This window comes from Tenacibaculum tangerinum, assembly GCF_029853675.1.
Taxonomy (GTDB): Bacteria; Bacteroidota; Bacteroidia; order Flavobacteriales; family Flavobacteriaceae; genus Polaribacter; species Polaribacter tangerinum_A.
This window is the reverse complement of record NZ_CP122539.1, coordinates 1,215,687-1,273,357: the sequence shown is the minus strand read 5'-3', so window position 1 is coordinate 1,273,357 and position 57,671 is coordinate 1,215,687. Positions and strand designations below refer to the sequence as shown.

Below are 57,671 nucleotides of genomic sequence, written 5' to 3'. Positions count from 1 at the left end.
CGAGGCAGTTACCGTGGCACCCGCAGTAGCGGTAAAGGTAAGATCGTAAGTAGCACTTCCATCGGTAGCACACGAGGTACCTCCGATACTAATGGCTGTATTTTCACAAGGATCGTCACAGGCTACGGGACTGGTTACTGCGAGTGAGAGTTCACAGTTTCCATTGGTAGCTGTTACGGTCATATTGGTACCGATGTTACCAGTAATGGTTCCGTTGTTGTTATCGGTACCGCCTACCACCAGTAGGGTAGCCCCTGTATTTTCGGTATAGCTTACGGTATAGGTTGTTGCACCCACTCCGTCACATACGGCTTGTCCTAGGCTTAGGTCAGGTTGCACACAATCTGTCGGACAGGTATCAGGACCTGTCACACTGATGGTGGTATCACATCCAGCGCCATTGCTTGCGGTAATGGTAATATCATCGCCTAAGGGAATACCTGTAATGGTATTGGTAGTGGCATCAACCGTACCCCCGGAAGCGGTAATGGTAGCTCCATCTGAGAAGTAATTCACAGTATAGGTAGTGGCATCACAGGTGATCTCGCCCACAGTCAGTACAGGTAAATCGCATAGCGGACAATCTGCACTCGGTACAGTCACCACGGTATTTTCTGCACACCCTGGGAAGCTTACTGTTAAGACTACGTCTGTTCCACTAGGAATGTCGGTTACCACGCCTGCACTTACGGTTCCTACCGAGGCAGTTACCGTGGCACCCGCAGTAGCGGTAAAGGTAAGATCGTAAGTAGCACTTCCATCGGTAGCACACGAGGTACCTCCGATACTAATGGCTGTATTTTCACAAGGATCGTCACAGGCTACGGGACTGGTTACTGCGAGTGAGAGTTCACAGTTTCCATTGGTAGCTGTTACGGTCATATTGGTACCGATGTTACCGGTAATGGTTCCGTTGTTGTTATCGGTACCGCCTACCACCAGTAGGGTAGCCCCTGTATTTTCGGTATAGCTTACGGTATAGGTTGTTGCACCCACTCCGTCACATACGGCTTGTCCTAGGCTTAGGTCTGGTTGCACACAATCTGTCGGACAGGTATCAGGACCTGTCACACTGATGGTGGTATCACATCCAGCGCCATTGCTTGCTGTAATGGTAATATCATCGCCTAAGGCAATACCTGTAATGGTATTGGTAGTGGCATCAACCGTACCCCCCGAAGCGGTAATGGTAGCTCCATCTGAGAAGTAATTCACAGTATAGGTAGTGGCATCACAGGTGATCTCGCCCACAGTCAGTACAGGTAAATCACATAGCGGACAATCTGCACTCGGTACAGTCACCACGGTATTCTCTGCACACCCTGGGAAGCTTACTGTTAAGACTACCTCGGTTCCACTAGGAATGTCGGTTACCACGCCTGCACCTACGGTTCCTACCGAGGCAGTTACTGTGGCACCCGCAGTAGCGGTAAAGGTAACATCGTAAGTAGCACTTCCATCGGTAGCACACGAGGTACCTCCGATACTAATGGCTGTATTTTCACAAGGATCGTCACAGGCTACGGGACTGGTTACTGCGAGTGAGAGTTCACAGTTTCCATTGGTAGCTGTTACGGTCATATTGGTACCGATGTTACCAGTAATGGTTCCGTTGTTGTTATCGGTACCGCCTACCACCAGTAGGGTAGCCCCTGTATTTTCGGTATAGCTTACGGTATAGGTTGTTGCACCCACTCCGTCACATACGGCTTGTCCTAGGCTTAGGTCTGGTTGCACACAATCTGTCGGACAGGTATCAGGACCTGTCACACTGATGGTGGTATCACATCCAGCGCCATTGCTTGCGGTAATGGTAATATCATCGCCTAAGGCAATACCTGTAATGGTATTGGTAGTGGCATCAACCGTACCCCCGGAAGCGGTAATGGTAGCTCCGTCTGAAATGTAGTTCACACTATAGGTAGTGGCATCACAGGTGATCTCGCCCACAGTCAGTACAGGTAAATCACATAGCGGACAATCTGCACTCGGTACAGTCACCACGGTATTTTCTGCACACCCTGGGAAGCTTACTGTTAAGACTACCTCGGTTCCACTAGGAATGTCGGTTACCACGCCTGCACCTACGGTTCCTACCGAGGCAGTTACTGTGGCACCCGCAGTAGCGGTAAAGGTAACATCGTAAGTAGCACTTCCATCGGTAGCACACGAGGTACCTCCGATACTAATGGCTGTATTTTCACAAGGATCGTCACAGGCTACGGGACTGGTTACTGCGAGTGAGAGTTCACAGTTTCCATTGGTAGCTGTTACGGTCATATTGGTACCGATGTTACCAGTAATGGTTCCGTTGTTGTTATCGGTACCGCCTACCACCAGTAGGGTAGCCCCTGTATTTTCGGTATAGCTTACGGTATAGGTTGTTGCACCCACTCCGTCACATACGGCTTGTCCTAGGCTTAGGTCTGGTTGCACACAATCTGTCGGACAGGTATCAGGACCTGTCACACTGATGGTGGTATCACATCCAGCGCCATTGCTTGCGGTAATGGTAATATCATCGCCTAAGGCAATACCTGTAATGGTATTGGTAGTGGCATCAACCGTACCCCCCGAAGCGGTAATGGTAGCTCCATCTGAGAAGTAATTCACAGTATAGGTAGTGGCATCACAGGTGATCTCGCCCACAGTCAGTACAGGTAAATCACATAGCGGACAATCTGCACTCGGTACAGTCACCACGGTATTTTCTGCACACCCTGGGAAGCTTACTGTTAAGACTACCTCGGTTCCACTAGGAATGTCGGTTACCACGCCTGCACCTACGGTTCCTACCGAGGCAGTTACTGTGGCACCCGCAGTAGCGGTAAAGGTAACATCGTAAGTAGCACTTCCATCGGTAGCACACGAGGTACCTCCGATACTAATGGCTGTATTTTCACAAGGATCGTCACAGGCTACGGGACTGGTTACTGCGAGTGAGAGTTCACAGTTTCCATTGGTAGCGGTTACGGTCATATTGGTACCGATGGTACCAGTAATGGTTCCGTTGTTGTTATCGGTACCGCCTACCACCAGTAGGGTAGCCCCTGTATTTTCGGTATAGCTTACGGTATAGGTTGTTGCACCCACTCCGTCACATACGGCTTGTCCTAGGCTTAGGTCTGGTTGCACACAATCTGTCGGACAGGTATCAGGACCTGTCACACTGATGGTGGTATCACATCCAGCGACATTGCTTGCGGTAATGGTAATATCATCGCCTAAGGCAATACCTGTAATGGTATTGGTAGTGGCATCAACCGTACCCCCCGAAGCGGTAATGGTAGCTCCATCTGAGAAGTAATTCACAGTATAGGTAGTGGCATCACAGGTGATCTCGCCCACAGTCAGTACAGGTAAATCACATAGCGGACAATCTGCACTCGGTACAGTCACCACGGTATTCTCTGCACACCCTGGGAAGCTTACGGTAAGTACGACTTCGGTTCCACTAGGAATGTCGGTTACCACGCCTGCACCTACGGTTCCTACCGAGGCAGTTACTGTGGCACCCGCAGTAGCGGTAAAGGTAACATCGTAAGTAGCACTTCCATCGGTAGCACACGAGGTACCTCCGATACTAATGGCTGTATTTTCACAAGGATCGTCACAGGCTACGGGACTGGTTACTGCGAGTGAGATTTCACAGTTTCCATTGGTAGCTGTTACGGTCATATTGGTACCGATGTTACCAGTAATGGTTCCGTTGTTGTTATCGGTACCGCCTACCACCAGTAGGGTAGCCCCTGTATTTTCGGTATAGCTTACGGTATAGGTTGTTGCACCCACTCCGTCACATACGGCTTGTCCTAGGCTTAGGTCTGGTTGTACACAATCTGTCGGACAGGTATCAGGACCTGTCACACTGATGGTGGTATCACATCCAGCGCCATTGCTTGCGGTAATGGTAATATCATCGCCTAAGGCAATACCTGTAATGGTATTGGTAGTGGCATCAACCGTACCCCCCGAAGCGGTAATGGTAGCTCCATCTGAGAAGTAATTCACAGTATAGGTAGTGGCATCACAGGTGATCTCGCCCACAGTCAGTACAGGTAAATCACATAGCGGACAATCTGCACTCGGTACAGTCACCACGGTATTTTCTGCACACCCTGGGAAGCTTACTGTTAAGACTACCTCGGTTCCACTAGGAATGTCGGTTACCACGCCTGCACCTACGGTTCCTACCGAGGCAGTTACTGTGGCACCCGCAGTAGCGGTAAAGGTAACATCGTAAGTAGCACTTCCATCGGTAGCACACGAGGTACCTCCGATACTAATGGCTGTATTTTCACAAGGATCGTCACAGGCTACGGGACTGGTTACTGCGAGTGAGAGTTCACAGTTTCCATTGGTAGCGGTTACGGTCATATTGGTACCGATGTTACCAGTAATGGTTCCGTTGTTGTTATCGGTACCGCCTACCACCAGTAGGGTAGCCCCTGTATTTTCGGTATAGCTTACGGTATAGGTTGTTGCACCCACTCCGTCACATACGGCTTGTCCTAGGCTTAGGTCTGGTTGCACACAATCTGTCGGACAGGTATCAGGACCTGTCACACTGATGGTGGTATCACATCCAGCGACATTGCTTGCGGTAATGGTAATATCATCGCCTAAGGCAATACCTGTAATGGTATTGGTAGTGGCATCAACCGTACCCCCCGAAGCGGTAATGGTAGCTCCATCTGAGAAGTAATTCACAGTATAGGTAGTGGCATCACAGGTGATCTCGCCCACAGTCAGTACAGGTAAATCACATAGCGGACAATCTGCACTCGGTACAGTCACCACGGTATTCTCTGCACACCCTGGGAAGCTTACGGTAAGTACGACTTCGGTTCCACTAGGAATGTCGGTTACCACGCCTGCACCTACGGTTCCTACCGAGGCAGTTACCGTGGCACCCGCAGTAGCGGTAAAGGTAACATCGTAAGTAGCACTTCCATCGGTAGCACACGAGGTACCTCCGATACTAATGGCTGTATTTTCACAAGGATCGTCACAGGCTACGGGACTGGTTACTGCGAGTGAGAGTTCACAGTTTCCATTGGTAGCTGTTACGGTCATATTGGTACCGATGTTACCAGTAATGGTTCCGTTGTTGTTATCGGTACCGCCTACCACCAGTAGGGTAGCCCCTGTATTTTCGGTATAGCTTACGGTATAGGTTGTTGCACCCACTCCGTCACATACGGCTTGTCCTAGGCTTAGGTCTGGTTGTACACAATCTGTCGGACAGGTATCAGGACCTGTCACACTGATGGTGGTATCACATCCAGCGCCATTGCTTGCGGTAATGGTAATATCATCGCCTAAGGCAATACCTGTAATGGTATTGGTAGTGGCATCAACCGTACCCCCCGAAGCGGTAATGGTAGCTCCATCTGAGAAGTAATTCACAGTATAGGTAGTGGCATCACAGGTGATCTCGCCCACAGTCAGTACAGGTAAATCACATAGCGGACAATCTGCACTCGGTACAGTCACCACGGTATTTTCTGCACACCCTGGGAAGCTTACTGTTAAGACTACCTCGGTTCCACTAGGAATGTCGGTTACCACGCCTGCACCTACGGTTCCTACCGAGGCAGTTACTGTGGCACCCGCAGTAGCGGTAAAGGTAACATCGTAAGTAGCACTTCCATCGGTAGCACACGAGGTACCTCCGATACTAATGGCTGTATTTTCACAAGGATCGTCACAGGCTACGGGACTGGTTACTGCGAGTGAGAGTTCACAGTTTCCATTGGTAGCGGTTACGGTCATATTGGTACCGATGTTACCAGTAATGGTTCCGTTGTTGTTATCGGTACCGCCTACCACCAGTAGGGTAGCCCCTGTATTTTCGGTATAGCTTACGGTATAGGTTGTTGCACCCACTCCGTCACATACGGCTTGTCCTAGGCTTAGGTCTGGTTGCACACAATCTGTCGGACAGGTATCAGGACCTGTCACACTGATGGTGGTATCACATCCAGCGACATTGCTTGCGGTAATGGTAATATCATCGCCTAAGGCAATACCTGTAATGGTATTGGTAGTGGCATCAACCGTACCCCCCGAAGCGGTAATGGTAGCTCCATCTGAGAAGTAATTCACAGTATAGGTAGTGGCATCACAGGTGATCTCGCCCACAGTCAGTACAGGTAAATCACATAGCGGACAATCTGCACTCGGTACAGTCACCACGGTATTCTCTGCACACCCTGGGAAGCTTACGGTAAGTACGACTTCGGTTCCACTAGGAATGTCGGTTACCACGCCTGCACCTACGGTTCCTACCGAGGCAGTTACCGTGGCACCCGCAGTAGCGGTAAAGGTAAGATCGTAAGTAGCACTTCCATCGGTAGCACACGAGGTACCTCCGATACTAATGGCTGTATTTTCACAAGGATCGTCACAGGCTACGGGACTGGTTACTGCGAGTGAGAGTTCACAGTTTCCATTGGTAGCTGTTACGGTCATATTGGTACCGATGTTACCAGTAATGGTTCCGTTGTTGTTATCGGTACCGCCTACCACCAGTAGGGTAGCCCCTGTATTTTCGGTATAGCTTACGGTATAGGTTGTTGCACCCACTCCGTCACATACGGCTTGTCCTAGGCTTAGGTCTGGTTGCACACAATCTGTCGGACAGGTATCAGGTCCTGTCACACTGATGGTGGTATCACATCCAACGCCATTGCTTGCGGTAATGGTAATATCATCGCCTAAGGCAATACCTGTAATGGTATTGGTAGTGGCATCAACCGTACCCCCCGAAGCGGTAATGGTAGCTCCATCTGAGAAGTAATTCACAGTATAGGTAGTGGCATCACAGGTGATCTCGCCCACAGTCAGTACAGGTAAATCACATAGCGGACAATCTGCACTGGGTACGGTCACCACGGTATTTTCTGCACACCCTGGGAAGCTTACTGTTAAGACTACCTCGGTTCCACTAGGAATGTCGGTTACCACGCCTGCACCTACGGTTCCTACCGAGGCAGTTACTGTGGCACCCGCAGTAGCGGTAAAGGTAACATCGTAAGTAGCGCTTCCATCGGTAGCACACGAGGTACCTCCGATACTAATGGCTGTATTTTCACAAGGATCGTCACAGGCTACGGGACTGGTTACTGCGAGTGAGAGTTCACAGTTTCCATTGGTAGCTGTTACGGTCATATTGGTACCGATGTTACCAGTAATGGTTCCGTTGTTGTTATCGGTACCGCCTACCACCAGTAGGGTAGCCCCTGTATTTTCGGTATAGCTTACGGTATAGGTTGTTGCACCCACTCCGTCACATACGGCTTGTCCTAGGCTTAGGTCTGGTTGCACACAATCTGTCGGACAGGTATCAGGACCTGTCACACTGATGGTGGTATCACATCCAGCGCCATTGCTTGCGGTAATGGTAATATCATCGCCTAAGGCAATACCTGTAATGGTATTGGTAGTGGGATCAACCGTACCCCCGGAAGCGGTAATGGTAGCTCCATCTGAGAAGTAATTCACAGTATAGGTAGTGGCATCACAGGTGATCTCGCCCGCAGTCAGTACAGGTAAATCACATAGCGGACAATCTGCACTCGGTACAGTCACCACGGTATTCTCTGCACACCCTGGGAAGCTTACTGTTAAGACTACCTCGGTTCCACTAGGAATGTCGGTTACCACGCCTGCACCTACGGTTCCTACCGAGGCAGTTACCGTGGCACCCGCAGTAGCGGTAAAGGTAACATCGTAAGTAGCGCTTCCATCGGTAGCACACGAGGTACCTCCGATACTAATGGCTGTATTTTCACAAGGATCGTCACAGGCTACGGGACTGGTTACTGCGAGTGAGAGTTCACAGTTTCCATTGGTAGCTGTTACGGTCATATTGGTACCGATGTTACCAGTAATGGTTCCGTTGTTGTTATCGGTACCGCCTACCACCAGTAGGGTAGCCCCTGTATTTTCGGTATAGCTTACGGTATAGGTTGTTGCACCCACTCCGTCACATACGGCTTGTCCTAGGCTTAGGTCTGGTTGCACACAATCTGTCGGACAGGTATCAGGACCTGTCACACTGATGGTGGTATCACATCCAGCGCCATTGCTTGCGGTAATGGTAATATCATCGCCTAATGCAATACCTGTAATGGTATTGGTAGTGGGATCAACCGTACCCCCCGAAGCGGTAATGGTAGCTCCGTCTGAGAAGTAGGTGATGCTATAGGTAGTGGCATCACAGGTGATCTCGCCCACAGTCAGTACAGGTAAATCACATAGCGGACAATCTGCACTCGGTACAGTCACCACGGTATTTTCTGCACACCCTGGGAAGCTTACGGTAAGTACGACTTCGGTTCCACTAGGAATGTCGGTTACCACGCCTGCACCTACGGTTCCTACCGAGGCAGTTACTGTGGCACCCGCAGTAGCGGTAAAGGTAACATCGTAAGTAGCACTTCCATCGGTAGCACACGAGGTACCTCCGATACTAATGGCTGTATTTTCACAAGGATCGTCACAGGCTACGGGACTGGTTACTGCGAGTGAGAGTTCACAGTTTCCATTGGTAGCTGTTACGGTCATATTGGTACCGATGTTACCGGTAATGGTTCCGTTGTTGTTATCGGTACCGCCTACCACCAGTAGGGTAGCCCCTGTATTTTCGGTATAGCTTACGGTATAGGTTGTTGCACCCACTCCGTCACATACGGCTTGTCCTAGGCTTAGGTCTGGTTGCACACAATCTGTCGGACAGGTATCAGGACCTGTCACACTGATGGTGGTATCACATCCAGCGCCATTGCTTGCGGTAATGGTAATATCATCGCCTAAGGCAATACCTGTAATGGTATTGGTAGTGGCATCAACCGTACCCCCCGAAGCGGTAATGGTAGCTCCGTCTGAAATGTAGTTCACAGTATAGGTAGTGGCATCACAGGTGATCTCGCCCACAGTCAGTACAGGTAAATCACATAGCGGACAATCTGCACTCGGTACAGTCACCACGGTATTCTCTGCACACCCTGGGAAGCTTACGGTAAGTACGACTTCGGTTCCACTAGGAATGTCGGTTACCACGCCTGCACCTACGGTTCCTACCGAGGCAGTTACCGTGGCACCCGCAGTAGCGGTAAAGGTAACATCGTAAGTAGCACTTCCATCGGTAGCACACGAGGTACCTCCGATACTGATGGCTGTATTTTCACAAGGATCGTCACAGGCTACGGGACTGGTTACTGCGAGTGAGAGTTCACAGTTTCCATTGGTAGCTGTTACGGTCATATTGGTACCGATGTTACCAGTAATGGTTCCGTTGTTGTTATCGGTACCGCCTACCACCAGTAGGGTAGCCCCTGTATTTTCGGTATAGCTTACGGTATAGGTTGTTGCGCCCACTCCGTCACATACGGCTTGTCCTAGGCTTAGGTCTGGTTGCACACAATCTGTCGGACAGGTATCAGGACCTGTCACACTGATGGTGGTATCACATCCAGCGCCATTGCTTGCGGTAATGGTAATATCATCGCCTAAGGCAATACCTGTAATGGTATTGGTAATGGGATCAACCGTACCCCCCGAAGCGGTAATGGTAGCTCCGTCTGAAATGTAGTTCACAGTATAGGTAGTGGCATCACAGGTCATATCTCCTACGGTGAGTATGGGCTTGTAAACTACCGAGACCGTTGCGCTAACACCTGTTAAAGGTATAATACAACCCGTAGTTGGATTGGTACTATCCGTTACGTTAATGGTAGTTTCCGAAGATACACTAGGAACTGTAATTGTTGCTGTTCCGCCTGCACCTAGAGTTACTGTACCTGTAGCGGCACCGTCGTAACTTACAACAGCTCCAGAGTCTCCTGACACTGTAAATACGGCGTCATCTCCTGCACATATAGTCGCATTAACAGGATTTATAGTTGGTGCTGTGGGTAATGGGTTTACTGTTACGGTAATGGTTTGTTCAAGCCCACAACCAGTATTGTCTGCACTAAAAGTATTATTATTAGTACTTACTTCTACGGCGTATGTGCCATTTGTTGTGACATTGGTTAGATCTAATGTGCTTGCTGTACTTAATGTAGTGGCAGGTGCTGTAGTATCGTACCAACGGTACACATAATCTCCAGCAGGAATAGGAATGGTCGTATCGTCTGTGGTGGCTCCGGTAGGTCCAAAATCGGTTACGCGAAGGCCTGTAGGTGTGGCTGTGAGTGTAATATCACTGCCTAGACAAACCGCTGCAGGGCTGGGGGCTATGGCAACATTCGAAATGACATCACTTACCGTTTCTGTACCATTAGCACCATTGTAACCGCCAGTACCACCTTCTACTGTACCACTAGAAGCGAAGCCTGTACCGTCTAATACACCATCGTTATTAGTATCCAATCCACCAGATTCTACCACATCGGGGCAGCCATCGTTATCGGAGTCTTCATCTAAATGATCTGGTATACCATCTTGGTCTGTGTCACATACCTTATTGCTAAATGAAATGTCATCTATTACAAGATCATTACCACTTGAATTATTTTGATTATTTATGAGGACAAATTGTAATTGATTATTGGCCCCAGAATTTGCTGTTAAAACGAATTCTTCCCATTGAGAACTTGTAAAATCTCCTGTATTGGCTGTTGCCAATATATTGTCGCTCATATCCCGTATTGAATACGTTATATTCGGTCTAGTAGGGCAGGATGGACAGATGTCTCTCGCCCAAAATCTTAATTCCATTGTTGAATTCGGCAAAAAACCAGTTAGGTTTCTTCTGTAAAATTCTCCTGGAGCTACCGCTGCATTAACAAGAAGCATCTTACCATTTGTATCTCCTGGAGTATGGTCTTCAATAATATTAGGAAGCTGCCATGTACCCCAAGCACCGATAAATCCGGTATTGTTAATCACTATATATTCACCGTCATTTACTTGTCCTGATGGTTCGAATGTATATGTGCTTGATATATATTGTGTTTCAGTCCTGGTGGTTCCAGTTCCAAAGTCATCTACTAAGCCTACTAAATCAATAGTAGGGTTTGCGCAAGTACTTTGCTCATTCACATCCAAAATCCCATCATTGTCGTCATCGAGATCACAGATATCTGCAACGCCATCGTTGTCGGTATCGGTATTGCCTGAGGCAATAGGATCACAACTATCTGCCAATAAAACGGCTGAATAGGTTTCTGTACATACATAATTGGTATGACCAATCACCACATAATAGGCATTACCGTAGAGCACTGAAGTGTCGCTTATAGTTAAGGTAGCCGTGCTGGTTCCTGAATACACACCCGTATCACTTAAGGGTGTGCCACTTGTATTGGGGTCGCCTAGGTACCATTGGTAGGTAATCCCTGCATCGGCATTTCCAGGGGTGCCATATACTGGCGTACCCGCAGTATAACTTGTTGCTGTAGACGCACTTGTAGTTACCGAAAAACTTGCAGGGGCGGCGTTGGTAACTGTTTGGTCCTGTGGTGTAGCAGTAGTGTTTAGCGCTATGGCACTGTACTCATTGCCTGTAGCGCCATCATAACCTCCCGTACCGTTGGTTACCTGTCCATTTCCATCTACTACTACGGCTGGGGGTGTGTTACTTCCATCATCTAAAATACCATCGTTATTGCCATCTAATCCACCAGATTCTACCACATCAAAACAACCATCGTTGTCGGAGTCGAGGTCGAGGTGGTTTGGTAATCCATCATCATCGGTATCTAGGGGTGGAACTATATAAATTTTAAAGTTTGAAATCTGTGGATTAGCTTTTAGGTTATAAAAGGAAAAATTGGAAACAGGTGCATTAGACTTAAAACCAACATTATCTAAAACAAACGGTTCATAAGTTACGCCACTGGTGTTCTCGACACCATAATCAAAGTATAACACATTTGCCGGGGGTGTAACTTCCCCTGCAAAACGTGTGTAAGACACACCATCGTTACTAATGAGTTCTTCAACGTCAAAAGGATCTAAAGCACCATCAATAATAAATTGCGTGTATACGCCATAACCCGGTAATGTAGTTATTTGGATGTTTGTTACTGGTCTACCTGACCCGCTCCAAAAATTAGTTGGTGCAGCAGCACCTCCTGTATGAATTCCAGTTCCCGATACTAGAATGGTGCCTGCAGGTAATCCTAATAAATTACTTATATCTACATTTGTCACAGTAGCGTTTACTTCATCAAGACCCAAACCCAAATTTGCCGGAGTAAGTTCAATTAGATCGCCATATTCATTCACATCCAAAATCCCATCATTGTCGTCATCGAGATCACAGATATCTGCAACGCCATCGTCATCGGTGTCGGTATTGCCTGAAGCAATAGGATCGCAAGGATCTGCTAGTAAAAAGGCCGAATAGGTTTCTTCTATACACACATTGTCTGTATGGCCAATCACCACATAATAGGCATTGCCGTACAAGCTTGAAGTGTCGCTTATAGCTAAGGTAGCCGTGCTGGTTCCTGAATACACACCCGTATCACTTAAGGGTATGCCACTTGCATTGGGGTCGCCTAAATACCATTGGTAGGTAATGCCTGCATCGGCATTGCCAGGGGTGCCATATACTGGCGTACCCGCAGTATAACTTGTTGCTGTAGACGCACTTGTAGTTACCGAAAAACTTGCAGGTGCGGCGTTGGTAACTGTTTGATCCTGAGGCGTGGCTGTGGTACTTAAGGCGGTAGCATTATACTCTGGTTGATTGGTTGCTAAACCATCATAACCTCCCGTACCGTTGGTTACCTGTCCATTTCCATCTACTACTACTGCTGGGGGTGTGGTACTTCCGTCATCTAAAATACCATCGTTATTGCCATCTAATCCACCAGATTCTACCACATCAAAACAACCATCGTTGTCGGAGTCTAAGTCTAAGTAATCTGGGGTACCATCTAGGTCGCTATCACTACAAGCTGAACTTCCATCAACTTGAAAAATGAAATTATCAACAAAAGCGATCTCTTTTAAATCAGCAGTAGTTGCTCCTTTTAACACTTGAACGGCAAAAATAATATCACCTCCTGTCCAATTCAAAGATCCTGTAAATGTATTCCAACTATTAGGGGACATTATTTTATATCCATTTAACAACCCAGCAGAAACAAAGTCTCCTGGTAGTACATTTTCAGTTGGCGTAACTGGTAAATCTGTGAATGCAGTAACTGAACCTGGAGCAACATTTAAATACCATACTGCAATTCTGGTATCAACATCGGCTTCCCAGTCAAAACCTTGAGGAGTGTAATGGTGTCCTGGAGCATATTCAAAAGAAAAATTGAATTGACTACCAACTGCAATACCATCTGATATTATAGAGGCTTGTGAAATAATAAAACCAAGTCCATCGCCTCCACTAGTTGTAGCATTATCGTTATCACAAAGTAAAGCTCCAAAGCTAAAACTACCATTTGGAGGTGGATCATAATGATTAGATCCTTCTACGTCTCTTACATAGTCAGGACTGCGCGTCTGAAAATCGACATCGGATCCGTTAGCCACAAAATTAAAATTTGAACTCCAATTTTGGTTAGGAGTTGAGCCGTTTGGAATATTCGTTCCATCTTCAAAACTTTCTTCGGCTGTTGAACTTGGTGCTATTATACAACTTTCATTCACATCCAAAATCCCATCATTGTCGTCATCGAGATCACAGATATCTGCAACGCCATCGTCATCGGTGTCGGTATTGCCTGAAGCAAGAGGATCGCAAGGATTTGCTAGTAATAAGGCCGAATAGGTTTCTTCTATACACACATTGTTTGTGTGGGTAAGTACCACATAATAGGCATTATCGTACAAGCTTGAAGTATTACTTATCGTTAAGGTAGCACTATTGGTTCCTGAATACACACCCGTATCACTTAAGGGTGTGCCACTTGCATTGGGGTCGCCTAGATACCACTGGTAGGTAATGCCTGCATCGGCATTGCCAGGGGTGCCATATACTGGCGTACCCGTAGTATAACTTGTTGCTGTAGCGGCACTTGTAGTTACCGAAAAACTTGCAGGGGCGGCGTTGGTAACTGTTTGATCCTGAGGCGTGGCTGTGGTACTTAAGGCGGTAGCATTATACTCTGGTTGATTAGTTGCTAAACCATTGTAACCGCCCGTACCGTTGGTTACCTGTCCATTTCCATCTACTACTACTGCTGGGGGTGTGGTACTTCCGTTATCTAAAATACCATCGTTATTTCCATCTAATCCACCAGATTCTGCAACATCAAAACAACCGTCGTTGTCGGAATCTAAGTCTAGATGATCGGGCAATGTATCGCCATCGGTATCCTTAGCATCATAAGCTGCAAAACGGTGGTCGTCGAAATAAGCAGTTCCACTACTAGAACTAAAAAAGTAAAATCTAATAGTGTAGGTGGTATTTGGTCTTAAAAAGTACTCGCGGTTATAATTATAATAAACTTGAGTTGTCCCAGTGGTACCAACAGAAACATTAGCTGCAATGTTGGTGTAGGTTACAAAATTATTATCAGAAATATCAACACCTATACGATAAGCAGAATTACCACTTCTCATTCCAAATTGGTAGAGGAATGATCCTATGTAAGCTGGCGAACCTTGGGTTGTAAACCTCATTTGTATATATTCACCAAGATTTCGAGCTTGTGTTAAACTAGTTGCGTTTATATTCGAAATACTAGCTCTTTTAGCAATACGTGTTCCAGTAATACCAGGTCCAGTTGTATAGTATTCAGCAGATGCAATGATACTAGAATTCATGATTGATGGCGCCGTATGATTAGCTGCATTATTATCATTGTGATTATAGGATAGCAACGAGGTGCTAGTATTAGTTCTTTCTGAACTATCTGTAATTCCATCGTTATCGTCATCCAAATCAAGATTATCTACAATAGCATCGGTATCGGTATCCTGTAAATTGAATGAATAATTTATATTTAAAGGTTTGTTATAGGTATTACCAGCTTCCAAAATCCAATCGCCATCTTTACCCGTAATATTGATAGAGGCGGAGATGGTAATGTTTAAATTGTTCTCTAGATAGGCAACTGCTGCTGCTCCTTTTTCGCCTTTAGCAAATTCGCAACCGTAGATGTTAAGGTGTCTACTGCCTTTGATGAGTTGTGTTTTGCGAATCCACCGAACAATTTCTTCGGGGTTTCTCCATTGCCCTTCAATAAAAAGTGCTCCTGAACGACCATGCGAAAAAAGGTGAGTGGTTGTAGTATCTGTATGATCAGGAGCACTAATTAATGTTTTTGCCTCTGGTAAGGCATCGTCTACATAGATGCTTGTACTCGGTTCATTGCTTGTAAACGCTGCTGCATGCAATGATAGGCTCAATAAAAGTGCATACAGAAAGGCTATTTTAAATATCCGTATTGAAAACGTGTAATTATTTTCCATTGTTTGAGTCTGTTGATTTATTTAGACTCATTGAGAAGAAGAATAATATAGGGGAACTTTTCTTTAAGAAAATTTTACCAATCGTTGATTGTTAGCATTGATTAGAAAGTTGTTTATAGTATTGTTATCTCAATAGTCTATTGATTATTTATTAGTTATTGATTCTTTATAATGTGCAACTCAGAGATTCTATTAAAAAAACCTGATTTGACCACTTAAATATAAGTTGGAGAAAATTGTTTTTGTCTTTGAAATAAACTAAAGGCAGCTTCTTTTTATCTAAAGGTCGTTTTACTTGATAAAAGGTAATAGTGGCTAAAAAAGAGTAATTAGTGAATAATTCGTGTGTTAAGTACTTTTAATAATGTTATTAACTCTAGTGGGTGAGATTTTTCTTTGTCGTTCGGAATGAGGTTTTTCTTAACGACTTAGATTTTACATAGCATACTCTTTTTTCTTAGCTATTTTTCTTTTTCCATTGATGAAAATCCTTCAGCTATGCTCAGGATAAAACAAGACAAAAAATCTAGTTTTAACCAGCTTGCTCTTAAAAATAATTTTATAGCTGTCAGTCATTACATTTGCTTGATAATTTTTTGTCTTTTGTCTAGGAATGACCGTTTTTTTGATTTGGTCGGAAGGATGCTTTTAAATGATTTTTTAAGAAAAGCTTACAAAAAATGTGTAGTACATCGAACTTCTTTAGTTTTGTACAAAGATTAAGCCGTCACTTTTGTATTTACAAAGTTAAAACGTACCAAACCGTCTTCGTCAATTTTCGTTAAAGTAATCGTGTGTAAGGTATTGACTAATTCAGGATTCCAAGGAGTTTTTACTTTTACATAGTTTTCGGTAAATCCATGGATATATCCCTCTTTGTTTTCACTTTCAAATAGTACGGTTAGGGTGTTTCCAAGTTGACTTTCATAAAAAGCTCTTCGTTTTTTAACAGACAATCCGCGTAGCATTTTACTACGTTTTGCACGTGTTTTTTTAGGTACCACATCGCTCATTTCAATAGCTTCTGTATTGGGTCTTTCAGAATAGGTAAAAACATGCAGATACGAAATATCTAAATCGGCTAAATAATTGTACGTTTCTAAAAATAATGCATCGGTTTCTCCTGGAAACCCTACAATAACATCTACACCAATACAAGCATTGGGCATTACTTCTTTAATTTTAGTAACTCTATCGGTATACACTTTTCGTAAGTAGCGACGCTTCATTTTTTTCAATAACTCATCACTACCAGATTGTAGTGGAATGTGAAAATGCGGAACAAACGTGTTTGAATTTGCAACAAATTCAATCGTTTCGTCTTTTAATAGGTTGGGTTCAATAGAAGAGATTCGTAAACGATGAATGCCTGTAACTTTATCTAAGGCTTGTACCAACTCTAAAAATGTATGTTCGTGTTTTTTGTTTCCGAATTCCCCTTTTCCGTAGTCGCCAATATTAACTCCTGTTAACACAATTTCTTTGATTCCTTTTTCAGAAATTTCTTGCGCATTTTTCAATACGTTTTCTAAGGTATCACTACGTGAAATTCCACGTGCTAGCGGAATCGTGCAATAGGTACACTTATAATCGCAACCATCTTGCACTTTTAAGAAAGCACGTGTACGGTCGCCAATAGAGTAGGAGCCTACATAAAAATCGGCATCTTCAATTTCGCAAGAGTGTACTTCGCCAATGTCATTTTTGGTTAAGTCGTTAATGTAGCTAGTTACGTTGAATTTTTCAGTAGCTCCTAGCACTAAATCTACCCCATCAACGGCAGCCAATTCTTCGGGTTTTAATTGTGCATAGCATCCTACGCCAATTACAAAAGCCTCTTCATTTTTCTTTAATGCAGCTTTTACAATACTTTTAAAACGTTTGTCAGCATTGTCTGTTACCGAGCAAGTATTTATTACATAGATATCTGCCTTTTCTTCAAATTCAACACGCTCAAAACCTTCATTGACAAAGTTTCTGGCAATGGTTGAAGTTTCAGAAAAATTTAATTTACAACCTAGGGTGTAAAAAGCTACTTTTTTATCTGCATTCATCTTATCGCTGTCCTAAATAAAAAACAAAAGCCTTGTACAAGTCTTTAATTTTTAAGAAGTTCGTATCGTTTATTTAATCAATTACTGTTTTAAACAGTTTTGGGTTTGCAAAAGTACGATAATATTCATGATTTTTGAAACGAAAAGATTACTTATTCGAAAGCTTCAAGTTACTGATATAGAACCTTTTTATGAGTTAGAAAGGAACCCGAACGTATTGCAATACGCTACTGGAGAACCTAAAAATTTAGAAGAGAGTAAAGAGGATTTACAACAGTTAATAGCACGGTATACGCATAAAGAAAACGATTTTTGGATTTATGCCGTAGAGCGAAAATCAGATACTCACTTTTTAGGTACGGTTGCTTTGGTAAAAGATGACGAAGGTACTGATGAAATAGGATATCGATTCATAGAACGGTATTGGGGCAATGGTTATGCGACTGAACTTTGTGAAGGGTTGATACGGTATTGCAGGTCGATAGGAATGAAAAAACTTGTTGGCTGTGTGGTAGATGAAAATATTGCCTCAGCTAAAATATTGGAACGCTTTCATTTTGTTGCGATAGCAAAATTTGTAAGTGACGATATCGGCTTGCCAGAAACTAAATATGAATTGAATTTATGATAGTTAATAGAGAAGAGAGCAGAGAGCAGAGAGGAGAGAGCAGAGAGCAGAGAGCAGAGAATGGGTTGGTTAGAGTGTCGTTGAGACCATTTTTTCGTTTCCCGCTTTTCACTTATCACTTATCGCTTTCCACTTATCGCTTTCCACGTTCCACTTATCGCTTTTCACTTTTCATTGTTCACTTTTTATTATCCACTTTACTTGTATTCATTTCCTGCGGAAAAAAAACAACAAGATTCAACGATTCGCAAGTGTTTCGTTACAACGAGCACTCCAACATCACTTCTCTCGATCCTGCTTTTGCCAAAGATCAGCGAAATATCTGGGCTGTACATCAGCTATACAACGGGTTGGTAGCGTTGGACGATAGCTTACAAGTACAACCTTCCATAGCTAAAAACTGGACCATTTCTGAAGATGGAAAAATCTATGAGTTTCATCTTAGGAACGATGTGTTGTTTCACAAACATAAACTCTTTGGAAACGATTCAACAAGGAAGGTTGATGCCCAAGATTTTGAATATTCTTTTCGTCGCTTGCTCGATAAAAATGTAGCTTCTCCGGGTGGTTGGGTATTGCAAAATGTAGCTAGTTTTAAAGCGAAGAATGATTCAACATTCACGATTCATTTAAAACAAGCTTTTCCGCCTTTTTTAGGTTTGTTGGCAATGAAATATTGTTCGGTTGTTCCCAAAGAAGCTGTTGATTACTTTGGAAGCGACTTTAGAGCAAATCCGATAGGTACAGGACCTTTTCAGTTTAAATTATGGGTAGAGAATACGAAGTTGGTATTGCGAAGAAATCCGCTGTATTTTGAAAAAGATACCAACGGAAAACAGCTTCCGTATTTAGAGGCTGTGGCAGTTACTTTTTTACCCGACAAACAAAGTGAATTTTTACAGTTTATTCAAGGGAATATCGATTTTATGAAAAGTTTAGATGCTTCGTATAAAGACGATATTTTACATACTGATGGAAGTTTGAAAGAAAAATATATACCTACTATTAACATGCAAAAAGGGGCGTATTTGAATACAGAATATTTAGGAATTTATTTGGATGGAGCAACGGAATACCCGACAAAATCAAAACTAATACGACAAGCCATAAATTATGGTTTTGATAGGGAGAAGATGATTAAATTCTTACGAAATGGAATAGGGAGTCCTGCCACAAGCGGATTTATACCCAAAGGTTTACCCTCGTTTAATAAGCAACAAGGGTATTCGTATAAACCCGAAGAAGCCAAGAAGTTGGTGGCCCAATACAAACGAGAAACTGGAGATGAAAATCCACAAATAACTATTACAACCAATAGTAACTATTTAGATTTGTGTGAATTTATGCAACGAGAATTGCAAAAAATAGGCATCGCTACAAAAGTAGATGTGATTCCGCCTTCAACATTGCGTCAGGGAAAAGCAAACGGAAAGCTGCCTATTTTTAGGGCTAGTTGGATTGCCGATTATCCCGATGCTGAAAATTACCTATCACTTTTTTATAGCAAAAACTTTACGCCTAACGGACCGAATTACACACATTTTAAAAATGATTTTTTTGATACTTTATACGAGCAATCTATTAAAGAAGTAAGTATCGAAAGGCGATATGAACTCTATCAGCAGATGGATAGTATTATTATTGCTGAAGCACCTGTTGTACCATTGTATTACGATGAGGTAATTCGTTTTACACAGAAAAATGTACATGGGCTGGGAATCAATCCTATTGATTTGTTGGATTTAAAAAGAGTATATAAGCAAGAGTAACTTTCAGGTTATAAAATATGTTCTCAAGTAAGTTGATTAGAAGAAGTTTTTAAACTAAGTTTAGGTTCTGAACCAATGATATATTGAGATTCGATAGTCATAGTTTTATCTTTGTTTTCAGAAACATCTTTAATATATTTAGGAATGGTTAAACCGCTTTCGTTCAAGGTTAGTTGTATGTCTTTATAGATAGTAATTTCTGTCATCACTACAATTTCACTTGCTGTAGAAAGCTCTTTATCGGTTAGTACTGTATGTCTTTGTGCAAAATCTAATTTACCAGAGGTTTTATCGATTATCCAATCGTTAGATTTCATCGCTTGTTTGCTAACCTCGAATACTTTATGGTGTTTTTGATAGCGTTTTTGTTGCGTATCAAGCTCATCAATACCCTTGATTCTTGTACCGATAAATAAGTCTATTTTTTCGGGGATAAAGACGGTGTTTGGATGCGCTTGTTTTGTTAAGTTATAAAATATAGATACTTGTTGTTCTTTGTCTAATGCAAGTTGCATCGTTTCACTTACAATAATGTCTGGACAAGCGTTGGTGGGTATTGCATATTTTGTAGCATCATCATTTATAAAGGTAATATTGCAAGTTTCTATGTTTAGTTTTTTTATTATTTCTTTTAAGCTTTTAAAACTCAAAGGGTTTATTTCTAATAAATCGTAATGTATGTTGTACTCGGCATACTTTACCATAAGAGGCAATAGGAGTGTTGCAAAAGGTCCTGTACCAGCGTATAGAATGCGAAGAGTATCTTTTTGGTGCATCTGATCTTTTATAGCCATATCAATTCCTCTGATAAACTTCTTAGTCCTTAGCATATCGTCAATACATAGCATCGCCCATTTTGTGCCAATAGCTACTCCGTTTTCAAAGTAGATATGGCTTTTACAATCCTCTTGTTCCATGTCACTCTCAATACTTTGTAGTAACATATTTTTATATTCTTTAATAGCAGCAGATAGCTTCAAATAATCTGTAGTATCTTCTAAAAAAACAGATGCAATACGGAGTAATTCTTTTTTTAAATTCATAATGCTTCTATAAAATAATGTTACTCTTTTGATAGTTTTAATACCTGTTGTTCTAATTCTAAAATTAGCTGCGTGGCCGCTGGTGTGTTTTGGAGTTTTAATTCTTCAATCATCAAACGCATTGTTTCTGGCGACTCAGTTTTTTTGGGTATAGGTTGAAAACTTTCTTTTGAAGCCAATGAAAAGAATAACTTATCTGACCATTCATTTCTTTCAAAATCGATAACTAAATGCACACGATCTTCATTTCCATAATTGCTAACGGAGTGGATATAGTTTACGTTTGTATACCAACATTCTCCAGAAAGCATGCACAACTTTTCATTATTTAATATGAACTGAACCTTATTGTTGGTTATAATGGGAATATGTAGGCGAAAATTACCGTCTTCATATCCTAGTTTATAATCTCGATGAGGTTTTATTTCGGCTCCTACGCCCAATCGCAACAAACGAGCTGATAAAATAGGGCATTGAATTGTGTTTATTACTTTTTTAAACTCACTACAATTTTTCATTATAGGAGTTTCTAAAATGGCTTCATTATGGTTGAGAAAAGCAAAAATATTAGAAGCGTCACCATTGCTAGCATATAGCGGAATGGCTTTCCACTCACCCTCATATCCATCGGTGTTAAAATGAGGAACCCAATGTTGATTGACCACCAAGGAATAATCGTGTAAAAGTTTGTTGGTATCAAATTGAAAAGGAAGTTGTAGGTATGAGGTAGTGGTCATTATATACAGGTGTCTAGTGCAATTATAAATTATGAGTTGCGAATTATGAATTTTAACTATAAAAACTAAAAATAGTACTAGTTGCGTTACTTGATGTATTGTTGTAAATAACCTTAGTTAAGAATGCCATAGGATAAATTTTTAGTTCATTTATATTTTATACCAAACTCTTTAGATAATAGTATCAATTTTTCATTAAAATCATCTTAATAAAAAAACTACTGCAAGTTACAGTAAAGTTACAATACTATTTCATTCATTTGTAATGAACGTTCATTTTTAAAGAACAAGTGAAAAAATAGATTGGGTAAAAATAAAAAAGTAGCCTTGTAAAAGGCTTTTTTACGGTATTTCTTATTCTTTCAGTAATTGCTTTTTTAACGTCTTTGGGGTAACTTCTTTTTGCGTGGAAAACATTTACCATTGTTTCACTAAAATGCTGCTCATATTTTTTCAATAAGATGTTTCTAAAGTAATCACATCATCAGAAAAAGAAAGTCCTGTTAATTTGTGATTGTCTAGCAAGGTAGCACCAAATTCTTTTGCTTTCTGGGTGATCAGGTTGTCAAAAGAGTCTCTCATAATCATAGAAATGGTTGGATCTTCTCTATGTGTTTGAAAATGTAGTTTTTTTCCTAAATAAATATCTACCGTGTGAAATTCTTTTTCCACGACCTCCTTAATGTCAAAAGGAAGATTTTTACGACCTCTAAAAACAAAACCTCCACCGCATGTTTTATAGCGAGGTAGTGTTTCTTTTTCAATAATTACTGTTGAAATCCCATTTTGAGCGAGGTAAAAAGCCGCAGAAGCACCAGATGGTCCACTTCCTACAATGGCAACATCATAATGTTGTGTCATAAATAGTTGTTTTATGAGAGCGGTAAAAATACACTTTTAAATCAGAAAAAATAATTTTTACCAGTGTAATCGGGTCATAATAGGGTAGTGGTCTGAGAATTCTATATCGCTGTAGGTTTTGAATTGATTGATCGTGGCTTCGGTGTCTGTAAGCATAAAGTCGATACGTACAGGATAGATGTAACGAAAAGATTTCCCTAACCCGATACCACATTCAATAAAAGCATCTTTTTTATCGTCTGCCAACTGTTTGTATGCCCAAGAATAGGCGGTGTTATTAAAATCGCCACAAATTATTTTTTTATTTTTCCATGCGTACTCATGTTGTAAAATAAGCTCAACTTGATCCACCTGTTTCACAAAACCATTCTCTAAACGTTTTAACAAACGCTCTGAATTTTTTTCTCCAAAGTTTTCTTTTTTAGGATTTATTTTTAACGATTCTAAATGTACGTTGTATACCCTAATAGTATCTGTATTTACAGCAATATCAGCGAAAATGGTATTGTTAGCACTGTGTTCAAAATTTAACGAACCTGTATTTACTATTGGATGCTTTGAATAAATAGCAAGTCCGAATTTATCTTTATCGCTTTTTGTCTTGATATATTTATGGGGAAGACGAATATCTAACAATTCAGAATTATAAAATTCTTGTATGGCAATCACATCTGGGTCTTCGTTATTAATAAACTCGTAAATTTTTTGTTCCGTGGTAATCTCTTCTTCGTGTCTGTAATGGTTAAACAAGCGAACATTGTAACTCATCACTTTTAAATCGTTATTCAGTATCACTTCTTTATTAGAAAATTTAATAAGCGGAGATGTGGTAAACCATCCGATAACCAGCACAAGAAGAGACACCAAGATATTCTTGTGTAATTTAATAAGCCAGTACACAAAAAAACAACCATTTACAATCATTAAAAGAGGTACAAATAAACTCAAAACAGATAGAATAGGAATGGTTTTAGGTGATATAAAGGGTAAGGCATACGACAGCAACAGCAGTGCTGCAAATACTGAATTTATAAAAAATAAGATTTTATGTAGTATCGAATATTTTTTCATTTAATTTTTCCCTTGTTTAAATAAAAACTCCTTTTCATCTTTACTCAACGTATCATATCCTGATTTGCCAATTTTATCTAAAATAGCGTCAATCTTTTCTTGATTTTTTGTTTTGTTAATAACACTTTTAGATGTTTTATTACTAGATGTTTTATTACCAGAATTGTATACGGTTGTAAGTTTTTGATCCTTTTTTTTAAAAAGTTTATTTATAGCGGTAAATATATCCAATTCTTTGTTACTGGCACTGCGCACATAAAAAAAACCGAATAAAGCACCTCCTAAATGTGCTAAGTGCCCTCCAGCATTTCCTGTAGGTATTTGAATGATATCAAAAGCTATCCACACACAAGCCAATACCCATAGTTTAACAAAGCCGATGAGCGGGAATTTTAACTCGTAATTCGGCATGTAGGTAGCAATACCAATAAATATGGCAGAAATTCCTGCGGAAGCTCCTAACAAAACACTATCGTCTATATCGCCTGAAAAAACAGGAAAAAAATTGTAACTCGCCATAAAAACAACACCGCCAAACAACGTTCCTAATACATAAAAATTGAGCAGTTGTTTTGAAGTAAAATAGTGCTTGAATAAGTTGCCAATATAAAACAAGGCGATTAAGTTAAATAGAATGTGTAAAAAGTTGGTGTGTAAAAAACCGTAGGTAATAATCGTCCAAGGTTTTACGATAAAATCATCAAAACTAGCGGGTAAGGTAAACCATTTAACTAAAAAATTGGTGTTTGATTTAAAGAAAAATCCAAACACATTCGCAAGGTGTACGAGTAAAAAACCAGCTAAGTTTATATGGATTAGTTGTTCAACAATTCCTGCATTTTTAAATCGATATTTTATATTTTCAAGTAGCGTCATTTTATATGAAATCTTTTTACAAAAGTAAAATTAACGGAATTTGAATTGATTTTTTTCCAGTATTTTATGAGTATATACCCAATAATCATACCGCTTAGGTGTCCTAGATGAGCGATGTTATCCCAAGAAAATCCAGCTAGTTCCATTGTCAATTCATACACAATAAGTAATGGTATAAAGTATTTAGCTTTTATAGGGATTGGGATGAAAATTAACATTAATTCTACATTTGGAAATAAAACCCCAAATGCCATGAGTAGCCCTGAGATGGCGCCTGATGCACCTAAAGTAGGGGTGTTTATTAAGGCGTTTAAATTAGCTAAATTTTCATCAGTAAAATTTTTGCCATTCATAATAGCTTCTGCTCCTTTTGTTAAAACTATATTAATTTCTTCGGCTGAATAATCATCTATAACGTATTGAATTTGAATATACTTAATTAAAAGATAAAGAATAGCGGATCCAATTCCAGTTAGAAAATAGAAGGTAATAAATTTTTTTGTTCCCCAAACGCTTTCAAGTGTACTACCAAACATCCATAAGGCGAACATATTAAATAGAATATGAGAAAAGCTACCATGCATAAACATCGATGTAGCAACTTGCCAGTATTTGAAAAATGGACTTTCAGTTGAGAATAGAGAAAACCATTCGATTAAAATTCTACTATCTATTATATAATAAGTAGCTATAAAGAATAAAGTATTTATTATTATCAGGTGCTTTACAGCTTGTGTTAATTTAGGCATACTGTTTTTTATTGGTTAAAAATAGTGTCTATTTCGTGTAAAGTTAAGGTTTTAAACGTAGGTTTACCAAAGGGTGAAACAGAAGGTTCTTTGCAAGAGAATAAATTATTGACAAGATTTTCTTGTTCTTTAGCGTTTAAAGAGGTCCCTGTTTTAATAGCTAACGATTTGGCAAATGATTTCGCCATAACATCAAAATGACTAAAGCTGGTATCGGGTACTTCAAGCTTCATATCGTCTAACAATTGCTCTAAAATAAGGGTAATTTGACTTTCGCTAATCGAAGTTGGAATTCCAGCAATGACTACACTTTCTTTCGTAAACTCATCAAACATAAAACCAGCACTTTCTAAATCGGCTTTAATACTGTAAATCATTTCTATGTCTGCCGAAGAAAAAGAAATATTCACAGGGAATAACAATTGTTGGCTACTTGCTTCTTTTACGGTGATATTCTCTAAAAACTCTTCATACAAAATACGTTGATGTGCCAACGATTGGTTGATAAGTACTACTCCAGATTTGATAGAACTTAACAAGTATTTTTTTTGAATTTGGAAGGTTTTTCCAGTTTCGGTTTCTTGTTCAACTTCAAAGAGCTGCTCTTGTGTATCAGGTTCAGTAGTATCAATATTTGCGTACAATGCTTCCCAGCTTCCTGTGTCTTTTTTAAAATTAGATTGGTAACTGTGCTTGCTGTTACCTTTTGATAAATTACCAGAACTAGAAGTTTCTTGATAATTTGTTTCGGTTTTAAACGGATTAAAGGTTGGGTCTACCGTAATGGGTGGTACCGAAGTACTACTTTTTTTACTGTAATTATAAGGCGTGTCTAACGAAGCATCCCTGTCAAAATCTAATACGGGTGCTACATTATACTGTCCCAAGCTGTGTTTTACAGTAGCACGTAAAATTGCGTATAAGGCTTTTTCATTATCAAACTTCACTTCTGTCTTGGTAGGGTGAATGTTTATATCGATGGTATTTGGTGGTACTTCTAAATATAAGAAATACGACGGATGTGCCCCATTCTCAAGCAAGCCTTCAAAAGCATTTACCACAGCATGATTCAAATACGAACTTTTTATAAAGCGATTGTTCACAAAAAAGAATTGTTCGCCACGTTTTTTCTTGGCAAATTCAGGTTTTGCAACAAATCCGTTTACCGTCATGATATCCGTTTGCTCGTTAATAGGAACCAATTTTTCATTCATTTTAGCCCCAAAAATGGCAACAATGCGTTTGCGAAGGTTGCTCTTTTTTAAATGATACACTTCGTTGTTATTGTGATGCAATAAAAAAGAAATGTTAGGATGGGCTAGCGCTACACGTTGAAATTCGTCGACAATATGACGCGTTTCAACAGTGTCTGATTTTAAAAAGTTACGACGAGCAGGTATGTTAAAAAACAAGTTTTTAACAGCAATGCTAGTTCCTTTTGCAGTAGCAACTACTTCTTGAGCAGTAACTTCGCTACCTTCGATTTTTAGTAGCGTACCTAATTCATCGTTTTCTTGTTTTGTTTTTAGTTCAACATGCGCAATGGCGGCAATAGAGGCTAAGGCTTCACCCCGAAATCCTTTGGTACTTAAATTAAATAAATCTTGTGCGTCTTTAATTTTTGAAGTAGCATGACGTTCAAAACTCATGCGAGCATCGGTAGCACTCATTCCTTTTCCGTCATCAATTACCTGAATTGATGTTTTTCCAGCATCTTTTAATAGCAGTGTAATTGAAGTAGCACCTGCATCAATGGAGTTTTCTATCAATTCTTTTACGACAGAGGCAGGACGTTGAACGACCTCTCCAGCAGCAATTTGATTGGCAACATGATCAGGAAGTAGTTGTATAATATCAGACATCAGTTATTTTTTAGAGAAAAAGATGGAAAGATCAAAATCAATCAAAAAAAGAAAAATAAAGGTTAAAACCAGCGCAATAATTACTACAGTTTTATTTAAGGTATACCCCGACTCTTTAAATTCGTTGAAAGCGGCATTGAATTTATTTTTCAAACCTTTTTTCTTTCCAATAGTAGTTCTGTATGCATCAAACTTTTGTTTTATTTCATACGGATTGTTTTCTCCTTCATAATAACGAGGTTTGTAATCAAATTTTTTGTTTTCTCTTTTTATAAATCCCATAAAAATGTAGCTTCTTTAGTAGCTTAGATGGCACAAAAATCACACCAAATAAGACGAGGTTCAAAGTTACTGAATTATAGAGAGGTGGTCAAAAAAAGTATATAAATTAAAAGCATCAAGCGCATAACTGCTTTGATGCTTTTACTAATGTATGAAAATTTTAAATTTCTTTTTTGTTGAGGTTTTTAAAACCCTAATGAATTTGAAGGGCGTTTTTGATTTTTTATGGCTGCCATTTTAACTGCGGCTACGGCACATTCAATTCCTTTATTTCCTAGTTTTCCACCTGAACGGTCGATTGATTGTTGTTTGGTATTGTCTGTCAACACACAAAAAATAACAGGTACGTCGTATGCAATATTTAGGTCTACAATTCCTTGAGTAACTCCGTCACAAACAAAATCGAAATGTTTGGTTTCTCCTTGAATTACATTGCCAATAGCAATGATGGCATCTAATTTTTGGGTTTCAATCATTTTTTTACACCCGTACACCAGTTCAAAACTACCTGGAACTTCCCAAGAGATTATATTTTCTTCTGTTGCTCCACAGTCCAACAGGGTTTCAAGAGCACCTTTATGAAGGTTTTTAGTGATTTCAGGATTCCATTCTGAAACAACAATCCCAAATCGAAAAGGGTTCGCATTTGGGATTGTTGCTTTATCGTAATAAGATAAATTTGTTGTTGCCATTTTTATAAGCTTGAAAGTTGAAAGAGTTAAAAGTAGAAAAACAATTCTGAACTAGAAACTCAAAACCTAAACTAAAAAGGAATTACTGAGCGTATTTTGCGCTATTGATATATTTTTCAATATCTCTTCCTTGATCAGAATTAGGATATTTTTCTTTAATGGATGTATATAATTTTTCAGCTTTACCATACTTTTCTAAAACCATGGCAATTTGTGCAGCCTTGAATAAGAATAAAGGTGTGGTAAACTGATTTTCTTTTTTGTTGGCAGCTTGTTCGTAATAGTCTAAGGCATCTTCTAGCTGGTTAATATCAGCAAAAGCATCACCAATAGCACCTAAAGCAGTAGGACCTAATAACTCATCGTCAGAACTAAAATTACTTAAATATTCAATAGCCTCTTCGTATTTTTTCATTTTTAAGTAAGAAATTCCAGCATAGTAATTGGCTAAATTTCCTGCTTTTGTACCACTAAATTGATCTGCAATATCAATAAAACCATATTTTCCATCTCCACCTTCTAGACCTAAATTGTATAAAGAATCAGCAACGGCACCAGCTGAGGTACGTGCTTTATCAAAGAAAGTACGAGGGTATGCTAATTCGTTAGAAGCTTGTTGTTGTGTTGGTTCAGCAATAAATTTGTTGTACGCTAGGTACATTAAAATTAAAGCTGCAATAGCTACCAATCCGTAAAATAATGGCTTGCTGTTCTTTTCAATCCATTGCTCTGATTTATTCGCTGTATCATCTAAAGTATTAAATACTTCAGCGGTAGTACTTTGCGTTTCGTCAAAATTTTCCTCTACTTCTTTAGTTACCTTTTCTTTCTTAGGTTTGTAACCTCTTTTCTTGTATGTAGCCATAATTGCTTAAAAAATTAGTGGCGACAAAAATAGTTTTTTTAATTGGATTTTAAAAGTCGTTTTTTCGTAAATTTTCAATAATTTGCGCTTTCTTTTTAGAAACAACACGTATTCATGTATTTGCAAAAATTATCGTTGGTTAACTTTAAGAATATCAAATCACAAACGTTTAATTTTCAAGAAAAAATAAATTGTTTTGTGGGAAATAATGGTGTTGGAAAAACTAATGTCTTAGACGCCATTTACTATCTGTCTTTTGCAAAGAGTTATTTTAATTCGGTTGCAGGGCAGAATATTCGCCATGGTCAAGATTTTTTTGTGCTTGAAGGAGATTATGTTTTGAATAATCGACAAGAAAAAATTATTTGTTCTTTAAAAAGAGGACAAAAAAAGGTGTTAAAGCGTAACGGTAAAGCCTATGAAAAGTTTTCTGAGCATATTGGTCAACTACCGTTGGTTATTATTTCTCCTGCAGATAGAGATTTGATTGTAGAAGGTAGCGAAACGCGACGTAAATTTATAGATGGAGTTATTTCTCAACAAGACAAACATTATTTGCAAGCGTTAATTTCATACACGAAAACGGTAAGTCAACGAAATGCACTGTTAAAATATTTTGCGGCGAACAGAACTTTTGATGCTTTGAATTTGAAAGTATACGATGAGCAATTAATTGAGTACGGAACGATTATTTATAATAAAAGAACCGCTTTTTTAGAAAAATTTGTGCCTATTTTTAATGCAAAACATCAAATCATATCAGGAGCCAATGAAGTGGTGAATTTACGCTATAAAAGTCAGGTGCACGATATGCCTATAGAAGGTTTATTACAACAAAGTTTAGAAAAAGATAAACTGTTACAATATACTTCTGCTGGGGTACATAAGGATGATTTAGGTTTTGAAATTGAAGGGTATCCTATCAAGAAGTTTGGTTCGCAAGGCCAGCAAAAATCGTATTTAATAGCGTTGAAATTAGCTCAGTTTGAATTTATTAAGCAGCAATCGAATGTAACTCCAATTTTGTTATTAGATGATATTTTTGACAAGCTAGATGAACATCGTGTTGCCCAAATAGTTGATTTAGTTGATAGTAATGAATTCGGGCAGATTTTTATTACTGATACCCATGCCGATAGAACAGAAGAGGTGATTAAAAAGAGTAACAAAGCATATCAAATTTTTAAATTATAACGTTACTAACAGTAAGATGGCTTTGCTTTATAAAAAAGAAGATTGTTGTATTACAATAACAATAAAGAAAAATCATGGCTAAAAGAGAGAATGATAGCTTTTCGATAAAAGATTTAATGGGGAGTTTTATTCAGGAGAATAAAAACTTAAAAAAGGGGTTTCAAAAAATTCATATAGATGAAGCTTGGGAAAAACTCATGGGTGCTGGTGTCGTATCGTATACCAGTGAAGTAAAATTGCAAAATGGCACCTTAGTCGTGCGTTTATCATCTTCTGTTTTAAGAGAAGAGTTAAGTTATGGGAAAGATAAAATTATCCGAATGCTTAACGAAGAAATGGGGCAAGAGTTGGTTAAAAAGTTGTTGTTGGTTTAACCGAAGGTAATGGTTAAGGGTTTGATTTTTATAGGTTTAAATAAAAATTCTTGCATGTTTTTTTGAATCCCCAGTATCAGAATCGAACTACATTTAAAACAAAAAACTCGCCACATTTCTGTAACGAGTTTTCTATATCTAATTATCTAAATTAAAGATTAAAACATTTCTCTACCTGAAAAATGAAAAGCACCTTCAATAGCTGCATTTTCATCAGAATCAGAACCGTGTACTGCATTTTCTCCGATAGAAGTAGCGTACAACTGACGAATGGTTCCTTCTGCAGCTTCTGCTGGGTTGGTAGCACCGATTAACGTTCTAAAGTCTTCAACTGCATTGTCTTTTTCTAAGATAGCTGCGATAATTGGTCCGCGAGTCATAAATGCTACCAATTCACCAAAGAAAGGACGCTCGCTGTGTACTCCATAAAAAGTTTCAGCATCACGTTGCGTCATTTGTGTTTTTTTCATAGCTACGATTCTAAATCCCGCAGCATTAATTTTTTCTAAAATTGCACCAGTATGTCCGTTTTCAACAGCATCTGGTTTAATCATTGTAAAAGTTCTATTTGTTGCCATTAGTACATGTAATAATATCAGTAAATGATAAATTTCTTAAATATTGTCTATAGTTATCTATAAAATCGCCGCAAAAATACACTTTTTAATGTGAACCACAAGTTAAGGATATACTTCATTGATTTCTTGTAAGGTAGTGTTGTTTGTTTCCTGTAATCTTTAATAAAGGTTCGATAGCCAAGGAATTAATTACCAAAGGCTTGCCTCGAAATTATTAAATATTTTTTTGAATCTCCAGTATACATGCATCGAAGTAGTTTATTAGAAAGAACAAAAAGAAATTCATAGCAGTGTTAATATCTCATTAATTTGTATATTCGCCCTTTATGATTTTAAAACACTTTACAGAGCTACAAGAATTTTTATTAGAACCTAGAAACATTGTAATCATTGGGCATAGAAACCCTGATGGAGACGCTATAGGTTCAACTTTGGGTTTGAAACATTACCTAGATAAAAAAGGGCACACCACTCAGGTATTAGTACCTAATGAGTATCCAGATTTTTTACATTGGATTCCAGGATCTGAAACAGTAAAGCGTTTTGACCGCCAAAATAATCAGTCTGTAAAAGCTTTAGTGAAGTCAGATATTGTTTTTTTATTAGATTTTAATGCATTGCATAGGGTAGGAACTGACATGCAAAGAACCTTAGAAGAATACGAAAATGATTTTGCGTTGATAGATCATCACCAACAACCCGATGATTTTATGTACATGTATTCTGATACCTCTATGTCTTCAACTTGTCAAATGGTGTATAATTTTATTGAAATGATGGGCGATGTTGCGTTGATTGATAAAAACATAGCTACTTGTTTGTATACAGGTATTATGACAGACACGGGTTCGTTCCGTTTCAGATCTACCACTAGTACCACACACAGAATTATTGCCGATTTAATAGATAAAGGTGCAGAGAATGATAGAATACACAGTAATGTACACGACGCCAATTCGTATAATAGGTTGTTGCTATTAGGGCAAGCGTTGAGTAATATGAAAGTGTTGCCAACATATAAAACAGCTTTTATCACGCTGTCTGAAGAAGAAAAAAGGCGTTTTCACTACGAAAAAGGAGATACAGAGGGGGTGGTGAATTATGCATTATCTTTAAAAGGAATTGTTTTTGCCGCTATTTTTATTGAAGACGAAGAACAAAGTATTGTGAAGATATCTTTCCGTTCTAAAGGAACATTCTCTGTAAACCAGTTTGCACGTAAGTATTTCAATGGAGGAGGGCATGATAATGCCGCGGGCGGAAAAAGCGATGACACTATGGAAAATACAATAGCAAAATTCAAATCTTTATTACCTACCTATAAACAACAGTTAGAAAGTTCGTATGAAGCGTAAGATAGTAGTTTTTATTTTTGTAGTTTTAGCGGCTATATCTTGTAAAGAACCCGAAGCAAGAAGACCAAAGCAACAGGGTACCACAAATTTTTACAAAGAAGTAATTAAAGAAAACAAGAAGCTAAATGCTTTAGAAAAAGAGCGTTTGGAACAATGGATCGCTAAAGATACTCTTAAACAATACAATATTTCACCAAACGGTTTTTGGTATACCTATGTAAAAAAAGACAGTGTAAGTTCAGTTACTCCGCAGTTTGAAGATGTGGTGTTGGTGTCGTATGACGTAGTAGCTATGAACGGAGAAACTTTGTACACAACAAAACAACGAAGTTATAAAGTAGATAAAGAAGATTTTATTCCTGCATTACAAGATGGAATAAAGTTGATGAAAAAAGGAGAAACTATTACATTTGTAATTCCATCTTACAGAGCTTTTGGAGTTACAGGAGATGGAAATAAAATAGCTGTAAATCAGCCCATACAAAGTACAGTAACATTAATAGATATTAAATCAGAAAAACAATAATGAAATTAACGAACATTTTAGCAGCCACAGTTGTAGGTTTATCAATTGTTTCATGCACTAACGGTCAGTTTAAAGAAAAGAGCTCATTAGCATCAGAAGTAGATTCTGTAAGCTATGCAATAGGGTTGGATATGGCCACAAAAATTAAAGCGAATTTTGATGAAATGGATCAAGATTTATTTGTTCAAGGCTTTAAAAACGGAATGGACTCTACAAACTTGCTTATAGAGGCGAAAGATGTAAATACGATATTAAGAACATTTTTTCAAAAGAAACAAGAAGAAAAAATGAAACAAATGCAAGAAGAGCAAGCTAAAAAAGCAGAAGCAGAATTTGGAGATAACAAAAAAGCAGGAGAAGAGTTTTTAGCAGAAAATAAGACTAAAGATGGTGTGAAAACTACCGAAAGCGGTTTGCAATACCTTGTATTAAAAGAAGGTGAAGGAGAGACTCCAAAAGCGACTTCTAGGGTTAAGGTGCACTACCACGGTACGTTAACTGACGGAACTGTGTTTGATAGCTCAGTAGATAGAGGTGAGCCAGCAGAGTTTGGTGTAGGTCAAGTAATTAAAGGATGGACAGAAGGTTTGCAATTAATGAAGCCTGGTGCGAAATATAAATTCTTTATACCACAAGAGTTAGCTTACGGTGCTCAACAGAGAGGACAACATATCAAGCCTTTCTCAACGTTGGTTTTTGAAGTAGAACTGTTAGATATTATCGAGCCGTTAGGACAAGGACACTCGAAGGGAGATGGACACGGCCACTAATTAAAAATAAGCAAGTATACAAAAAACATCAACTTAAGAACGTTGATGTTTTTTTATTTAAATCCTATAAAAAATGAAGTTTCTTAAGTATTTAATCGTAACAGCAATTGTATGTACCGCATGCAAGTCTGCTAAATACCCTAATTTAGAAAATGGGTTGTATGCAGATATTCAAACCAACAGAGGTGATATCTTAGTGAAGTTTTTTTACGAGAAAGTTCCTATGACAGTCGCAAACTTTGTCTCTTTATCAGAAGGAAACAATCCTAAGATGATAGACTCTTTAAAAGGAAAGCCATTTTATGACGGAACAAAATTTCACAGAGTAATCAAAGACTTTATGATACAAGGAGGAGATAAAACAGGAACTGGAGGTGGAGATGCTGGATATACTTTTGCCGATGAGTTTCCGATAGGTGATGACGGAGAGTTTTTGTACAAACACGACGGACCAGGAGTCGTGTCTATGGCAAACTATTCGAGACCTGTTTCTAATTCGAGTCAATTTTTCATTACCCATAAAGCAACCCCTTGGTTAGATGGTGGACACTCTGTTTTTGGACGCGTATTACAAGGGCAACAAGTAGTAGATGCTATTGAAAAAAATGATTATATAAAGAAGGTAGCCATTTTAAGAGTAGGTAAAGAAGCGAAAAATTTTGATGCACCTAAGATTTTCGAAGCAGAGTTAGCGACTGTAGAAAAGAAAGAGGCAGAACGAAAGAAAAAACTTGAAGAGTTAAAGGAAAAATACCAAGAAGAACAAGGGATAAATGAAGCAATAACAACGAACTCAGGATTAAAGATTCTTTCCTTGAAAAAAGGAGAAGGAAAAAAAGTAAATCCTGCATTACCAACCACTGCACATTATACATTATATTTATCAGATGGAAGAAAAATAGACTCTAGTTTAGATAAAGGAGAACCCTTTGTATTTACTATTGATGATGAAAATTTTCCATTAATAGCAGGTTTTAAAGAAGGAGTAAAAACCATGAAAGAAGGAGATAAAGTGCGATTGTTTATACCTTCTTATTTAGGATATGGAGATAATAGGTTAGGACCTATTCCTCCAAAATCAGATTTAATTTTTGAAATAGAAGTTTTAAAAGTAGGAAAGTAGTTTTGATAGAAGATATTATACAAAAAGATAAAGAACTTTTAATTTACCTTAACAATTTAGGTATCGAACAATGGGATGGTTTTTGGTTAACAGTAACCAATCAATTCACATGGACCCCTTTATTTGTTCTTGTACTATTTTTAGTGTTTAAGCAGTTTGGTTGGAAAAAAGGACTTTTTACCTTATTATTCATAGTGATTATAGTTACGTTTACAGATCAATTCACAAACTTTATTAAAAATACAACAGGAAGAATCAGACCATGCAATATAGAAGGAATCAGAGAACAATTGCGTTTTTTTGAATACAGACCCAAAGGAAAAAGCTTTTGGTCAGGACATGCATCATTGTCAACAACGATAACTACTTTTATGATTTTGCTGTTAAGAAGGCACTATAAAATGATTTATCTAATGATTTTCTTTCCGTTAATTTTTGGGTATAGTAGAATTTATTTAGGAGTGCATTTTCCAATAGATGTTACAGTTGGATATATTGCAGGAATCATTATGGGAATGTTGTTCTACGTAGCTTATCGGGCTTTAGAAAAGAAATTGAAGCTTCAGAAATAAGGTGGAAGTAAAAAAATAGTCTAAATAAAAAAAGCTTACAGTTTCTGTAAGCTTTTTTAATCCCCTAAAAAAAACCGAAGCTTTCGCTTCGGTATTGCGGAGAAAGAGGGATTCGAACCCCCGGTCCTGTTACAGACAACGGTTTTCAAGACCGCCGCATTCGACCACTCTGCCATTTCTCCTGAGTGCCTTATCAGAATTACCTGATTGCGGGTGCAAATATAGAACCTTTTTTCAATTCTAAAAAAGTTTTTAGATACTTTTTTTATAAAAATTAAGCTTTAAAAACAATCTAAAACATAACACTTTTGCTATCAATAAGTTTGGCTAGTGATAAAGAATAGAGGTAAAGAAAAAATAAATACCAAAGAAGTTATTTCGATTACTTACCATCGTAATTATAAGAGCAAAAAATATAGTTTTTTAACAAATAAATTCTACCTTCGTCTTAAAATCGTGAAGTATGTTTAATTCATTTGGAAACATTTTAAAGCTAACTACGTTCGGAGAATCTCATGGGATTGCCATTGGAGGTGTCATTGACGGATTTCCTGCAGGAATAAAAGTCGACTTTGATGCTGTTCAGCAAGAATTAAATCGTCGTAAACCAGGGCAATCAAAAATAGTAACGCAACGTAAAGAACCAGATACTGTCGAATTTTTATCTGGAATTTTCGAAGGGTTTACTACAGGAGCGTCTATAGGCTTTATAATAAAAAACACCAATCAAAAAAGTAAAGATTACAACCATAATACAGATGTGTATCGTCCTTCACATGCCGATTATACCTACGATAAAAAATACGGAATAAGAGATCATAGAGGAGGAGGCCGTACATCGGCAAGAGAAACGGCAAATTGGGTGGTTGCAGGAGCGTTGGCAAAACAGTTAATTAATCATATTAAGATTAATGCATTTACCTCTTCGGTTGGAGATGTTTTTATGTCTAAACCCTATCAAGAATTAGATTTTTCTAAAACAGAAAGTACTATTGTACGATGCCCAGATGAAGCATCTGCAAAAGAAATGATTGATAAAATTCAAGAAATACGTAAAGCAGGAGATACCATTGGAGGTACCATAACTTGTGTGGTACAAAATGTTCCAGTTGGTTTAGGAGAACCCATATTTCAAAAATTACACGCAGCATTAGGACAAGCAATGTTGTCGATAAATGCCGTAAAGGGTTTTGAGTTTGGTAGTGGTTTTTGCGGAGCAAAAATGAAAGGTTCTGAACATAACGATTTATTTAATCCAGACGGCACCACACAATCGAACTTGTCTGGTGGAATTCAAGGAGGGATTTCTAACGGGATGGACATTTACTTTCGAGTGGCATTTAAACCAGTAGCCACCATTATGCAAAACCAAACAACCACTAATTCAAAAGGAGAAGCTACAGAAATTCATGGTAAAGGACGTCATGATCCTTGTGTGGTTCCGAGAGCAGTACCTATTGTAGAAGCAATGACAGCAATGGTTTTAGCAGATTTTTGGTTAATGAACAAAATGAGAAAATAGTAAAAAAAAAGCCAGATGAATTTCATCTGGCTTTAATATTTTTATGCTATTGCAAACTAGTAAATAGCTAACATGGCAAATTTATCGTTGTTATTAAAAGTATCAGCAGGTCCGCAAGACTGCATAATAGAAGTAGGGTCAGAACCTGTTGGAGTTCCGTCGATGTAGATAGCTCCTACACCTGCACTACCTTCATTAATGTTTTGTCCACAACTCTCACGTGTTCTGTAGTCTGTGTGTCTAAAACCAATACAGTGTCCAATTTCATGAGACATAGTACCTGCAAGTTCATTTACAGTTGGAGCGATAGATAATTCGAACCATCTGCTGTTAATACCAAAACCTTTAGCAGGGTCTCCTTTTCTAGTTGGAAAACCAGCAGCTCTACCCAAGGTAATAAATCCACCACTTTCTAACTCGTAAAATTCAGTTACCTCGATATCGGCTTTCTTTTTACCTTTTCCTCCAAAAGGAACTCTTTGGTAAGTTAATTGAGAACCCAAATTATTTAACATATTAATAGATACATCTATAGCTTGAGAGCCTAAATTACCTAAATCAGGAGAAACACTAACAGTAATAACTCTAGGTAAACCTTTAACTAGGTTTGTAGTTCTGTAATGTTCAGTATTAGGAATGTTTGAACCTTCATTCAATTCATCAATTTGCTCAAAAGTAAAGAACATATCTTCAACAGCAACACCTTGCTCACCCATAAAAGTTGTGATTTTGGCAGAAGAAGAATCAAAATAAGCAGCTTCTAACTTTGAAGCAATTTCTGATGGAACTTGATTGGTTTCGTTGTTAGGTACGCTTTCCTCTGAAGAGTTACATGCGGTAAAAAATACTACCGCTAAAGATAAGATAGCTAACAAGTTTAAATTTGTTTTTTTCATTTTTGAAAGGTTTTTAGTTGTTTATTCGCTGCAAAAGTATCTTTTTATTATGTAATATGCAAAAAAAGACTTTTATTTGTGGAAATATTATAGTTTATATGAGGCTTTTTCTCCTTCTTTTTTGTAGTTATTTCTTATCTGCTTATTCGTACTCGCAAGTTGATTTTCCTGAGTATATAAAAAAAGTAGCACCACAAAAAAATGAAAAAAAATGGGTCAAAAAAATATTATTTAGTTAGTACTAAAGATTTGATTTTACATAAAAAGCAAGTAGATATTGTATGTAAATTAGACAATCAGTTTAGTATTATCAAGAAAAAGAAAAATGTAAATGACTTCTTTTTTAAAGGAGAAATATACGATATCAATAATAATTGGAAATTATCTTCAAAAAGCCAATTGTTAACTCAGCAAAAAGAGAAAAGGCATAAAATTGTTGTCAAAGTGATTGACGAAATGTCTTTTTTTAAGGCACTAAAAGAAAATAGAATAGAAGTAGAGGTAGTGCATACATATAAAGATGTATTAACTCTAAAGGTTGGGTCTACTAGCATCCGCCAAATAGCTTCGCTATATGAAACCTTATACATTGATACGCAGGAAAAACCAAAAACCGAAAGCGTACCTATTGAAAGAATAGATTTAAGTGTAAATAATGTAAATAAAATTCACAACGATTATACTACAATTAATGGACAAGAAACAATGGTTTCAGTTAAAGAATTATTGTTTGATGTAGAAGATATCGATTTGAGAAACAGGATACAGTTACAAGGAAACGAAGCAGAAGAAACTTCAAGTCATGCAACCTTAATGGCTTCTACCATAGCGGGTGCAGGTAACAGCGCATATAATTCAAAAGGAGTTGCCTATCAAAGTCACTTATCATCGTCAGATTTTAGCACATTATTGCCAGATGAAGACGCTTATTATACAAGTAATGGTATCTTTATTCAGAATCATTCTTATGGAACAGTAATCGAAAGTTTTTATGGAGTTGAAGCAAATGCCTATGATCAAAGTACGGTAGATGTTCCAGAATTACTTCATGTATTTTCTTCTGGAAATTTGGGGGAGTTAACTCCTGGAGAAGGGAACTATCAAGGGGTAAATGGGTATGCTAACCTAACAGGGAATTTTAAAATGGCTAAAAATGTTTTGGTGGTTGGCGGAATAAACAGAGAATTAGAAATAACTTCAAGAAGTTCAAAAGGACCTACTTATGACGGACGTGTAAAACCCGAATTAGTAGCTCATGCACCACAAGGAACATCAGATGCAGCAGCAATCGTTTCTGGTGTTGCAAGCTTGTTACAGCAAAAATATAAAGAAAGTACAGGAGTAGTTCCTTCAGCAGCTTTATTGAAGTCTGTACTGATAGCAGGTTCGGATGATGTTGGTGTAAAAGGAATTGATTTTTCGAGCGGTTATGGGAATGTGAATGCTAATCAGAGTATGAATATTATAGAAGACAACTCATACATCAACGATGTCATTTCAAATAATGAAACTAGAGAATATACCATATCAATTCCTTCTATGGTTAAAGAACTGAGAATAGCCATAGTTTGGAATGACCCTCCTGCAAATGTGAACGATAGCAAAGCTTTAGTTAACGATATCGATTTAGAATTACGTAAGGATGTAAATTCATGGTTGCCTTGGGTTTTAGATGCCACTGCTTCTCAAGATTCTTTAGAAAAAGAAGCCTTTAGAGGCGAAGATCATCTTAACAATGTAGAATTAATCACCTTAGATAATCCAGAGCAAGGTGAGTATACATTACGAGTAGCTGCAAATTCAATTCTAACTTCTCAGCAATCATTTTCTATTGCTTATTCTTTTCAGACTAAAGATAATTTTACTTGGAATTATCCTACAACAACCGATAGATTGCCCTCGGCAACAGATGTTTATATAAGATGGGCAAATGGTTTTGATTTACAGGTAAGTAAAGTAGAATATTCTGTAAACAATGGTGAATGGATTGAAATAGAGAATGGAGCAAATATTTCAACTCCATTTTTATTATGGAACACTCCGCAAGCAAACGGAAGAGCTCGGTTGAGAGCTTTGGTAAATGGAACTTATTATACTTCCGAAGAATTTATCATTTCAGATGTCATTACACCAAATGTCGATTTTAACTGTGATGAAACTATTCAATTTAGTTGGAATGCTGTTCCAAACGCAACAGCGTACCATATACAGTTATTAGACGATGCTTATATGTATACAAACTCAACAGTAAGCGAAACCAATATTGCAATTCCGAAAAGTACATTTACTACACCTTATATTGCTGTTACTCCTGTTTTTAATACTGAAGAAGGAGTCAAAGGGCAAACAATAAATTACAACACGCAGGGAGTAAATTGTTATTACAAGAATTTTTTAGCTTTTATAAAAGATGAAAACTTGGTAGATGTTCGCTTGAATTTAAGTACTCTGACCAATGTAGCTTCAGTTTTTTTTGAAAAAACGCTCAATGGAAGTACTGAAATCATTAAAATAGTTACAGCTCCTACGCTAGAAGAACTTCAAATTGATGATACGAATGTTGAAGGAGGGGAAAATGAATATAGTGCACGAATTGTTCTTAGCGATGGAACAGAAATTTATACAGATAGTATCATTATAAATTTTCCTTTTGATAATACACTGAAAATATATCCAAACCCTGTAGTAGCTTCAGAAGGTATGTTTGTGTATTCACGAGGTAACAATTTAGATATAGAAATAGTTGATGTAGCAGGCAGAATAATTTACACCAACAGACTTCAAAAAATAAGGCAAACCATACCTATACCAAACTTTAAAACAGGAGTGTTGTTTGTTCGCATACTCAAGAATGGAAAACAGATAGCAGTGAAAAAAATACTGGTACAACCTTAACATAATTTAGACAAATATTGAAACTTTTGTGATGTTTTTTTTTGTAATTTTACAAAGTCGCTTCGGATGATTTTGGTATTGTACTGAAATTGTATCGAGAAGTTTATGTAAACCTGTTCTCGATAATGTCATTCTAAAGACAATTTTATAATAATTTATTTAGACAGCATTATGAGTTATATTAAAGGGCGTGGAGCACAACACAATACACATAACAAATTTATGCAACATCAACATGAGGTATTGGATAACTTTTTAAACTATTGCGAAGCTGAAAATGAAGTAGCAGATACGAATAAAACGTCTTATTTAGAAATATATCCGAAAACAATTTTGAACAAAGTCACGAGTCCAGATATCGGATTTTCCTATTCTATGAATCCGTATCAAGGTTGCGAGCATGGCTGTATTTATTGTTATGCTCGGAATACTCATGAATACTGGGGGTATTCAGCAGGGCTAGACTTTGAACGTAAAATATTGTACAAAGCCAATGCGCCAGCATTGTTAGAGAAAAAGTTGCGAAGTCGTAATTGGCAACCGCAAACTATTCTGTTTTCAGGGAATACGGATTGTTATCAGCCTATTGAAAAGAAGTTGGAGATTACCCGAAAAATGCTGCAAGTACTATTAAAATTAAAGCATCCAGTGAGTATCATCACAAAAAACGCATTGATACTTCGCGACATCGATATTTTAAAGGAAATGGCAGCACTAAATCTAGTAAGAGTAAGTATCTCTATCACTTCATTATCAGAAGAAACAAGGAGAGCTTTAGAGCCCAGAACTGCAACAATTAAAAAAAGATTAGAAACCGTTAACGTACTCGCTGAAAATACGATTCCAGTAAATGTAATGATGGCACCTATTATTCCATCGATTAACAGTCATGAAATATTGCCTTTGGTAAAAAAAGTAAGTGAACTCGGAGCAACATCTATAGGATATACGATAGTACGTTTAAATGGAGCGATAGGAGAAATTTTTACCAATTGGGTACGAAAAACCTACGCTGATAGGGCAGACAAAATTTTACACCAAATAGAAGATTGCCACGGAGGAACATTAAACGATTCTCGTTACGGAAGCAGAATGCGTGGAGAAGGTAAAATAGCTGAGCAAATACACGCACAATTTAAGTTAGCAAGAAAATTATATATAAAAGACAAAGAACTTCCTCCGTTAGATTTTGCTAAATTTGATAAGTATCAAACCAATCAAACAACATTGTTTTAATGGAATTTTATGAAAAACTCCTGAAGATTTTAGAATCTAATTGGGAAAAAGAAATTATCCTCAAAAGAAATGAATACTTAGTTACAAAAGAAACGATAAGTACCGATTTGTTTTTTGTAAAAAAAGGAAGTTTGCGTGTTTTTATAGACGATGAAAAAGAAGAGCACACCATCAGGTTTGGATATCAGAATTCTATACTGACAGCATTGGATGCTTTTTTGACAGAAAAACCAACGAAGTTTTACATACAAGCGTTGAAAAAATGTCATGTAAAAATAATTTCAAAAAAGCGATTTATCGAGCTTATACAATCTTCCGAAGAATATAAGAAAGTGTGGGAAGCCTTATTGCAAAGTTTCGTGCATCAACAAATAGAAAGAGAAATAGACTTGATAACGTATTCACCCCAAAAACGTTTTAAAAGAGTGTTAGAAAGAAGCCCTCAGGTATTTCAAGAAATACCGTTAAAATATATTGCTTCGTATTTACGTATGACGCCTGAAACCTTATCGAGAATTTTAAAAAGTGTTGATTAAACTCAAGATTTTTTAACTAGGAAAAAGGCAATTTTGTAGAAAATTAAAAAGAATGATTTTTAAAACAAAGGTACTATTAGAAGAGTTAAAGCGATACGTAAACTCTCATATTCAATTTGTAGCATCGTTAAATGAATTTTCAGAAATTGATTTACAGAAAAAAGAGGATGAAAAATCTTGGTCGGTTATCGAATGTTTAGAACATTTAAACAGGTATGCAGACTTTTACAATAGAGAGCTTACAAAGCAGTTAGAGAGATCTAAATTACCAAAATCAGTAATGTTTAAGCCTGGGTATTTCGGAAATAAATTTGCTCTACAGATGTTGCCAAAAGAAGGCATGAAAACCATGAATACGTTTAAGAGTAAAAATCCGATACACTCAAAATTGGATGCTCAAAAAGTGATGGCTGATTTTTTAGACAATCAATTCGAGTTGCTTCGATTATTAGAGGTAGCCGAAGAAAAAGATTTGACAAAAATTAAAACAGCAATTACGTTACCATTCCTAAAATTTAGGATAGGAGATACGTTTCGTTTTGTAATTTTTCATAATGAGCGTCATATCGTACAAGCGAAAAAAGCGCTGCATTAAAAAAGCTCGCAATTTGCGAGCTTTTGTGAGTTATATTTTATGAATACACTATGCCAACATGGTAACAGGGTTTTCTAAATAAGTTTTTAAGGTTTGTAAAAACTGAGCACCTACTGCACCGTCAACAGTTCTGTGGTCACAGGCTAAAGTTAACTTCATGGTATTACCTACTACAATCTCTCCGTTTTTTACTACTGGTTTTTGTACGATAGCACCTACCGACAAAATAGCAGAATTAGGCTGATTGATAATTGATGTAAAACTTTCAATACCAAACATACCTAAGTTAGAAACTGTAAAGGTACTTCCTTGCATTTCATCTGGTTTTATCTTTTTATTACGTGCTTTTCCAGCTAAATCACGCACCGCAGCACCAATTTGCGTTAAACTTAAAGCATCTGTATGTTTTACTACAGGAACTACCAAACCTTCATCTACGGCTACCGCAACACCTACGTGAATATGGCTATGAAATAAGGTGTTATCATCTGTCCAGCTAGTATTTACTTGCGGATGCTTTTTCAACGCCATGGCACATGCTTTTACCACCATATCGTTGAATGATATTTTAGTATCAGGAATCTCGTTAATAGTTTTACGAGAAGCCATTGCATTATCCATATCCACTTCAATATTTAAGTAGAAGTGAGGAGCAGAGAATTTAGAATTACTCAATGCTTTGGCAATCGCTTTACGCATTTGAGAATTTTTAACTTCAGAAGTGCTTTCTTCACCAGCAATAGCAAAATTCGTCACCGCCGACGGAATACTAGAAGTACTTGCTGCTGGAGCTTCAACTTTTGCCGCTGGAGTATAGTTTTCTACATCTTTTTTTACGATTCGACCATTTTCTCCTGAACCTGTAACTTCAGCTAAATTAATTCCTTTATCCTTGGCTATTTTTTTCGCTAATGGAGATGCAAAAATTCTTCCACCACTATTGGTATTCGATACAGTTTCTACAGGAGTAGTTGCTGTCTCTGTTTTATTTTCTTCGGCTTTCGGAGCTTCTTCTTGTTTTTCTTCTGAATCTGAAGAATTGTCTAAAGCACCTGCTTTGTGTGCTTCAAGTACAGAAGAAACATCAGTTCCAGCTTCTCCAATAATTGCTAGTAGGCTATCTACAGGTGCACTTTCTCCTTCTTGAATTCCAATATGTAATAAAGTTCCTTCGTTAAAAGATTCAAACTCCATCGTAGCTTTATCGGTTTCAATTTCAGCTAAAATATCGCCTTCCTCCACTGCATCGCCTACTTTTTTTAACCAAGTAGCAACGGTACCTTCTGTCATGGTATCACTTAAACGAGGCATAGTTACCACTTTTACTCCTTCTGGAATAGTAGGAGCGTTTGTAGGTGCAGCTTTAGGCTCTTCATTTTTAGGTGTTTCGGTTTCGGTTTCTGCAGGAGCAGCAGAGTTTCCGTTTAACAATGCTGAAAAATCTTCTCCTTCTTCGCCGATGATTGCTAATAAACTATCAACAGGAGCCGTTTCACCTTCTTGAACACCAATATGTAGTAAAGTACCTTCGTGGAAAGATTCGAACTCCATCGTAGCCTTATCCGTTTCGATTTCGGCTAAAATATCACCTTCTTCAATTTTATCTCCTACTTTTTTTAACCAAGAAGCTACCACTCCTTCTTCCATTGTATCGCTTAAGCGAGGCATGTTTATAATTGTAGCCATAGTTTACTTAGATTTTATAAATGGGTAATCTTCTTGCTCGTATACCATATCATATAATTGATTTAACTCTGGATATGGAGATTCTTCTGCGAATTTTTCACATTCTTTAACCCTATCTTTTACTTCTTTGTCAATTGCTTTGATTTCATCTTCTGTTGCATACTCCTTTTCTTTGATGATATCTAAAACTTGGCTAATAGGGTCTATTTTTTTATATTCTTCCACCTCTTGTTTGGTTCGGTAGTGCTGTGCATCCGACATAGAGTGACCTCTGTAACGATACGTTTTCATTTCTAAGAAAGTAGGTCCGTCACCACGACGTGCTCTTTGAATAGCTTCGTCTACAGCTTCGGCAACTTTAATAGGATTCATTCCATCTACAGGGCCACAAGGCATTTCGTATCCTAAACCTAATTTCCAAATATCGGTATGGTTGGCAGTTCTTTCAACTGAAGTTCCCATAGCGTACCCGTTGTTTTCAACAATAAATACGACAGGTAATTTCCAGTTCATAGCCATGTTAAAAGTTTCATGCAAAGAACCTTGACGTGCAGCACCATCACCAAAATAACATAACGTAACGGCGTCGCTACCTTTGTACTTATCTCCAAAAGCGATACCAGCACCTAAAGGTATTTGTCCTCCAACAATTCCGTGACCACCATAGAAACGGTATTCTTTAGAGAAGATATGCATAGAACCTCCCATACCGTGAGAAGTCCCCGTTGCTTTACCGTATAATTCTGCCATAACACGCTTAGGGTCTTCTCCCATACCAATAGGTTGCACGTGGTTACGGTATGCAGTAATCATTTTGTCTTTAGTTAAGTCCATTGCATGTAATGAACCTGCTAAAACAGCCTCTTGACCGTTATATAAGTGTAAAAAACCTCTAACTTTTTGTTGAATGTAAACTGCTGCTAGCTTGTCTTCGAACTTCCTCCAAAATAGCATGTCTCTATACCAGTTGATATAGGTTTCTTTGGTTATTTCCTTCATTATATACCTTAGTTGTTTATTTTAATGTTCGTTTGCTTTACTTTTGATAAAACGTAGCTACAAAAATAAGTAGTTTTTAGTAATTTAAAAAAAGTTATTACTAAAAGTTAAGGAAAGGTTTTAGTGATAAAAAAATAGAGGAATTATTTTTCTTTAGCAACAATAATAGTTGCCTTGGCACCCGTAGCTAAATTCCATTCGTTAGACGAAATGAGCATACCAGCATCGTTATAAATTTTAAAAGCGGCAGTATTAGGTCCGGAAGTACCTTGATTTAGGGCTACGATATTAATTTCGTTCACACCTTCGTCTAAAGGAATGTTAAACGACTGGTATCGTTGTTCAAGTGTTAAGTTGCTTACAACAGGAATACCGTTAACGTATATAGTTACCCTATCTCCGTCAGGATATTGATAGTCTCTACAAATGATATTTACACTTTTACCTTTGGTACTAAAACTACCTAAATCCTGGTCGATAACAGGATATGTGTACATTCCATTTATTTTTTTAAAGGATTTTAAATATTGCTCTTCTGCAATTTTAGCTTGTGTTAAAATTCCTTTATTTTCTAAATCTTTTTCAGCTTGCTTTTTTTGAACTTCTTCTTGTTGTTTTTGGTGTGCAGTTTTAAAACCGTTATCGTTTTCAAAATCTAAAGATTCAGGCTTTTTTACTTCTTTAGCAGATGATGTTATAATTCCGAAAGAAGTGCTTCCCTTTTTTTACCACCAAAAGTTCCATCCATCTGTGAAAAAACAGTGGATGTTGTGCAGCATAGAAAAACGAATATAAGTGTTGGTACTATTTTCATCATTACAACTAAATGTTAGCAAATATAATGCCGATTTTTAAGTGTTCTCTAAATAAAGAGTTAAAACTTACTATTTTACGGGAAAATCAAAAAAAGTTTTTGGAAAAGGCTCATTTCTTAAGGTAAAGTGCCACCATTCTTTACTATACGACCTAAAACCATGTTTACGCATTATTGTTTGTAATAGTTGTCTGTTCTTTTTTTGTTTTTCAGTAAGGTTTTGGTAACTAATGTGCGAAGAGGAGCCAAAAAAATCATACGGACTTCCCATATCTAATTCTTTACCTGTTTCTAAATTTATAATTGTTAAGTCGACGGTACTACCCCTTGAATGCCCTGATTTTGAAGAAATATACCCCAGTTTAAATAAATGACGTTTATTAACCTCTGGGTAATAGTGTTGTTTCATTAGAGTGTCGTTCATTACTCGAGCCCAAGTTACAAAATGGTTTACTGCTGTTTGCGGGCGATAAGCATCATAAATTTTTAAACCCAATTTTTGAGTAGCTAATTCATCTTGCACTCTTTTCAGCGCTTTTGCAGTTGAGGTGGTTGCAATAAGAACATCTTCTTCATATCCATTCACAGAAGTTCCTATAAAGTTATTGTCATGACAATATCGTAATTCACTTTGTATGGTAGGAGATACCTCGTTGATATACGAAAATCCTTCGGGTAAATTCTGTGAGTGAATTGCTAAAAAACTAAGTAAAAATAAGGTTACCATCCATTTCATAGGGTAAAAGTAATGAAATGGATGGTAACAATTTATTTCTTGCAGAAATTTACTTTTTATTTGTCTAAAAAATCTTGATATGCATTTTGGCTAATGGCTTTTCCTAAAGAATCTAAAGACTGATAATTTCCTTCTTGTAATACAGGTTTATTACTTACATAATCATAAACAAAGGTTCCGTTTTTAGAAACGGTACCAAAACCTTTGTTAAATACATAATGTGCATATTGATTTTGAGAAGTATTGAAAATATGTTTTCCAAATTCAAATTGTGCTGAATTTCCTCCTAACATAGCTGCTAACGTATACGCTAAATCGGTTTGAGCACTAAAAGTATCAATAGTAATTCCTGTTTTATTCAGCGCACCACCCAACCAAACCATCGGAATTTGAAATCTTTTAGGTGCATTAAAGTATCCTTTATGCTTAGGTAATGGGTGTCCGTGATCGGATAAAATAATTAGTAGGGTAGTATCCCACCAAGGTTGTTTCTTGGCTTCTTCAATAAACTTCCCGATATACTTATCGGTATAAGCTTGTGCACTTCTGTACAGGTTTTCTGTAGAATTTTTTCCGAATTTATATTCGTCAGGAAATTCATAGGGTTCGTGACTGGTTAACGTGAGTGCTACTTCAAAAAAGGGCTCTTTAAGGTCGGGAGCCGACAAATCTTTCATAAATCGCTCTAAAAAAACATGGTCGTGTGCGCCCCATTTTGAGTTCCAATCTGCTTTATCAAATTCGGTTCCGTCTACAATTTTATCGATCTTTCCATTGCGCAAATAGGTAATCATATTTCCGAAGTTGCTATCGCCTCCGTAATAAAAACCTGTATGGTATCCTAAGGTTTTCATTTCCTTAGTCAGCATGGGTAGTTTTCTTGCTTTGTAAGGAATTTTCATAATGCTATTGGTAGGTTGAGGGTAATAACCACTTAAAATAGCAGGAACTCCTTTGTCTGTTCTGTCTCCATTTCCGTAGAAATTTGTAAATAAAATACCTTCTTTAGCTAGTTTATTCAGGTGTACGGTAACGTTAGGCTCACCTCCTAATGCACCAACTGCTTTCGCAGAGAGACTTTCCCAAATAAGTAAAATAACATTGGGTCTTTTCGTGTTTAAAATAGTGTCTGTCTTTGCTGTTAACAGTTGATTTTTAGAGGTGTTGATAATATTTTTAGCAAGGTCTTTTTTGTAGTGAATATATGGGTTTTTACCGTCTGTTCTGTGACTAATGGTATTGGTAAAGTTCCAAATAAAATTTACCGCTGCGTGGTTGGCAAACATATTTTTAGAAAAGTACACATTGCTCTGATTGATAGGAATATTGGCAAAACCCCCTCGCATCGGAATAATCAACCCTCCAATTAACAATAGAAAAACAGGAACTTCAATAAGTTTTCCTTTATTTAACTTGTTGAGTGCTTTGTTTAAAATTTTATTGAAATAGAAAATTGCTACTAAAGAAATGACTATCCAAACAAAAATTCCAACTACAAGCTGAAGGGTGCTTATCGAGGCAAGCATCGCTTTTGGAGTATTGATATAATTCAATACGGTAGCATCAATTCGAACTCCCCAAAAGTTGTACAAAGAAATATCAATCAACATCAATAGATTGATGACTGTTAGAATTGGGAAGGTATAGCCTTTGATTAAATAACTGATAATTTTCTTCGGAATCCAGATAGAAAATAGGGCGATTAAAAAAGGAATGATAGCAAGATAGGCAGCAAAAGAAAAATCTAATTGAATGCCGTACAGAAATGTTTGTAGTGTTGTTGAAAAACTTAGCTCAGAAGTTTTGTCGAAGTAATATAGCAAAAACAAAAGGCGAGCAAGTAAAAAATACAATACCCATAAAAAATAATAGGTTGCAGTAAATAGAAATCTGTTTTTAAGGTTGTTCATTGTCACTTAAAAATAGGGGTTATTCTGTAACCTTTAAACGCGCTTTTGCAGTTACAGAAATGTTAGAATAATCATCATTTAAGTACTTTAAATAGCCAGCAATGGCAATCATTGCAGCGTTATCGGTCGTATATTCAAATTTAGGAATATAGGTTGTCCATCCCCAGTGTTTTTCAGCTAAAGCCAAGCGTTTTCGTATTTCTGAATTGGCAGAAACTCCGCCAGCAATGGCAACGTGCTTAATCCCCGTTTGTTTTACGGTGTTTTTAAGTTTATCCATCAAAATCTCAATAATCGTATATTGGATGGATGCACAGATGTCGTACAGGTTTTCTTCTATAAAATTAGGATTTTCTTTTACATGCTTTTGAATAAAATATAAGATACCCGTTTTCAATCCGCTAAAACTAAATTCTAAATCGCCCACTTTTGGCTTTGTAAACTTAAAAGCCTTCGGATTTCCTAATTGAGCATATTTATCAATTAATGGTCCACCCGGATACGGGAGTCCTAATATTTTTGCTGATTTATCGAAAGCTTCTCCCACAGCATCATCAATCGTTTCTCCTAAAACCTCCATCTCAAAATGATCGGTAATTTTTACAATTTGAGTATGTCCGCCACTAATAGTTAAGCAAACAAAAGGAAAAGGAGGTATGTTACTTCCTTCTTCATCAATAAAATGAGCCAAAATATGGGCTTGCATGTGATTTACATCGATCAAAGGAATGTTTAACCCTAAGGCTAATGATTTAGCAAAAGAAGTGCCGACCAACAACGAACCCATTAAACCAGGACCGCGTGTAAAAGCAATTGCATTCAGGTCTTTTTTAGTAATACCCGCTTGTTTAATGGCCTGTTGTACCACAGGAACGATGTTTTGTTGGTGTGCTCTCGAAGCCAACTCAGGAACCACACCACCATATTTAGCATGTACCTCTTGGTTGGCGACAATATTACTCAACACTTTTGCGTTGCAAATTACCGAAGCACTTGTGTCATCACAAGAACTTTCAATACCTAAAATATAGATGTTTTTAGTACTCAATTTTTACTGAATTTTGATTGCAAAAATATTGATAATACGTTAGATTTTCGTTAAAAATAACATTTCTTTAAAATAAGGCAACATTTTTGCAGTTTGCTGATTACTTTTGTTAGGTAGTATTGTAAACGGGGAAAAGCATCAAAAAAATAGGTAACATACTAGGTAAAATTATAAAGTACACCGTGCTTTTTTTACTGGTGCTTTTTATCTTGCTATCACTACCAATGGTACAAAGTCGATTAGCTAAGCAAGCTACCAATTGGGTAAACAAGGAGTTTAATACGAATATTGTTATAAAAAAAATTGATTTGTCGTGGTTCGGAAGCGTTCAAATAAAAGAAATTGAGATTAGAGACCACCATAAAGACACACTTATATTCGTTAAGAATTTAAACACTTCTTTACTCAATGCAAAACGGGTATTAGAAAATCAAGTGAATTTAGGAGAAGCCTCTTTACATGGTATTCATTTTTATATGAAAAAATACAAAGGTGAAGAAGATGATAACCTGTCTATTTTTGTAGAAAGCTTTAAAGATGAAAAACCAAAAGACAGCTTATCCGATCCATTTATTCTTAAAAGCGATCAAATTTCATTACACGATTTAACTTTTAAATTGCTAGATGAAAACAAAGATACTCCCCTTAGTTTTGCGGCTTATGATGCTGGCGCAGTATTAAACAACTTTTCTATTATAGGTCCCGATGTTTCTATGAATATTAGAAATATGTTTTTTACAGGAAACAGAGGAATTCGTGTCTCAAACTTAGCTACAGATTTTACCTACACTAGGTCTTACATGGATTTTAAAAACACCATGGTTGAAACCACGAATGAAACCAAGCTACAAGCAGAAGTTAAGTTTACCTATGAGCGAAAAGACTTAGCAAATTTTAACGATAAAGTACTAATTAATGCGAGTTTTAAAGAAAGTGTATTAGCGGTAAAAGACTTAAATAAACTATATAATGAAATAGGAGGAAGTGATTTTTTATACCTAAGTGGAACGATGAATGGGGTATTAAATAACTTCAGCGCAAATAATGTAAGAGTTCATTCTAAAGGAGGAATGAGAATTATTGGCGATCTGGGGTTTGTAAATGCAGTAAAAACTAGCAGAGGTTTTGTGTTTGATGCAGATTTAGACAACTTAACAGCCAACTACCACCAGTTAAGAAGTGTATTGCCTAATTTAATGGGAAAAACATTGCCAACTGAATTTCAAAGATTAGGAAATTTTACATTGAAAGGAATGGTAAAGGTAACTCCACAGCAAATGGATGCTACCATCTCAGTAAAATCTGAGATAGGAACTGCCATTTCAGACCTTCAATTAATGAATATTGATGCTATTGATAAAGCCGATTATACAGGAGAAATTGAATTTAGAGATTTTGATTTGGGTGTTTTTGCGAACGACCCCTTGCTAGGAACGGTTTCGTTAAAAGCAGATGTAAATGGTAGTGGATTTAATGTTGAAAACATCAATACCATACTTATAGGAAAAATAAGCAGCTTACACTTTAATAATTACGAATACAAAAACTTGCAGGTAAACGGACAGTTTCAAAATAAAAAATTTGACGGTTTGTTGAATGCCCAAGATGAAAATTTCAAATTGAAATTTGAAGGGCTTGCCGATTTTTCTTCAGACATTAACAAATTCGATTTTATTGCAGACGTTGACAGAATTGACCTAAAAAAAACAAACTTATTTACAAGAGACAGTATCGCAGAATTGAAAGGGAATATAAACTTAAATATTTCTGGAAATACTCTCGACAATATAGTGGGTAAAGCTACCTTTAAAGATTTAGTATATACCAATCAAAAGCAACGTTATCCTTTTAAAATTTTTGAAGTAAATTCATCGTTAAAAGATAGTATAAAAACAATCGAAGTAAACTCAGAAGACATAGTAAAAGGCTATGTAGAGGGTAAGTTTACGTTCAAAGAGTTAATACCTATTACTCAAAATGCCTTAGGTAGTGTATACACGAACTACCGTCCGTATGAGGTAGCACCAAATCAATTTTTAGATTTCGATTTTACAATTTACAATCAGATTATCGATGTTTTTCTACCCGATGTTTCCATAGGAAAAAACACCCGATTAAAAGGACGTATCAACTCAGATAAAAACGCACTAAAATTAAGATTTGAATCTCCAGAAATAGATGCGTATACCAATATCATTAAAGGCGTCGTATTGAGAATGGATAATAAAAATCGCCTCTATAATACACACCTCACAGTAGATAAAATAGATACCAAGTACTATAACATAGAAAAGTTAAACCTATTAAACCGTACAGAAAATGATACACTTTTCTTTAAATCAGTTTTTAAAGGAGGAAAAGACTACGGAGAGAATTTTAGCTTAGACTTCTTTTATACGATTAACGAATCTCAAAAATCAGTTATTGGGATAGAAAAATCAACATTATATTACAAAGGGTTCGATTGGGAAGTAAATCCGAATGACGATAGAAGTAACAAGGTAACTTTTGATTTAAAAAAGGAAGATTTTACCATAAGTCCGTTTGTTTTTAAATCAGGAGAGCAAAAAATAAACTTTAAAGGAGTTGTAAGAGACAGCACCTATAAAGATGTGCAAGCTACTTTCGAAAAAGTAAAATTAGCCAGTTTCTTACCACCAGTTGATAGTTTAAAATTAGATGGAAAACTCAATGGAGTATTAGATTTTAAACAAGAAAAAGAAACCGTAATTCCTGAAGGAAATTTGTACATAGAAAATTTTCACATCAACGATTACGCTCAAGGAAACCTCGCATTAAATGTAGTAGGTAACAACTCGTATAAAGAATATACCGTTAATTTATCTTTAGAAAATGAGAAGGCGAAAAATATTTCAGCCAAAGGGGGAATTGATTTTTCGACAGAAAGACCCACGATCGACCTAGATGTGTATTTGAAAGAGTACGATATAGCCGCTTTTAGTCCGCTAGGAAAAGATGTTTTATCTAAATTGAGAGGAAAAGTTTCGGGAGATTTTGAAGCAAAAGGATATTTGAGGAATCCAGCATTTAGCGGAATCCTAAATTTTGAAAATGCAGGGTTGGCATTTCCTTATCTAAATGTAGATTTTGACCTTATAGGAAATACAAGTGTAGTTTTAGATAGGCAAGAGTTTATTTTAAAAGATATTATACTTGAAGATACAAAATACCTCACGCAGGGAAATTTATCGGGTAGTATAGCACACCAAAATTTTGAAGACTGGTTTTTGAATTTTGATATCAACACCCAAAATTTACTGGTTTTAGATACGAAAGAAACAGAAGAATCGCCATACTACGGAACAGGCTTTCTCAATGGAGAGGCAAAAATAAGAGGACTAACCAGCAACTTAGATATCGATGTGAATGGCAGTACCAATAAAGGAACGCTGTTTGTTATTCCTCTGAGTGATGTAAAAACAATCGATAACTATAAATTAATTCGATTTAAAACAGGAGAAGAAGAGGAGGGAAGTGAAGGAAAAGTAATAGGCGATATCAAAGGTTTAGACTTAAAGCTAAATTTAGCGGTAACAAAAGACGCAGTAGCTCAGGTAGTAATTGATAAGGTTTCTGGAAGTGAATTAAAAGGAAGTGGAGAAGGAAACCTATTCATTGATATCGACACCCGAGGAAAATTTAAGATGTTTGGAGATTTTACTGTAGATAATGGCTTTTATAATTTTAAGTATGCAGGTATAACCAAACCCTTTATTGTACAAAAAGGAGGAACCATTTCTTGGAATGGAGACCCTTACGAAGCCGATTTAGATATTACAGCAGTGTATAGAACCAAAGCAAATCCAGCTCAATTGTTAGATAATATCAATTCAAACCGTAAAATACCTATTGATTTGTATACGAAGATTACAGGAGGGTTGTTTAGTTCAAAGCAAGAATTTGACATCAAAATTCCGAATGCGAATTCAACTGTAAGTTCAGAATTAGAATTTATACTCAATGAAAACGATTTGAATACCAAAATGCAACATTTTTCATTTTTATTAGCTTTTGGTACATTTTACAACGCAGATGCCATTGGTAGTAGTGCTAGCTCTGGAATAACAGGAACAGCCTCAGAAATAGCATCAAGTATTTTAACAAATATGTTAAATAGTAATGAAAACAAATTTCAGTTAGGGGTAGGCTACACTCAGGGAGATAGAGGAGATGTAGATAATCTTACATCAGACGACCAAGTAGATTTATCGGTGTCAACACAACTAAGTGATAGGGTATTGATTAATGGTAAAGTAGGGGTGCCTGTTGGTACCAATACCCAAACCAGTGTTGTTGGAGAAGTAAAGGTAGAAGTTCTTTTAAATGAAGAAGGCAATTTAAGAGGAACCGTATTTAACCGTCAAAATGAAGTGCAATACTCTACCGAAGAAGAAGGCTATACTCAAGGAGTGGGTATTTCATATCAAGTTAATTTTAATAACTTGCGCGACTTAGGAAAAAAATTAGGACTTTATAAAAACAAGAAAGAAAAGTTAGTTAAAAAAGATACATTACAACCAAAGAAGAAAAATTTAGTAAGCTTTAAACCCAAAGAAAAAAATAATCAAACTTTTTATGAACAACACTAAAAAAAATTACCTAGTAATCATGTTAAAAGGAATGGCTATGGGAGCAGCCGACGTGGTACCAGGGGTGTCGGGAGGAACCATAGCGTTTATTTCAGGAATTTATGAAGAACTGTTAAATTCGATAAGTGCTATTAATATTGGGTTGTTAAAAACCATAAAAGATCAGGGTTTCAAAGCGGCATGGAAACAGGTAAATGGTAATTTTTTAGCCGCTCTTTTTGTTGGAATTTTTATCAGTATTGTTTCACTAGCAAAAATGATTTCTTGGTTGTTAGAACATCACCCAATTTTAGTATGGTCTTTTTTCTTCGGATTGGTATTGGCAAGTATTATTTATATTGCTAAACAAGTAACTGAATGGAATGTTTTTTCAGTAATTTTATTGCTCTTAGGAGCAATTGTAGCGTATTATATTACGACTTTAAATCCATTAGTTTCTGAAAATTCCTCGCCTTTATTCCTGTTTTTAGCAGGAGCTATAGCCATTTGTGCTATGATTTTACCCGGTATATCGGGGTCTTTTATATTGGTGCTTTTAGGGGCTTACAAACCCGTTTTAGCTGCTGTAAATAACCGCGACTTTACAACGATAGCAATTATTGGATTAGGAGCAGTTGTCGGACTCCTGTCTTTTTCGAGAGTGTTAAAATACCTATTTGCAAACTACAAAAACTATACACTCGTTGTTTTAACAGGTTTCATTATAGGCTCACTCAATAAAATATGGCCGTGGAAAAAGGTGTTAACCTACAGAACAAATTCACACGGAGAGCAAGTTCCGTTTAACGAATTATCGGTCTCTCCATTTTCATACGAAGGAGATCCACAAATACTTTACGCAGTTTTACTAGCACTTATTGGTTTTGCACTTATTTTGCTACTTGAGAAATTAGCTGTTAAAAAGCATTAGAAAATAAGTAACTTAGCTTTCTAATCAAACAACTATGTATAAAGACCGTACGCTTTCAGAAAAAATCAATCTTTTTTTTAAAGGATTGATTATGGGAGGAGCTAACAAAGTACCAGGAGTTTCTGGTGGTATGGTAGCTTTTGTAATGGGTTTTTATGAAGAACTTATTTACACTTTTCAACGAATAAACGGAAAAGCGTTTAAGCTGTTGTTTAATGGACGATTTAAGAGTTTTGCTAATTATACCAACCTACAATTTTTAGTATGGGTAATGGGCGGTAGTATTTTTAGCTACTTTAGTGTTTCTTTGGTTTTAGATTACTTTCTTAAAAACTACCAATTATATGTTTGGTCATGGTTCTTCGGAATGATCATAGGTTCTATTTACTATATATCAAAAGATTTTGGTAAATGGACACCCAAAACTATTATAGCTTTGCTCATAGGAGCCTCAGTAGGAATTTCTATTAGTTTCATGACACCCGCTACTGAAAATGATAACTTGTGGTTCGTCTTTTTATGCGGAATAATTGGGGTTTCTGGCATGACTTTACCAGGGCTTTCGGGTTCATTTATTCTTATATTATTAGGCAATTACGTGTTGTTGTTAGTAGATAGTGTAAACGTGTTAGGAAATGTAATAACCAATGTGTTATCAGGTAATTTTGAAGTATTACAAGACCCTGTAAAAATCCGTTACCTAAAAATTATTGGAGTTTTTACAGCAGGTTCAGCATTTGGACTTGTATCTATCTCACATGTGTTAGGTTATGTTTTAAAAAGATGGCATCAAATAGTAACAGCACTAATCATAGGTTTTATCACAGGATCTTTAGGAGTTGTTTGGCCCTGGAAAGAAACCATTTATAAAAAAAAGGACGGTATATTTTTACTCGATCAAAAAGGAAATAAAATCATTGAAAATTATCAGCGGTTTATTCCCGATTTTAACAGTCAGGAAACATGGATTTCAATAGGATTTATTATTATTGGAATTGTATTAATATTAATTATTGATTTTTATGACCAAAAAAGAAAATAAGCATCTCTATGCCTTGGTAGGAAAGAATATTTCGTACTCGTTTTCTAGAGGGTATTTTACTGAAAAGTTTGAAAAACTCAATTTAAATAATCATGAGTATATCAATTTTGATATTCAATCTATACAAGAACTTTCCCAAAAAATAAAAGAGAATAAAAAACAATTAAAAGGAATGAATGTAACCATTCCTTACAAATTAGAGGTTTTTAATTTTCTAGATAGAATAGATAAAACAGCTTTAAAAGTAGGTGCAGTGAATACGATTAAAATCACTAAAAAGGGGAGACTGAAAGGCTACAATACAGATGTTTATGGATTTCAAGAATCATTAAAACCCTTGCTGAAAAAACATCATAAAAGAGCCTTGATTTTAGGAACAGGAGGTGCCTCAAAAGCAGTTGCCTATGTGTTTGAAAGTTTAGGAATTAAATATAAATACGTATCTAGAAATCCCGAAGGTAAAAAACAAATTTCTTATCAAGATATTGATAAAGAACTCATCGAATCGTATTTTGTTATTATTAATTGTACACCCCTTGGTACGTATCCAAATACAGCGCAATACCCAAGTATACCTTATAAGTTTTTATCAGAAAAGCACTTGTTGTATGATTTGATATACAATCCCTCAGAAACGACATTTTTACGTAAAGGAAAAGAGCAAGGTTCTATGGTAAAAAATGGATTAGAAATGCTAGAACTTCAAGCAGAAAAAGCATGGGAAATATGGAACGAGAGCTAAAAATTTAAAACGTAAAATAAAATTTGCTATTGTTTAATAATCCGTATCTTTATAACCCAATTAAAGGAACTTAAACATTGTAGATATGTTAGAAAATAACGAAGAGAAGATAGAAAAGCCAAAATT

At 37.2% G+C, this 57,671-nt stretch carries 39 protein-coding genes and 1 tRNA gene (2 of these 40 cut by a window edge); 19 read left to right on the top strand and 21 right to left on the bottom strand.

The features are described from left to right. On the bottom strand, positions 1–15,387 hold the 5' portion of the coding sequence (locus P8625_RS05365) for a DUF7507 domain-containing protein (RefSeq protein WP_279652452.1). 1,914 nt of this gene lie to the left of the window's left edge; only the first 15,387 of its 17,301 coding nucleotides appear in the window; the start codon lies at positions 15,385–15,387; its stop codon lies beyond the left edge, outside the window. Positions 15,388–16,106: 719 nt separating this feature from the next. Continuing rightward, the gene (gene mtaB / locus P8625_RS05360) at positions 16,107–17,441 is read right to left on the bottom strand and encodes a tRNA (N(6)-L-threonylcarbamoyladenosine(37)-C(2))-methylthiotransferase MtaB (protein WP_279652451.1); all 1,335 of its coding nucleotides are present in this window, start codon (positions 17,439–17,441) and stop codon (positions 16,107–16,109) included. Positions 17,442–17,568: 127 nt separating this feature from the next. Between mtaB and P8625_RS05355 the strand changes: the two genes are divergently transcribed. Next, the gene (locus P8625_RS05355; protein ID WP_279652450.1) at positions 17,569–18,069 is read left to right on the top strand and encodes a GNAT family N-acetyltransferase; all 501 of its coding nucleotides are present in this window, start codon (positions 17,569–17,571) and stop codon (positions 18,067–18,069) included. 173 nt (positions 18,070–18,242) lie between these two features. Further along, positions 18,243–19,838, top strand: a complete 1,596-nt coding sequence (locus P8625_RS05350) for an ABC transporter substrate-binding protein (RefSeq protein ID WP_407704772.1) — start codon at positions 18,243–18,245, stop codon at positions 19,836–19,838. A gap of 23 nt (positions 19,839–19,861) precedes the next feature. On the opposite strand, the gene P8625_RS05345 is transcribed toward P8625_RS05350, so the two are convergent. From P8625_RS05345 to P8625_RS05300, 10 genes are all read right to left on the bottom strand, one after another. Next, positions 19,862–20,881, bottom strand: coding sequence for an SAM-dependent methyltransferase (locus tag P8625_RS05345; protein WP_279652448.1), 1,020 nt, complete (start codon positions 20,879–20,881; stop codon positions 19,862–19,864). A gap of 20 nt (positions 20,882–20,901) precedes the next feature. Further along, on the bottom strand, positions 20,902–21,618 hold the full coding sequence (locus tag P8625_RS05340) for an aspartyl/asparaginyl beta-hydroxylase domain-containing protein (RefSeq protein WP_279652447.1): 717 nt from the start codon (positions 21,616–21,618) through the stop codon (positions 20,902–20,904). Between the two features lie 453 nt (positions 21,619–22,071). Continuing rightward, on the bottom strand, positions 22,072–22,509 hold the full coding sequence (locus tag P8625_RS05335; RefSeq protein ID WP_407704771.1) for an FAD-dependent oxidoreductase: 438 nt from the start codon (positions 22,507–22,509) through the stop codon (positions 22,072–22,074). Positions 22,510–22,536: 27 nt separating this feature from the next. Further along, entirely contained in the window at positions 22,537–23,550 is a 1,014-nt protein-coding gene (locus P8625_RS05330) for an endonuclease/exonuclease/phosphatase family protein (RefSeq protein ID WP_279652446.1), read from the bottom strand. Further along, complete coding sequence (locus P8625_RS05325; RefSeq protein ID WP_279652445.1) at positions 23,551–24,426, bottom strand: rhomboid family intramembrane serine protease; 876 nt, start codon at positions 24,424–24,426, stop codon at positions 23,551–23,553. Continuing rightward, on the bottom strand, positions 24,423–25,175 hold the full coding sequence (locus tag P8625_RS05320) for a rhomboid family intramembrane serine protease (protein ID WP_279652444.1): 753 nt from the start codon (positions 25,173–25,175) through the stop codon (positions 24,423–24,425). The genes P8625_RS05325 and P8625_RS05320 overlap by 4 nt, the downstream gene beginning before the upstream one ends. A gap of 8 nt (positions 25,176–25,183) precedes the next feature. Further along, on the bottom strand, positions 25,184–27,037 hold the full coding sequence (gene mutL, locus P8625_RS05315) for a DNA mismatch repair endonuclease MutL (protein ID WP_279652443.1): 1,854 nt from the start codon (positions 27,035–27,037) through the stop codon (positions 25,184–25,186). A 3-nt stretch (positions 27,038–27,040) separates the two neighbouring features. Beyond that, on the bottom strand, positions 27,041–27,319 hold the full coding sequence (locus tag P8625_RS05310; protein ID WP_279652442.1) for a riboflavin synthase subunit beta: 279 nt from the start codon (positions 27,317–27,319) through the stop codon (positions 27,041–27,043). A gap of 185 nt (positions 27,320–27,504) precedes the next feature. Then, the gene (ribH, locus tag P8625_RS05305; RefSeq protein WP_279652441.1) at positions 27,505–28,011 is read right to left on the bottom strand and encodes a 6,7-dimethyl-8-ribityllumazine synthase; all 507 of its coding nucleotides are present in this window, start codon (positions 28,009–28,011) and stop codon (positions 27,505–27,507) included. An 82-nt stretch (positions 28,012–28,093) separates the two neighbouring features. Beyond that, on the bottom strand, positions 28,094–28,876 hold the full coding sequence (locus P8625_RS05300) for a tetratricopeptide repeat protein (protein WP_279652440.1): 783 nt from the start codon (positions 28,874–28,876) through the stop codon (positions 28,094–28,096). A gap of 114 nt (positions 28,877–28,990) precedes the next feature. On the opposite strand from P8625_RS05300, the gene recF reads away from it, so the two are divergent. Both recF and P8625_RS05290 read left to right on the top strand, forming a co-directional pair. Continuing rightward, positions 28,991–30,070, top strand: a complete 1,080-nt coding sequence (gene recF, locus P8625_RS05295; RefSeq protein ID WP_279652439.1) for a DNA replication/repair protein RecF — start codon at positions 28,991–28,993, stop codon at positions 30,068–30,070. A 74-nt stretch (positions 30,071–30,144) separates the two neighbouring features. After that, on the top strand, positions 30,145–30,444 hold the full coding sequence (locus P8625_RS05290; RefSeq protein ID WP_279652438.1) for a DUF721 domain-containing protein: 300 nt from the start codon (positions 30,145–30,147) through the stop codon (positions 30,442–30,444). Positions 30,445–30,602: 158 nt separating this feature from the next. Here the strand turns inward: P8625_RS05290 and P8625_RS05285 are convergent, their stop codons facing one another. Continuing rightward, entirely contained in the window at positions 30,603–31,022 is a 420-nt protein-coding gene (locus P8625_RS05285; protein ID WP_279652437.1) for a nucleoside-diphosphate kinase, read from the bottom strand. Between the two features lie 326 nt (positions 31,023–31,348). On the opposite strand from P8625_RS05285, the gene P8625_RS05280 reads away from it, so the two are divergent. The 5 genes from P8625_RS05280 to P8625_RS05260 all read left to right on the top strand — a co-directional run bounded on the left by P8625_RS05280 (position 31,349) and on the right by P8625_RS05260 (position 35,368). Beyond that, positions 31,349–32,377: a DHH family phosphoesterase gene (locus P8625_RS05280; protein ID WP_279652436.1), complete on the top strand. Its 1,029-nt coding sequence runs from the start codon at positions 31,349–31,351 to the stop codon at positions 32,375–32,377. Continuing rightward, positions 32,367–32,903, top strand: coding sequence for a gliding motility-associated peptidyl-prolyl isomerase GldI (gene gldI / locus P8625_RS05275; RefSeq protein WP_279652435.1), 537 nt, complete (start codon positions 32,367–32,369; stop codon positions 32,901–32,903). Before P8625_RS05280 ends, gldI begins: the two co-directional genes overlap by 11 nt. Further along, positions 32,903–33,673, top strand: coding sequence for an FKBP-type peptidyl-prolyl cis-trans isomerase (locus P8625_RS05270; RefSeq protein ID WP_279652434.1), 771 nt, complete (start codon positions 32,903–32,905; stop codon positions 33,671–33,673). Before gldI ends, P8625_RS05270 begins: the two co-directional genes overlap by 1 nt. A 73-nt stretch (positions 33,674–33,746) precedes the next feature. Next, on the top strand, positions 33,747–34,796 hold the full coding sequence (locus P8625_RS05265) for a peptidylprolyl isomerase (protein ID WP_279652433.1): 1,050 nt from the start codon (positions 33,747–33,749) through the stop codon (positions 34,794–34,796). A gap of 2 nt (positions 34,797–34,798) precedes the next feature. Next, complete coding sequence (locus P8625_RS05260; protein WP_279652432.1) at positions 34,799–35,368, top strand: phosphatase PAP2 family protein; 570 nt, start codon at positions 34,799–34,801, stop codon at positions 35,366–35,368. Between the two features lie 97 nt (positions 35,369–35,465). On the opposite strand, the gene P8625_RS05255 is transcribed toward P8625_RS05260, so the two are convergent. Continuing rightward, positions 35,466–35,550: transfer RNA gene (locus tag P8625_RS05255), tRNA-Ser, on the bottom strand. A gap of 281 nt (positions 35,551–35,831) precedes the next feature. On the opposite strand from P8625_RS05255, the gene aroC reads away from it, so the two are divergent. Further along, complete coding sequence (aroC, locus tag P8625_RS05250; protein WP_279652431.1) at positions 35,832–36,890, top strand: chorismate synthase; 1,059 nt, start codon at positions 35,832–35,834, stop codon at positions 36,888–36,890. Between the two features lie 56 nt (positions 36,891–36,946). Here aroC and P8625_RS05245 read toward each other — a convergent pair whose 3' ends face one another. Then, complete coding sequence (locus P8625_RS05245) at positions 36,947–37,786, bottom strand: M57 family metalloprotease (RefSeq protein ID WP_279652430.1); 840 nt, start codon at positions 37,784–37,786, stop codon at positions 36,947–36,949. A gap of 201 nt (positions 37,787–37,987) precedes the next feature. Here P8625_RS05245 and P8625_RS05240 point away from each other — a divergent pair, with 201 nt between their 5' ends. The 4 genes from P8625_RS05240 (at position 37,988) to P8625_RS05225 (ending at position 43,048) form a co-directional block, all read left to right on the top strand. Next, positions 37,988–40,681 carry a S8 family peptidase gene (locus tag P8625_RS05240; protein WP_279652429.1) on the top strand — a complete coding sequence of 898 codons (2,694 nt, stop codon included), beginning with the start codon at positions 37,988–37,990 and terminating at the stop codon, positions 40,679–40,681. Positions 40,682–40,852: 171 nt separating this feature from the next. Further along, on the top strand, positions 40,853–41,917 hold the full coding sequence (locus P8625_RS05235; protein ID WP_279652428.1) for a PA0069 family radical SAM protein: 1,065 nt from the start codon (positions 40,853–40,855) through the stop codon (positions 41,915–41,917). Continuing rightward, the gene (locus P8625_RS05230) at positions 41,917–42,453 is read left to right on the top strand and encodes a Crp/Fnr family transcriptional regulator (RefSeq protein ID WP_279652427.1); all 537 of its coding nucleotides are present in this window, start codon (positions 41,917–41,919) and stop codon (positions 42,451–42,453) included. Before P8625_RS05235 ends, P8625_RS05230 begins: the two co-directional genes overlap by 1 nt. A 52-nt stretch (positions 42,454–42,505) precedes the next feature. Next, positions 42,506–43,048, top strand: a complete 543-nt coding sequence (locus P8625_RS05225; protein ID WP_279652426.1) for a DinB family protein — start codon at positions 42,506–42,508, stop codon at positions 43,046–43,048. A gap of 48 nt (positions 43,049–43,096) precedes the next feature. Here the strand turns inward: P8625_RS05225 and P8625_RS05220 are convergent, their stop codons facing one another. The 6 genes from P8625_RS05220 to tsaD all read right to left on the bottom strand — a co-directional run bounded on the left by P8625_RS05220 (position 43,097) and on the right by tsaD (position 50,241). Further along, positions 43,097–44,734, bottom strand: coding sequence for a pyruvate dehydrogenase complex dihydrolipoamide acetyltransferase (locus tag P8625_RS05220; protein WP_279652425.1), 1,638 nt, complete (start codon positions 44,732–44,734; stop codon positions 43,097–43,099). Between the two features lie 3 nt (positions 44,735–44,737). After that, positions 44,738–45,733 carry a pyruvate dehydrogenase (acetyl-transferring) E1 component subunit alpha gene (gene pdhA, locus P8625_RS05215; protein WP_279652424.1) on the bottom strand — a complete coding sequence of 332 codons (996 nt, stop codon included), beginning with the start codon at positions 45,731–45,733 and terminating at the stop codon, positions 44,738–44,740. A gap of 143 nt (positions 45,734–45,876) precedes the next feature. Beyond that, positions 45,877–46,230, bottom strand: a complete 354-nt coding sequence (locus P8625_RS05210) for a hypothetical protein (protein ID WP_279652423.1) — start codon at positions 46,228–46,230, stop codon at positions 45,877–45,879. Between the two features lie 387 nt (positions 46,231–46,617). Then, positions 46,618–47,283, bottom strand: coding sequence for a M15 family metallopeptidase (locus P8625_RS05205; protein ID WP_279652422.1), 666 nt, complete (start codon positions 47,281–47,283; stop codon positions 46,618–46,620). A gap of 56 nt (positions 47,284–47,339) precedes the next feature. Continuing rightward, positions 47,340–49,193 carry an LTA synthase family protein gene (locus P8625_RS05200; protein ID WP_279652421.1) on the bottom strand — a complete coding sequence of 618 codons (1,854 nt, stop codon included), beginning with the start codon at positions 49,191–49,193 and terminating at the stop codon, positions 47,340–47,342. Between the two features lie 19 nt (positions 49,194–49,212). Further along, positions 49,213–50,241 (bottom strand): tRNA (adenosine(37)-N6)-threonylcarbamoyltransferase complex transferase subunit TsaD, encoded by a 1,029-nt coding sequence (gene tsaD, locus P8625_RS05195; protein WP_279652420.1) that lies wholly within the window; start codon positions 50,239–50,241, stop codon positions 49,213–49,215. Positions 50,242–50,465: 224 nt separating this feature from the next. On the opposite strand from tsaD, the gene P8625_RS05190 reads away from it, so the two are divergent. From P8625_RS05190 to P8625_RS05170, 5 genes are all read left to right on the top strand, one after another. Further along, positions 50,466–54,851, top strand: a complete 4,386-nt coding sequence (locus P8625_RS05190; protein WP_279652419.1) for a translocation/assembly module TamB domain-containing protein — start codon at positions 50,466–50,468, stop codon at positions 54,849–54,851. Further along, on the top strand, positions 54,838–55,761 hold the full coding sequence (locus P8625_RS05185; protein WP_279652418.1) for a DUF368 domain-containing protein: 924 nt from the start codon (positions 54,838–54,840) through the stop codon (positions 55,759–55,761). Before P8625_RS05190 ends, P8625_RS05185 begins: the two co-directional genes overlap by 14 nt. 34 nt (positions 55,762–55,795) lie before the next feature. Continuing rightward, entirely contained in the window at positions 55,796–56,803 is a 1,008-nt protein-coding gene (locus P8625_RS05180; RefSeq protein WP_279652417.1) for a DUF368 domain-containing protein, read from the top strand. Next, a complete protein-coding gene (locus P8625_RS05175) occupies positions 56,784–57,545 on the top strand; it encodes a shikimate dehydrogenase family protein (RefSeq protein WP_279652416.1) in 762 nt (253 codons plus the stop codon). The genes P8625_RS05180 and P8625_RS05175 overlap by 20 nt, the downstream gene beginning before the upstream one ends. Positions 57,546–57,630: 85 nt before the next feature. Continuing rightward, positions 57,631–57,671, top strand: the 5' portion of a protein-coding gene (locus tag P8625_RS05170) for a DUF349 domain-containing protein (RefSeq protein ID WP_279652415.1). Its footprint extends 1,804 nt past the window's final position; only the first 41 of its 1,845 coding nucleotides appear in the window; its start codon is at positions 57,631–57,633; its stop codon lies beyond the right edge, outside the window.

Excerpts from the sequence above, each read along its gene's own strand:
- P8625_RS05190 (WP_279652419.1), top strand. The coding sequence starts at position 50,466 with ATGGTACAAAGTCGATTAGCTAAGCAAGCTACCAATTGGGTAAACAAG.
- P8625_RS05300 (WP_279652440.1), bottom strand. The coding sequence starts at position 28,876 with ATGGCTACATACAAGAAAAGAGGTTACAAACCTAAGAAAGAAAAGGTA.
- P8625_RS05285 (WP_279652437.1), bottom strand. The coding sequence starts at position 31,022 with ATGGCAACAAATAGAACTTTTACAATGATTAAACCAGATGCTGTTGAA.
- P8625_RS05270 (WP_279652434.1), top strand. The coding sequence starts at position 32,903 with ATGAAATTAACGAACATTTTAGCAGCCACAGTTGTAGGTTTATCAATT.
- P8625_RS05320 (WP_279652444.1), bottom strand. The coding sequence starts at position 25,175 with ATGCCTAAATTAACACAAGCTGTAAAGCACCTGATAATAATAAATACT.
- P8625_RS05340 (WP_279652447.1), bottom strand. The coding sequence starts at position 21,618 with ATGACCACTACCTCATACCTACAACTTCCTTTTCAATTTGATACCAAC.
- recF (WP_279652439.1), top strand. The coding sequence starts at position 28,991 with ATGTATTTGCAAAAATTATCGTTGGTTAACTTTAAGAATATCAAATCA.
- pdhA (WP_279652424.1), bottom strand. The coding sequence starts at position 45,733 with ATGAAGGAAATAACCAAAGAAACCTATATCAACTGGTATAGAGACATG.
- aroC (WP_279652431.1), top strand. The coding sequence starts at position 35,832 with ATGTTTAATTCATTTGGAAACATTTTAAAGCTAACTACGTTCGGAGAA.
- ribH (WP_279652441.1), bottom strand. The coding sequence starts at position 28,011 with ATGGCAACAACAAATTTATCTTATTACGATAAAGCAACAATCCCAAAT.
- P8625_RS05185 (WP_279652418.1), top strand. The coding sequence starts at position 54,838 with ATGAACAACACTAAAAAAAATTACCTAGTAATCATGTTAAAAGGAATG.
- P8625_RS05225 (WP_279652426.1), top strand. The coding sequence starts at position 42,506 with ATGATTTTTAAAACAAAGGTACTATTAGAAGAGTTAAAGCGATACGTA.
- P8625_RS05180 (WP_279652417.1), top strand. The coding sequence starts at position 55,796 with ATGTATAAAGACCGTACGCTTTCAGAAAAAATCAATCTTTTTTTTAAA.
- P8625_RS05310 (WP_279652442.1), bottom strand. The coding sequence starts at position 27,319 with ATGGGATTTATAAAAAGAGAAAACAAAAAATTTGATTACAAACCTCGT.
- mtaB (WP_279652451.1), bottom strand. The coding sequence starts at position 17,441 with ATGAATGCAGATAAAAAAGTAGCTTTTTACACCCTAGGTTGTAAATTA.
- P8625_RS05200 (WP_279652421.1), bottom strand. The coding sequence starts at position 49,193 with ATGAACAACCTTAAAAACAGATTTCTATTTACTGCAACCTATTATTTT.
- gldI (WP_279652435.1), top strand. The coding sequence starts at position 32,367 with ATGAAGCGTAAGATAGTAGTTTTTATTTTTGTAGTTTTAGCGGCTATA.
- P8625_RS05330 (WP_279652446.1), bottom strand. The coding sequence starts at position 23,550 with ATGAAAAAATATTCGATACTACATAAAATCTTATTTTTTATAAATTCA.
- P8625_RS05240 (WP_279652429.1), top strand. The coding sequence starts at position 37,988 with ATGAAAAAAAATGGGTCAAAAAAATATTATTTAGTTAGTACTAAAGAT.
- P8625_RS05245 (WP_279652430.1), bottom strand. The coding sequence starts at position 37,786 with ATGAAAAAAACAAATTTAAACTTGTTAGCTATCTTATCTTTAGCGGTA.
- P8625_RS05345 (WP_279652448.1), bottom strand. The coding sequence starts at position 20,881 with ATGAATTTAAAAAAAGAATTACTCCGTATTGCATCTGTTTTTTTAGAA.
- P8625_RS05235 (WP_279652428.1), top strand. The coding sequence starts at position 40,853 with ATGAGTTATATTAAAGGGCGTGGAGCACAACACAATACACATAACAAA.
- P8625_RS05220 (WP_279652425.1), bottom strand. The coding sequence starts at position 44,734 with ATGGCTACAATTATAAACATGCCTCGCTTAAGCGATACAATGGAAGAA.
- P8625_RS05280 (WP_279652436.1), top strand. The coding sequence starts at position 31,349 with ATGATTTTAAAACACTTTACAGAGCTACAAGAATTTTTATTAGAACCT.
- P8625_RS05325 (WP_279652445.1), bottom strand. The coding sequence starts at position 24,426 with ATGACGCTACTTGAAAATATAAAATATCGATTTAAAAATGCAGGAATT.
- P8625_RS05175 (WP_279652416.1), top strand. The coding sequence starts at position 56,784 with ATGACCAAAAAAGAAAATAAGCATCTCTATGCCTTGGTAGGAAAGAAT.
- P8625_RS05230 (WP_279652427.1), top strand. The coding sequence starts at position 41,917 with ATGGAATTTTATGAAAAACTCCTGAAGATTTTAGAATCTAATTGGGAA.
- mutL (WP_279652443.1), bottom strand. The coding sequence starts at position 27,037 with ATGTCTGATATTATACAACTACTTCCTGATCATGTTGCCAATCAAATT.
- P8625_RS05265 (WP_279652433.1), top strand. The coding sequence starts at position 33,747 with ATGAAGTTTCTTAAGTATTTAATCGTAACAGCAATTGTATGTACCGCA.
- P8625_RS05290 (WP_279652438.1), top strand. The coding sequence starts at position 30,145 with ATGGCTAAAAGAGAGAATGATAGCTTTTCGATAAAAGATTTAATGGGG.
- P8625_RS05355 (WP_279652450.1), top strand. The coding sequence starts at position 17,569 with ATGATTTTTGAAACGAAAAGATTACTTATTCGAAAGCTTCAAGTTACT.
- P8625_RS05205 (WP_279652422.1), bottom strand. The coding sequence starts at position 47,283 with ATGAAATGGATGGTAACCTTATTTTTACTTAGTTTTTTAGCAATTCAC.
- P8625_RS05210 (WP_279652423.1), bottom strand. The coding sequence starts at position 46,230 with ATGTACACATATCCTGTTATCGACCAGGATTTAGGTAGTTTTAGTACC.